Origin of the sequence: Rheinheimera lutimaris (assembly GCF_013283795.1) — a bacterium.
GTDB lineage: Bacteria > Pseudomonadota > Gammaproteobacteria > Enterobacterales > Alteromonadaceae > Alishewanella > Alishewanella lutimaris.
This window is the reverse complement of the sequence record NZ_JABSOD010000022.1, coordinates 1-57,671: the sequence shown is the minus strand read 5'-3', so window position 1 is coordinate 57,671 and position 57,671 is coordinate 1. Positions and strand designations below refer to the sequence as shown.

Annotated in this window: 52 protein-coding genes and 1 tRNA gene (1 of these 53 running past the window's edge); 28 read left to right on the top strand and 25 right to left on the bottom strand. The window is 48.8% G+C overall.

Annotation, left to right across the window (positions count from 1 at the left end; translation table 11 throughout):
- From putA to HRH59_RS16510, 3 genes are all read right to left on the bottom strand, one after another.
- Nucleotides 1-3,413 carry the 5' portion of a bifunctional proline dehydrogenase/L-glutamate gamma-semialdehyde dehydrogenase PutA gene (putA, locus tag HRH59_RS16520; protein WP_173502384.1) on the bottom strand. 391 nt of this gene lie to the left of the window's left edge, so only the first 3,413 of its 3,804 coding nucleotides appear in the window; it begins with the start codon at nt 3,411-3,413; the stop codon falls past the left edge of the window.
- A 229-nt stretch (nt 3,414-3,642) separates the two neighbouring features.
- The gene (locus HRH59_RS16515) at nt 3,643-4,647 is read right to left on the bottom strand and encodes an RDD family protein (protein ID WP_173502383.1); all 1,005 of its coding nucleotides are present in this window, start codon (nt 4,645-4,647) and stop codon (nt 3,643-3,645) included.
- Between the two features lie 101 nt (nt 4,648-4,748).
- Nucleotides 4,749-5,276: a lipocalin family protein gene (locus tag HRH59_RS16510; RefSeq protein ID WP_173502382.1), complete on the bottom strand. Its 528-nt coding sequence runs from the start codon at nt 5,274-5,276 to the stop codon at nt 4,749-4,751.
- Between the two features lie 92 nt (nt 5,277-5,368).
- On the opposite strand from HRH59_RS16510, the gene HRH59_RS16505 reads away from it, so the two are divergent.
- Nucleotides 5,369-5,641, top strand: a complete 273-nt coding sequence (locus HRH59_RS16505) for a hypothetical protein (RefSeq protein ID WP_173502381.1) — start codon at nt 5,369-5,371, stop codon at nt 5,639-5,641.
- A gap of 36 nt (nt 5,642-5,677) precedes the next feature.
- Here HRH59_RS16505 and HRH59_RS16500 read toward each other — a convergent pair whose 3' ends face one another.
- Entirely contained in the window at nt 5,678-5,890 is a 213-nt protein-coding gene (locus HRH59_RS16500; RefSeq protein WP_173502380.1) for a hypothetical protein, read from the bottom strand.
- A 96-nt stretch (nt 5,891-5,986) separates the two neighbouring features.
- Between HRH59_RS16500 and HRH59_RS16495 the strand changes: the two genes are divergently transcribed.
- On the top strand, nt 5,987-6,418 hold the full coding sequence (locus tag HRH59_RS16495; protein WP_173502379.1) for a MarR family winged helix-turn-helix transcriptional regulator: 432 nt from the start codon (nt 5,987-5,989) through the stop codon (nt 6,416-6,418).
- Between the two features lie 11 nt (nt 6,419-6,429).
- On the opposite strand, the gene HRH59_RS16490 is transcribed toward HRH59_RS16495, so the two are convergent.
- From HRH59_RS16490 to HRH59_RS16470, 5 genes are all read right to left on the bottom strand, one after another.
- Nucleotides 6,430-6,645, bottom strand: coding sequence for a hypothetical protein (locus HRH59_RS16490; protein ID WP_173502378.1), 216 nt, complete (start codon nt 6,643-6,645; stop codon nt 6,430-6,432).
- Nucleotides 6,646-6,719: 74 nt separating this feature from the next.
- The gene (locus tag HRH59_RS16485; RefSeq protein ID WP_173502377.1) at nt 6,720-7,157 is read right to left on the bottom strand and encodes an OsmC family protein; all 438 of its coding nucleotides are present in this window, start codon (nt 7,155-7,157) and stop codon (nt 6,720-6,722) included.
- Nucleotides 7,158-7,404: 247 nt separating this feature from the next.
- On the bottom strand, nt 7,405-8,634 hold the full coding sequence (locus HRH59_RS16480) for a sensor histidine kinase (protein ID WP_173502376.1): 1,230 nt from the start codon (nt 8,632-8,634) through the stop codon (nt 7,405-7,407).
- Nucleotides 8,634-9,356: a response regulator transcription factor gene (locus HRH59_RS16475; RefSeq protein ID WP_173502375.1), complete on the bottom strand. Its 723-nt coding sequence runs from the start codon at nt 9,354-9,356 to the stop codon at nt 8,634-8,636. The genes HRH59_RS16480 and HRH59_RS16475 overlap by 1 nt, the downstream gene beginning before the upstream one ends.
- 79 nt (nt 9,357-9,435) lie before the next feature.
- Complete coding sequence (locus HRH59_RS16470; protein ID WP_173502374.1) at nt 9,436-11,835, bottom strand: TonB-dependent receptor; 2,400 nt, start codon at nt 11,833-11,835, stop codon at nt 9,436-9,438.
- Between the two features lie 181 nt (nt 11,836-12,016).
- On the opposite strand from HRH59_RS16470, the gene HRH59_RS16465 reads away from it, so the two are divergent.
- Nucleotides 12,017-12,592: a dienelactone hydrolase family protein gene (locus HRH59_RS16465; RefSeq protein ID WP_173502373.1), complete on the top strand. Its 576-nt coding sequence runs from the start codon at nt 12,017-12,019 to the stop codon at nt 12,590-12,592.
- Between the two features lie 8 nt (nt 12,593-12,600).
- Here the strand turns inward: HRH59_RS16465 and acuI are convergent, their stop codons facing one another.
- Entirely contained in the window at nt 12,601-13,587 is a 987-nt protein-coding gene (acuI, locus tag HRH59_RS16460; protein ID WP_173502372.1) for an acrylyl-CoA reductase (NADPH), read from the bottom strand.
- A gap of 44 nt (nt 13,588-13,631) precedes the next feature.
- Complete coding sequence (gene acuR / locus HRH59_RS16455; protein ID WP_173502371.1) at nt 13,632-14,264, bottom strand: acrylate utilization transcriptional regulator AcuR; 633 nt, start codon at nt 14,262-14,264, stop codon at nt 13,632-13,634.
- Nucleotides 14,265-14,499: 235 nt separating this feature from the next.
- Between acuR and HRH59_RS16450 the strand changes: the two genes are divergently transcribed.
- The 3 genes from HRH59_RS16450 to HRH59_RS16440 all read left to right on the top strand — a co-directional run bounded on the left by HRH59_RS16450 (nt 14,500) and on the right by HRH59_RS16440 (nt 16,282).
- Nucleotides 14,500-15,414, top strand: coding sequence for an acyl-CoA thioester hydrolase/BAAT C-terminal domain-containing protein (locus HRH59_RS16450; protein ID WP_173502370.1), 915 nt, complete (start codon nt 14,500-14,502; stop codon nt 15,412-15,414).
- A 208-nt stretch (nt 15,415-15,622) separates the two neighbouring features.
- A complete protein-coding gene (locus HRH59_RS16445) occupies nt 15,623-15,901 on the top strand; it encodes a hypothetical protein (protein WP_173502369.1) in 279 nt (92 codons plus the stop codon).
- Nucleotides 15,902-15,967: 66 nt separating this feature from the next.
- A complete protein-coding gene (locus HRH59_RS16440) occupies nt 15,968-16,282 on the top strand; it encodes a helix-turn-helix transcriptional regulator (protein WP_173502368.1) in 315 nt (104 codons plus the stop codon).
- A gap of 212 nt (nt 16,283-16,494) precedes the next feature.
- Here the strand turns inward: HRH59_RS16440 and HRH59_RS16435 are convergent, their stop codons facing one another.
- Nucleotides 16,495-16,743, bottom strand: a complete 249-nt coding sequence (locus HRH59_RS16435; RefSeq protein ID WP_173502367.1) for a hypothetical protein — start codon at nt 16,741-16,743, stop codon at nt 16,495-16,497.
- Nucleotides 16,740-17,270, bottom strand: a complete 531-nt coding sequence (locus HRH59_RS16430; RefSeq protein ID WP_173502366.1) for a hypothetical protein — start codon at nt 17,268-17,270, stop codon at nt 16,740-16,742. Before HRH59_RS16430 ends, HRH59_RS16435 begins: the two co-directional genes overlap by 4 nt.
- A 441-nt stretch (nt 17,271-17,711) precedes the next feature.
- Here HRH59_RS16430 and HRH59_RS16425 point away from each other — a divergent pair, with 441 nt between their 5' ends.
- The 7 genes from HRH59_RS16425 (at nt 17,712) to HRH59_RS16395 (ending at nt 22,948) form a co-directional block, all read left to right on the top strand.
- Nucleotides 17,712-18,926 carry a DUF4297 family anti-phage-associated protein gene (locus HRH59_RS16425; RefSeq protein WP_173502365.1) on the top strand — a complete coding sequence of 405 codons (1,215 nt, stop codon included), beginning with the start codon at nt 17,712-17,714 and terminating at the stop codon, nt 18,924-18,926.
- Nucleotides 18,927-18,943: 17 nt separating this feature from the next.
- Nucleotides 18,944-20,629, top strand: a complete 1,686-nt coding sequence (locus tag HRH59_RS16420; RefSeq protein WP_173502364.1) for an ATP-binding protein — start codon at nt 18,944-18,946, stop codon at nt 20,627-20,629.
- A 68-nt stretch (nt 20,630-20,697) separates the two neighbouring features.
- A complete protein-coding gene (locus HRH59_RS16415) occupies nt 20,698-21,624 on the top strand; it encodes a hypothetical protein (protein ID WP_218573548.1) in 927 nt (308 codons plus the stop codon).
- A 68-nt stretch (nt 21,625-21,692) separates the two neighbouring features.
- Nucleotides 21,693-22,067, top strand: a complete 375-nt coding sequence (locus HRH59_RS16410; RefSeq protein ID WP_173502363.1) for a nuclear transport factor 2 family protein — start codon at nt 21,693-21,695, stop codon at nt 22,065-22,067.
- 19 nt (nt 22,068-22,086) lie between these two features.
- Nucleotides 22,087-22,305 carry a DUF6500 family protein gene (locus tag HRH59_RS16405; RefSeq protein WP_173502362.1) on the top strand — a complete coding sequence of 73 codons (219 nt, stop codon included), beginning with the start codon at nt 22,087-22,089 and terminating at the stop codon, nt 22,303-22,305.
- A gap of 71 nt (nt 22,306-22,376) precedes the next feature.
- Nucleotides 22,377-22,658, top strand: a complete 282-nt coding sequence (locus tag HRH59_RS16400) for a type II toxin-antitoxin system Phd/YefM family antitoxin (RefSeq protein WP_173502361.1) — start codon at nt 22,377-22,379, stop codon at nt 22,656-22,658.
- The gene (locus tag HRH59_RS16395; protein ID WP_173502360.1) at nt 22,655-22,948 is read left to right on the top strand and encodes a type II toxin-antitoxin system RelE/ParE family toxin; all 294 of its coding nucleotides are present in this window, start codon (nt 22,655-22,657) and stop codon (nt 22,946-22,948) included. Before HRH59_RS16400 ends, HRH59_RS16395 begins: the two co-directional genes overlap by 4 nt.
- A gap of 5 nt (nt 22,949-22,953) precedes the next feature.
- On the opposite strand, the gene rraA is transcribed toward HRH59_RS16395, so the two are convergent.
- From rraA to yfcC, 5 genes are all read right to left on the bottom strand, one after another.
- Complete coding sequence (rraA, locus tag HRH59_RS16390) at nt 22,954-23,436, bottom strand: ribonuclease E activity regulator RraA (RefSeq protein ID WP_173502359.1); 483 nt, start codon at nt 23,434-23,436, stop codon at nt 22,954-22,956.
- A gap of 263 nt (nt 23,437-23,699) precedes the next feature.
- Complete coding sequence (locus tag HRH59_RS16385; protein WP_173502358.1) at nt 23,700-25,112, bottom strand: FAD-dependent oxidoreductase; 1,413 nt, start codon at nt 25,110-25,112, stop codon at nt 23,700-23,702.
- Between the two features lie 9 nt (nt 25,113-25,121).
- A complete protein-coding gene (gene gltB / locus HRH59_RS16380; protein WP_173502357.1) occupies nt 25,122-29,582 on the bottom strand; it encodes a glutamate synthase large subunit in 4,461 nt (1,486 codons plus the stop codon).
- A 419-nt stretch (nt 29,583-30,001) separates the two neighbouring features.
- Nucleotides 30,002-31,183 (bottom strand): beta-aspartyl-peptidase, encoded by a 1,182-nt coding sequence (iadA, locus tag HRH59_RS16375; RefSeq protein WP_173502356.1) that lies wholly within the window; start codon nt 31,181-31,183, stop codon nt 30,002-30,004.
- 30 nt (nt 31,184-31,213) lie between these two features.
- Nucleotides 31,214-32,698 carry a putative basic amino acid antiporter YfcC gene (gene yfcC / locus HRH59_RS16370; protein WP_173502355.1) on the bottom strand — a complete coding sequence of 495 codons (1,485 nt, stop codon included), beginning with the start codon at nt 32,696-32,698 and terminating at the stop codon, nt 31,214-31,216.
- 468 nt (nt 32,699-33,166) lie between these two features.
- Here yfcC and HRH59_RS16365 point away from each other — a divergent pair, with 468 nt between their 5' ends.
- Nucleotides 33,167-34,921 carry a cyanophycinase gene (locus tag HRH59_RS16365; RefSeq protein WP_231702541.1) on the top strand — a complete coding sequence of 585 codons (1,755 nt, stop codon included), beginning with the start codon at nt 33,167-33,169 and terminating at the stop codon, nt 34,919-34,921.
- A 30-nt stretch (nt 34,922-34,951) separates the two neighbouring features.
- On the top strand, nt 34,952-37,234 hold the full coding sequence (locus HRH59_RS16360; protein ID WP_173502353.1) for an ATP-binding protein: 2,283 nt from the start codon (nt 34,952-34,954) through the stop codon (nt 37,232-37,234).
- Nucleotides 37,235-37,238: 4 nt separating this feature from the next.
- Here the strand turns inward: HRH59_RS16360 and arcA are convergent, their stop codons facing one another.
- On the bottom strand, nt 37,239-37,946 hold the full coding sequence (arcA, locus tag HRH59_RS16355; protein ID WP_173502352.1) for a two-component system response regulator ArcA: 708 nt from the start codon (nt 37,944-37,946) through the stop codon (nt 37,239-37,241).
- Nucleotides 37,947-38,123: 177 nt separating this feature from the next.
- On the bottom strand, nt 38,124-39,665 hold the full coding sequence (locus HRH59_RS16350) for a sensor histidine kinase (protein WP_231702540.1): 1,542 nt from the start codon (nt 39,663-39,665) through the stop codon (nt 38,124-38,126).
- A 248-nt stretch (nt 39,666-39,913) separates the two neighbouring features.
- Here HRH59_RS16350 and HRH59_RS16345 point away from each other — a divergent pair, with 248 nt between their 5' ends.
- Nucleotides 39,914-40,312: a DUF3293 domain-containing protein gene (locus HRH59_RS16345; RefSeq protein ID WP_173502350.1), complete on the top strand. Its 399-nt coding sequence runs from the start codon at nt 39,914-39,916 to the stop codon at nt 40,310-40,312.
- On the opposite strand, the gene HRH59_RS16340 is transcribed toward HRH59_RS16345, so the two are convergent.
- Genes HRH59_RS16340 through trmB form a run of 3 tightly spaced genes read right to left on the bottom strand, consistent with a single transcriptional unit; the run spans nt 40,309 to nt 42,373 of the window.
- The gene (locus tag HRH59_RS16340; RefSeq protein WP_173502349.1) at nt 40,309-40,617 is read right to left on the bottom strand and encodes a hypothetical protein; all 309 of its coding nucleotides are present in this window, start codon (nt 40,615-40,617) and stop codon (nt 40,309-40,311) included. The two genes, HRH59_RS16345 and HRH59_RS16340, sit on opposite strands and share 4 nt — an antisense overlap.
- Nucleotides 40,618-40,627: 10 nt before the next feature.
- The gene (locus HRH59_RS16335; RefSeq protein WP_173502348.1) at nt 40,628-41,647 is read right to left on the bottom strand and encodes a methyltransferase; all 1,020 of its coding nucleotides are present in this window, start codon (nt 41,645-41,647) and stop codon (nt 40,628-40,630) included.
- Nucleotides 41,648-42,373: a tRNA (guanosine(46)-N7)-methyltransferase TrmB gene (trmB, locus tag HRH59_RS16330; protein WP_173502347.1), complete on the bottom strand. Its 726-nt coding sequence runs from the start codon at nt 42,371-42,373 to the stop codon at nt 41,648-41,650. It lies immediately after the preceding gene.
- Between the two features lie 129 nt (nt 42,374-42,502).
- Between trmB and mutY the strand changes: the two genes are divergently transcribed.
- The 6 genes from mutY (at nt 42,503) to rlmM (ending at nt 46,939) form a co-directional block, all read left to right on the top strand.
- Complete coding sequence (gene mutY / locus HRH59_RS16325) at nt 42,503-43,588, top strand: A/G-specific adenine glycosylase (protein WP_173502346.1); 1,086 nt, start codon at nt 42,503-42,505, stop codon at nt 43,586-43,588.
- Complete coding sequence (locus tag HRH59_RS16320; protein ID WP_173502345.1) at nt 43,585-43,857, top strand: oxidative damage protection protein; 273 nt, start codon at nt 43,585-43,587, stop codon at nt 43,855-43,857. The genes mutY and HRH59_RS16320 overlap by 4 nt, the downstream gene beginning before the upstream one ends.
- 94 nt (nt 43,858-43,951) lie before the next feature.
- On the top strand, nt 43,952-44,887 hold the full coding sequence (locus HRH59_RS16315; protein WP_173502344.1) for a transcriptional regulator GcvA: 936 nt from the start codon (nt 43,952-43,954) through the stop codon (nt 44,885-44,887).
- On the top strand, nt 44,880-45,506 hold the full coding sequence (locus HRH59_RS16310; RefSeq protein WP_231702539.1) for an alpha/beta family hydrolase: 627 nt from the start codon (nt 44,880-44,882) through the stop codon (nt 45,504-45,506). The genes HRH59_RS16315 and HRH59_RS16310 overlap by 8 nt, the downstream gene beginning before the upstream one ends.
- Nucleotides 45,481-45,855, top strand: coding sequence for a DUF423 domain-containing protein (locus HRH59_RS16305; protein WP_173502342.1), 375 nt, complete (start codon nt 45,481-45,483; stop codon nt 45,853-45,855). Before HRH59_RS16310 ends, HRH59_RS16305 begins: the two co-directional genes overlap by 26 nt.
- Before the next feature lies 1 nt (nt 45,856).
- On the top strand, nt 45,857-46,939 hold the full coding sequence (gene rlmM, locus HRH59_RS16300; protein ID WP_173502341.1) for a 23S rRNA (cytidine(2498)-2'-O)-methyltransferase RlmM: 1,083 nt from the start codon (nt 45,857-45,859) through the stop codon (nt 46,937-46,939).
- 25 nt (nt 46,940-46,964) lie between these two features.
- Here rlmM and HRH59_RS16295 read toward each other — a convergent pair whose 3' ends face one another.
- Entirely contained in the window at nt 46,965-48,089 is a 1,125-nt protein-coding gene (locus tag HRH59_RS16295; protein WP_173502340.1) for an endonuclease/exonuclease/phosphatase family protein, read from the bottom strand.
- A gap of 377 nt (nt 48,090-48,466) precedes the next feature.
- On the opposite strand from HRH59_RS16295, the gene HRH59_RS16290 reads away from it, so the two are divergent.
- The 5 genes from HRH59_RS16290 to HRH59_RS16270 all read left to right on the top strand — a co-directional run bounded on the left by HRH59_RS16290 (nt 48,467) and on the right by HRH59_RS16270 (nt 54,773).
- The gene (locus tag HRH59_RS16290) at nt 48,467-51,622 is read left to right on the top strand and encodes a TonB-dependent receptor (protein ID WP_173502339.1); all 3,156 of its coding nucleotides are present in this window, start codon (nt 48,467-48,469) and stop codon (nt 51,620-51,622) included.
- Nucleotides 51,623-51,736: 114 nt separating this feature from the next.
- Nucleotides 51,737-52,369, top strand: coding sequence for a uridine kinase (gene udk, locus HRH59_RS16285; RefSeq protein ID WP_173502338.1), 633 nt, complete (start codon nt 51,737-51,739; stop codon nt 52,367-52,369).
- Nucleotides 52,370-52,389: 20 nt separating this feature from the next.
- Nucleotides 52,390-53,598 (top strand): NupC/NupG family nucleoside CNT transporter, encoded by a 1,209-nt coding sequence (locus HRH59_RS16280; protein ID WP_173502337.1) that lies wholly within the window; start codon nt 52,390-52,392, stop codon nt 53,596-53,598.
- A gap of 16 nt (nt 53,599-53,614) precedes the next feature.
- Nucleotides 53,615-54,565 carry an isopenicillin N synthase family dioxygenase gene (locus tag HRH59_RS16275; RefSeq protein ID WP_173502336.1) on the top strand — a complete coding sequence of 317 codons (951 nt, stop codon included), beginning with the start codon at nt 53,615-53,617 and terminating at the stop codon, nt 54,563-54,565.
- Between the two features lie 122 nt (nt 54,566-54,687).
- Nucleotides 54,688-54,773, top strand: a tRNA-Leu gene (locus tag HRH59_RS16270).
- 38 nt (nt 54,774-54,811) lie between these two features.
- Here HRH59_RS16270 and HRH59_RS16265 read toward each other — a convergent pair.
- The gene (locus tag HRH59_RS16265; RefSeq protein ID WP_173502335.1) at nt 54,812-56,278 is read right to left on the bottom strand and encodes a RimK family protein; all 1,467 of its coding nucleotides are present in this window, start codon (nt 56,276-56,278) and stop codon (nt 54,812-54,814) included.
- 164 nt (nt 56,279-56,442) lie between these two features.
- On the opposite strand from HRH59_RS16265, the gene HRH59_RS16260 reads away from it, so the two are divergent.
- Nucleotides 56,443-57,573: a peptidase C39 family protein gene (locus tag HRH59_RS16260; protein WP_173502334.1), complete on the top strand. Its 1,131-nt coding sequence runs from the start codon at nt 56,443-56,445 to the stop codon at nt 57,571-57,573.
- Nucleotides 57,574-57,671: the final 98 nt, after the last annotated feature.

Below are 57,671 nucleotides of genomic sequence, written 5' to 3'. Positions count from 1 at the left end.
CAGAAGTTAAACGAAGTACTTTTATCGGCGTAACACACCACGCAGCCGCGCGGCTCAATATGCAGAGTATTCGACTCGCCGGTCGGGCCAGGCAGGGTAGTACACTTGCGCATATGTTTTTCCAGCCGGTTTAGCTGGGCACGGGCATCTGAAAGCGTCAGCGCTAAATCGTCGGCCAGCTCGTCGATAATATCTACCGTGGCAATTTTCGCCAGCAATTGCCGCACGGCCGATACACGGTCATTCAGCGGCGTAGCGCGCCAGATTTTTTCATCCCTAAGCGAGTTAGCCATCAGCTGTTGCACTTGTGCATCAGCATCAGGGTTATGGTGCTGACTCAGCTGATCCGGGCTTAAATTGGTCATTTGCACGTTGTCCGGCGAGGCTTTCTCTTTTACCAGCCGTAGTAAGTAGTTCGGCCCGCCGGCTTTAGGCCCGGTACCGGATAAGCCGCGGCCGCCAAACGGTTGGGCACCGACAATGGCACCAATCATATTACGGTTTATATAGACATTACCGGCGCGCGACATTTTTGCCAGATAATTGCAGCGGTCTTCAATACGCGAATGTATGCCCATGGTCAGGCCGTAGCCGGTAGCGTTAATCTGGTCGATAACCTGATCCAGCTCACTGGCTTTAAAGCGGATCACATGTACGCAGGGGCCAAATACTTCGCGTTTCAGCAGCGATAAATCGCTTATTTCGTACAAGCGTGGCGCAAAGAAATAAGCGCCGTTTTCAGCGTTGTCCGGAATATCGCACTGATAATGCAAGGTGGCTTTATCTTTTAAATATTCCACATGCTGTTGCAGGTTTTTCAGTGCTTTATCATCAATAACCGGACCAATGTCGGTGCTAAGCCAGGCCGGGTCGCCAACATGCAGCTGCTCCAATGCGCCCTTTAGCATGTCGATAATGCCGTCAGCGACATCCTGCTGAATAAACAACACCCGAAGCGCTGAGCAGCGCTGGCCGGCACTTTGAAAGCCTGAGCTGATTACATCGTCTACCACTTGCTCCGGCAGGGCGGTGGAGTCGACTATCATGCAGTTTTGGCCACCGGTTTCGGCAATCAGTGGTACCTGAATATCGTTACGCTGTGCCAGAGTGCGTGAAATCAGGCTGCCGGTCTCGGTGGAGCCGGTAAACATCACTGCCTGAATGCGGCTGTCCGGCACTATGGTTTTGCCCACTTCGCTACCACGGGCAATTACCGCCTGCACCACATGCTCGGGTAAGCCGACCGCGTGCATCAGCTCAATGGCGCGCAGTGCAATCAGGCTGGTTTGCTCGGCCGGTTTGGCAATAACGGTATTGCCGGTCACGATGGCTGCTGCCACCTGGCCTAAAAATATCGCCAGCGGGAAATTCCACGGGCTGATGCACAAAATAACGCCGCGCGGCTCAAAGCGCTCATCTTTAGCCAGCTCTTCTGCTCTTGCGGCATAATAACGGCAAAAATCGACCGCTTCGCGCACTTCATCAATGCCATCTTGCGCTACCTTGCCGGCTTCTTTAATACAAATGGCGACTAACTCATCATGGTGGCGTTCGATAATATCGGCGATACGGCGCAGCAAGTTGGCGCGCTCGGTTACCGGTATTTGCGACCAGCTGGCAAAGGCGTTGTCGGCATTTTCCAGCAGTTGCTGCATCTGCTCTGTACTGTGCAGCCGCACATGGCCAATGATTTCAGTATGATTGGCCGGGCTTTTTACCGCAATGGCGCCCTCCGGGATCTGATCTGGCTGCAGCAAATGGCTGCTGAACCAGTTATCCAGGTTAGCTTTAAAGGTGGTCAGGCTATCAACATCGGTTAAATCCAGGCCTTTGGAGTTTGCCCGTTCGCTGCCGTATAACTCCAGCGGTAGCTTTATTTGCGTATTGTATTTATTGCGCAGGCTTTGCAGGGTTTCTACCGGGTCGGGCAGCAGGGCTTCAACCGGCTGGCTGGTATCGACAATAGCATTAACAAAAGACGAGTTAGCGCCGTTTTCCAGTAAGCGCCGCACTAAATACGCCAACAGGTTTTCATGCTCGCCCACCGGGGCATAGACGCGGCACTGAATTTTTTCACTGCTGACAATCTGGTCAAATAACGACTCGCCCATACCGTGTAAGCGCTGAAACTCAAAGCCGCTGTTATTGCCTTTGGCTACCTCTAAAATAGTAGCGGCGGTGTAAGCATTGTGAGTAGCAAACTGCGGGTACAATACATCACGCGCTTCTAATAGTTTAATGGCGCAGGCTTTGTATGATACGTCAGTCGAGGCTTTACGGGTAAACACCGGGTAGTGATCGAGGCCTTTTTGCTGGGTGGTTTTAATTTCGGTGTCCCAGTACGCGCCTTTTACCAGCCGCACCATCAGTTTGCGGTTTACTTTGCGGGCTAAATCAGTCAGCCATTCAATAACGAAGATAGCGCGCTTTTGATAGGCCTGTACCGCCAGGCCAAAACCGGCCCAATCACCCAGCTCGTCGTCGGATAAAATCGCTTCGATAATATCCAGCGAAATATCTAAGCGGTCGGCTTCTTCGGCATCGACGGTAAAGCCGATATCGTAACTTTTGGCCACCAGCACCAGCGCTTTAAGTTTTGGCAGCAGCTCGCTCATCACCCGCTCGCGGTGGCTGAATTCATAGCGCGGATGAATAGCCGATAACTTAACTGAAATGCCGGGGCTTTTGATTGGCCCCTTGCCGTTAGCGGCTTTACCAATAGCATGAATAGCGGTTAAGTAGCTTTGGTAGTAACGCTCGGCATCGGCCATGGTACGGGCACCTTCGCCCAGCATATCGTAGGAATAGACATAGCCTTTTTTCTCGGTATCAAAGGCACGCTCTATCGCATCGTCAATGTTGGTGCCCATAACAAACTGTTTGCCCATAATTTTCATGGCAAAGTTAACCGACTTACGGATCACCGGCTCGCCTAAGCGGCCCAGGGTTTTTTTCAGTACGCCAAATTGCTGCGCCTTGGTTTTATCGTTGTAGTTCACCATTTTACCGGTAACCAACAAACCCCAGGACGAGGCATTAACAAACAGCGAGTCGCTGCTGCCCAAATGCGAGCTCCAGTCACCTTTGGCTAACTTGTCGCGGATCAGCGCTTCCTGGGTACTTTTATCCGGCACCCTAAGCAGGGCTTCGGCCAGGCACATCAGCACCACGCCTTCTTCGCTGGATAACGAAAACTCATTTAACAGTGCATCAATACCACCTTGGCCATCCTGATCTTTACGAATGGTATGCACAATTTGCCGTGCCCGCTCCCAGGCGCGGCTGCGCGCTTTAACGCCCACTTCAGCCAGTGGCAGTAAATGGTTAATGGCGGCATTTTCGTCGATACGGTAGTAGTTACGGATCTTTTGTCGCAGCGGGCAGCGGGTGGTTAAATCAGCATCAAATAACATAAGTCAGCCTATAACGGGGGCGCTGCGTTTTCATAACGCCGGCGCCGGGTTAGCAATAATCTCTACTTCGCATACTAAAGAAAATGCCACAAAATAGGCTGGTTTATTTTGTTGGTAAAACCATAGTTTTAATGGCTTATGTTGATTTTTTTAGCATAAAATTCTGCTGATAAGCTAAAACTTCAGTTTCTATTGCTGGTTTTGCCACTTATGGCCGAATTGCTTATGCTTACTCCTTTAGCCGCAGCACCAGAGTATCGGCCAGTTTATCCTGGATCGCTTGTCGGTTCGGGTCCCAGTAAATTTGCAAAAAGCCCAGTAAGCCGGTGGCAAAACCTGCGCTGTAACCGCCCTGACGGCCAAAAGCGCCCCACAGCGACAGTGGTTTGTTATCCAGTTGTACGACGCGGATGCCACAAAGCTTTTTGCCGATAGTCTGGCCATTGTTCCAGGCAATAAATAGGGTGAAATAACCGATGGCCCAACCAAAGCCAATGCCTAAATCGGCCAGAATGCCGCGGATCCATTTTAAAACACTGTGATCAGATTGCTGCAGGCGCTGCCACCACGACGCTTTGACGGGTTGGCTTTGCGCTACTTTTACTGCAGTGTCCGGCGCGGTTTGCAGTTGATTAAGCAGCTCTTTATACAGTACGGTTTTGTCTGCGTCGGTAATGTCACTGGCGTCCAGCAAGCCTTCGAGCACATCTTTTTGTTGAGCTTTTTTCAGTTGCGCAGCCTGTAACTGCGGCACCACAAGCATCAGCTGGTTCCTGGCACAGGCGGTATCGCAGCTTTCCTGCGCCAGCTTTAACGCACTGCTGACAAAGATAGCACTGCCGGTAAATTGCTGTACCTGGTCTTTCGACGCCAGTGACGGCAACCAATTATTAGTAATAAACAATACCAGCGCCGCAGTTAGCAATAATGCCATCTGACCGGTTTTTGCTGCCTGCCGGCGTGACCAGGCAAGATAGCCCAGCATCGGCAACACGAATATCAAGCTGCCGGAGGTCAGCGCGGCAATAAAAAAGCCGTCGATCAGCATGGCTACACCACGTCGCGCAGGTTTAGCCAGCGGCTGGCCAATCAACTCCGGTGCTACAGCAAATACATGTGGCGTTACCACGGCGCGTACCTGTTGCTCAGATAACTGATGGCCGCTGCTGTCGACGAAAGTATCAGGCGAAACTTCCTTAATACCGGCGTTGTTATCAGTGTGTTCAGTGTTCATTGTACTGTTGGCTCTAACTGGCTGAATTAAAATTACTTTAACCACGGCAGCAAGCTAAAGCAATGCACAACCGTTAAACCGTATTTGTCAGTGTGACAAACTCAGCGGCATTGCTGCAACCAAATCCACTGCTCAGCGCTAATGCCGATGCTGTTGGCAAATGCCATATAGTCATCGCACAACGCTTTGGCCGGGGTTTTACTGCGAGCCAGCAGCCAGGCGTAATCTGTTGATGGGCCAACCACCAGTGCCACGCTGTAATCATCGTTTAATTTGGCAATATTATAGCCGCCGTAAAACGGGCCGAAAAACGACACTTTAAGTGCGCCGGTGTTAGTGTCGCCGACGAAATACGCTTTACCTTCAGCCTGTTGCCAATCGCCTTCTGCAGCATTAAAACCACGGTTAATCACTTTTACACCACCGTCGTCGCGCATGGCGTAGTTAGCAGTTACTTCGGTTAAACCGCGCTCAAAGCGATGATCTAACCTGGCAATTTCATGCCACTCCCCAAGGTAGCGATTAAGTTCAAACGGCGTTACCGGTGTTACGCCATCAGGCACACCGGTGCAGCTTTGCAAGCTCAGGCAACAGGCAAGCAGCAGGTTAAAACTAAGCAGGGTTCTCATGGTCATCCTTGAATTGAAGGGCGAAAGTAATAATAGTGCGTTCAGCAAAGGGTATTGTATCTTATGTGCGTCTTAAGCAAATATCGGGCATTATGAAAAAGCAGAATACCGAAAAAAAGCGCAAAACTGCAGGCTTTTACTGGCTACTTACACTGTTTACCGGTGCGGCATGGCTTGGCTGCGCACTAATTTTTGCTGATCTTTGCCTCAGCTTTGGCGGAGGCAACAACAGTGGTTGTATGAGCAGTTTTAATTACCCGGATATCATTACCGGCATTGCTATTGCAGGTGTGGTGCTGTTAATTCCCGCTTTTTGTGTGATAGCAATGATCTCATTATTGGTAACGTTTTTCAGGCGAAATTGAAGCGTATCTCGCCGGGAAAACACTTGCTTGCAGTTGTTATTGTGCCGGGTTGTGTTGCGTCAGTTCAGCCAGCCGCGCTTTTAATTGCTCGTTACGCTGTTTCTCTTTTTCCAGCATTTTTTTCAGCTGCAGTATTTTTGCTGCGGCTTCGTCGTCTTGTAATGCTTTAAGCTGGTATTCGCCGTTTTGCGGGTTGATGATTTTTTTCGCTCTGGCGTTACAGGTTGGGCATTGATGGATATCAGACATTCTAAACTCCTCAGTGGTTTTTGTTGGCTTGGTTGATATAATCAACTTTATTATTGGGTTTTTGGTTGATAATATCAACTTGTTTGGGGCGGTGTTATGGATAGAAAGCAGGATTTACTCGACCAGCTGCAACAGCTCACTGCTGAATTGCGTGGTCAGTTTTTTCAGCAATTGGGTCCGGGGTTGCCAGGGCTATCAGCAATGCATGGCCGGCTGTTGTTGATGTTGGCGGCAAAACCGGGTAGCACAGCACAGCAGCTAACAGAATTACTAAGGCGGGATAAAGCGCAAATTACCCGTTTGTTAAATGATTTACAGCAAGCGGCTTTGTTACAGCGTCAAAGCGACCCTGCAGATGGCCGGCGCCAGTTGCTGGTATTGTCAGAGCAAGGCCAGCAATTAGCTGCGCAACTAAAAGCAAAAAAGCGCCAAATAGCCGGAAAAATGCTGGTTGGAATAACAGCCGGGCAACAAGCGCAATTGTCAGAGACGCTGGCACTGATGTACCAGAATTTAGTAAGTAGCTGAGTGAAGTATTTTTATGCTGTTACCGGCACAGCTTCCAGTATGGCGACAATAGCGCGATTGTTGTTTAGCTTAGCTAAATCCAGCAAGTAGCCTTTTTCTAACGGCTGCATGCTGTGCTGTGCCAATAACTCTTTCAGCCGCAGCTCTTCGTTGTTAGCAATCGCTGTTTTCAGTGCTTCATAGCGCATAAAACTGCGTGAGTTCTGCTCTGTTTGCTCAGATGTCATGCGGTACCCCTGTATGGTTAAACGTCGCCCGCTTTAACGCGGTTAAAACGGGCAAGGCGAAAATGCCGTGGCAATTAACTGCCTTCAAACGAGGTAATATCTAATGTCACGTCGCAGCTTAGCAGTTTAGATATCGGGCAGTTCAGTTTGGCCTCTACTGCGGCTTTTTCAAAATCGGCACCGTTCATGCCGGGCACTTTGGCATCTAACTTTATTTCAGACTTGGTTACCGCAAAGCCGTCACCATCTTTTACCAGGGTAATGTCGACCTTAGAAGCCAGGCTGCCTTTGGTATATCCCAGTTTGGCCAGGCCAAACGACAGTGCCATGGTAAAACACGAAGCATGCGCCGCGGCGATTTGTTCTTCCGGGTTCGTGCCGGGCTGGTTGTCGAAGCGGGTATTAAAACCGTAAGGTTGGTCTTTAAGTGCTCCCGATTGGGTAGACACATGGCCTTTGCCGTCTTTGCCCAAGCCTTCATATTTTGCTGTTGCCCAATTGATAATCGCCATAGGGTTCTCCTTAATTAATAAGCTGTGTCGTCGACAACAAAAATGTTATCTGTACGGTTAAGCTGGCTATGTCTCTACCTGTAAAGCAGCAAGAGCTGTTCCAATCCGGCAACAGCACGCCGGCAGGGCAGCTTAACCTGGTTAACCTTAGTCCGGACCGGTAAGGTATTCACGTTAGGGAGTAAGAATTGTAAAAATTGCAGGGTTTGGAAGGCGTTTAAAGAGCACTAAATAACGCCTGTCGTTTTTACCATGAAAGACGGGCGACGACCCGCGCTTCATCCGCTAGCAGCGAAAACGACCAGCCATTGCGCTCACATAACCGTTGCACTATCCCCAGACCCAAACCATAGCCATGCGACGATGCCGCGGTTGGTGAGTGCTGCTCATCCGCAGCACTGCTCAGCTGATTGGTGACTAACAGCTCATGCTCTGCGATACGAATGGTTACCGGCCCCTGCCCGGCGAGCGTATGTTCGAAGGCATTTCGTACCAGATTATTCACCGCGATAGCAAAAGCCTGCGGATGGCCGCAAACGCGGGGATTGGCAAGATGGTCTATCTCAACATCGACCATCTTGCGGCTTAGCAAGTGGCGCTGCAGCTCTATGGCATTGCTTACCAGCGGCAGTACGAAAAACTGCTCGTCATACAATCCGTCGTCGGTTTCGCGGGCAAGGCAAAGGAACATTTCAATGGTGGTTTGCATATCAAGGGTGGCGCGGCGCACCCGATCCAGCGTCTTGATATCGGCCGCTGACAGCTCGCTCTGTTCCAGCAGCTCAAGTGCGCCGGTAATAACGGTGATAGGGGTGCGCAGCTCATGACTGGCTGAACTGGTAAAGTAGCGCTCCCTGGCGACAAAGGCGCTGATCCGCTCAAGTGTCTTTTCAATGGTCGCAGCAAGTACACCCACCTCATCATCACCGAACCGGCCGGATTCTATGCGTTTATAATCATCCATCGACAGCTGCTCAGTGTCGATGTCTGCGACCGCTTTGGCCAGTTGCGTCACAGGAGCAACAGCTCTGCGCATTACCAACACGCCCAGGCCGAAACCCAGCACACCGAGCGTACCGACAACACCGCTGATAACCAACAGCAACCACCAGTCCTCTGATGACGCCGCTTCAATGCCGGCAACGTCGAACACCACAAAGGCTTGTTGCGGTTCATTAGCGGTTTTGATTACCGCGACATGCAACTCTTCGGCTTCGAACTCATATATTCCCTCGCCAGGGTTGGTCTGTGCCCAGGCCCGCAGTGATTCCGGTAAGCCGGCAACCGTATCATAGCCGCGCAGGTTCGCCGGCATCACAGGGTAGCTTTGGGCGGCAACCTGCAGCTGCTGCGTCAGCACCCGGTCTTCGCTGAGCCTTATCGCAGCGAAGAAAGCCAATCCCCAAGCTATGCTAAGTACCGCAACACAGAGTGCAAAGGCAATAGCGACACGCTGACGTAAACTGTGCCGGTACATTACTTTGCATCCTCCATATCTGCAGCATCCTCTGCAAGGCGGTAGCCGATGCGATGCACGGTATGGATCAGCGGGTTGTTAAACGGCTTGTCTATGACCTGGCGCAGTTTGTAAAGGTGCGAGCGCAGGGCATCACCATCGGGGGGCTCGTCAGCCCACAACAACGTTTCAAGCTCATCGCGGGCGACAACAGAAGGCGCTTGTTCCATCAGGCGTTGCAGTAGTCTCATGCCGGCAGCGCTGAGATCGATGCGTTGCCCTGCGCGATGTACCTGCTGCGTGGCCCGGTTCAGCGTCAAATCAGCCACAGCTAACAGGTTGTCGGTTCTGCCGTGGCTACGTTTGTACAGCGCCTGCAACCTGGCATGCAGCTCTTGTAAGGCGAATGGCTTGACCAGATAGTCATCGGCGCCTGCGGCAAAGCCTTTTAGTTTATCGTCAAGTGTGTCTCTTGCCGTTAGCATCAGCACCGGGGTTGTTATTTCGGCATCAGTGCGCAGTTTTTGGCAGAAACTCAGGCCATCCATGCCCGGCAGCATCAGATCCAGCACAATAACGTCGAACGGGTTGGTCAACGCCAGCTGCATTGCGCTGATGCCGTCATAGGCAAAATCCATGACATAGCTATGCTTTGCAAGATAGGCCGCAATGTTGTCGCAGATGTCGCGGTTGTCTTCAACAATCAGCACTCTAACCGGCACTTCACCAAGTTTGCGTAACATCTGCGACTCCTTCCTACCCGTTTTTACCTGGCCCGATTTACCATACAAGGTCTACCATGCCAGGTTTACCACGTCAGGTCTACCATGCATAGTCCAGCCGCAAACCAATCAGCGGCTCGGCTTCGCTACTGTCTTTTACCAGCACGCCGCGGCGATAGTCAAACTCGCTGTCGTCGCCCGACGACGCGGCCGTTACGTTGATTACATCCAAAAAGGCGGTGACATCTATCGGGCCGAATGCGCGCCGGTAGTCAACGCGAACGTTCAACAAGCCTGAGCTGTCTTTGCGACCGACATTGCGCTCTGTGATCTCTTTTGCGTAGCGTAGCGGTTGCCCTGGTCCCAATACGTCTGCGTGAATAATAAAGTTGTCGTCCGGCCGGCCGGAAAGATATTTATAGCGCCCGGCGACCTTCCAGCGGTTGCTGATTTCCCACGTCAGGCCCAGCGTTGCCACATGCTTGCGGTTAAATTCAGCGGCTACGTCACCGCGACCGTCTTTGCGATCAACCACGGCATCGTTGTAAGAATAGGTTGCGCTGGCGTACAGGCCTTCGAACAGCATACCGTTAACCACAATATCAACACCATAAGAGCTGCCGTCAGCGATATTGGCATAGGTGCCGTTGGCGCGGTCCAGATCTGTCACCAGGTCGTCGAGCTTTTGATAATAAGCCTCGGTCAACACCGACCAATTGTTGGCGGGGAAATATTTTACACCGACGCTGGTATGAGTAATTTTTTCCGTCTTCAGCTTATTAGACTCGTTAGCAGCAAGTTCTAAATAGCGAGGTGACTGACGAAACAGCCCTGCGCTGGCAAAATAGCGCACTTTTTTACCGGGCTGCCAGTTGACGCTGAACCTGGGCGAGGCGAAGCTTTCGTCGGCAAAACCATCGCGCTCCAGCCGTAAGCCGGTGCCAAAATCCCAATTGCCGCGCTGAAATACCTGCTCTGCGTAGCCGGCATAGCTGGTTTCTTTGCGGCGTATTGCCGAGTTTAAGCTGTCGGGCGTAAGCACAATATAACGTTGCTCTGGATCGGGTCTGAAATCATCGTCGTCGTAAACAAAGCGGATCCAATCACGGTCTAACACCGTGCTATAGTCCAGTTCAATTTGCGTTAGCCGCACACCAGCACTGAACAGACCCCATTTATTCACGGTCTCAAAATCGCTGCGCCAGCCAACCTCTGTTTCAGCTTCAGCGATGGTAATAATGTCTTCCCGCAGCGGAAAATCAGCCGCCGGTGAGCCTTCAGGTACCAGATCAGGAAAGGCTTCACCCTCTGAACTCAGCTTGTCGCTTGAGCGGTAGTAAGCTCTGTTGGTCCAGACCGCTTTATCACCCACTAATGAGCGTAATGTCAAACCGTATAAGTCGCTATCCTGTTCAGCATATTGCAGCGCAACATCTTCGAAATCGGGCGACTCAAACACGTGTGTCACGTCTCGGCTATAGTCCTCGTGGGTATCTATCAGCAGCACTTCTAAAGTGTGGTTTTGGTTGATGGGTATCACCGATTTTACGATGATGTCCCTTAACACCGGCTCGCCAATGTCCAGCTCCTCAATGGTTTCAAACAACTTGCCGAAATCCAGCCGCCGCGCCGAAATCAGCATCGTTGCATCTGGTGTGATACCGGCAGGGCCGTCGTAACCCACTTCATAACCGGCAAGGTCGTAACGGAAACTGGCTGACGGGCCCGGGTTGCCATCGGCGACATCCAGTTTCAGCAGCGATGCCGCACGGCCACCATAAGCTGCACTCCAGCCACCCGGCGAGAAGTCGGCACCACCTATAACATTCGGTGCAAAAATTGAGAAACGGCCACCACCACCAACATCTTCCTCTTCACCCAGGGTGGCATCAAAGTGCACCGCTTTATCAAACGGAAAGTCATCAACCAGCAGCAAATTATCTCTCGGGCCACGGCCGCGTACACTAAAGCTGGCGAATTCGCTGGCGGATGCCAGGCCGGGTAAACCGTCCAGCGACAGCAGTGGATCTGCGCCACCGCCTACAGCGCTGCGCAAGGTTTCCCGGTCGAGATAGGTGCCTGAGCCTGAGCCAAAGGCAGTAGTTTGCTGTCCGCGCACCAGCACTTTCTCAATTTCCACTTCGCTGAGTTTGAATTCAAGCTTGATATTTTTGCGCGTAATCACCCGTACGCTGGGTTCATACACGGCAGCAAAGCCGCTTTTAGCCAGGTTTACCGCGTAGAGGCCGGGGTTAAGCTGTGCCACGACGATACGACCTTGCTCATCGGTGGTTAGCGTTTGGGTGGTATTGCTTTGCCGTTCCGTCAGCGTGATCTGCACAGTGCCAAGTGGCCGGTCTGTCTGCTGATTTTTAACGATAACCGTCAGCGCCCCGGGGGCCTCTGCGGCGCCGGCAAAAATGGGCCAGCCCAAAACCGGCATGCCAAGCAGCAGCGTCCACAATCTCAACCACGATACCTTGCTTAATTGCCTGCTCATATTATTATTCCTCCAACTATCAGCCGTATTTATCCGATGCAACGTTGTGAGGTTAGCAAAGCCATTGTGACTAAAAAGTCGCTGAAATGTGGAAGTGGTTGAATTTGTTCCGCGCTAAGCATAAAACCGGGGCTGATCTGTTAGTTTGGCTTTGTAGTGGTACTAATTAAAAGGAGCAAAAGTGACAACACGGGTAGTAGTGCTAAGCGATATTTTTGGCTTATGTGCCGGCCTTGAGCGTCTGCTGGCTGATTTAAGCCAGGCTGGTGCCGCTGTTCAGCTTATCGACCCATACCAGGGCAAACGCCAGCAGTTTGCCGATGAAGCGCAGGCGTATGCGGCATATAGTGCACAATGCGGCCATGATACTTATGCTGCTACAGTACAACAGGCACTGCAAAACGCCGCCCGGCCGTTTGATGTAGCAATTGGTTTTAGCGCCGGCGCCACTGCTTTATGGCGCGCGCTGGCGCAAGCTGATGCCGGTTTGGTAAAACAAGCCGTGCTGTTTTATCCTGGCCAAATTCATCAGCATCTGGCGCTAACACCAGCTGTGCAAATGCAGGTTATTTTTGGCCACAGCGAGCCACATTTTGCCGTAGCTGATATCTGTAATCAGTTACAACAAAAGCCGGGCGTAACGGCTGTTAGTACAGACTACGCGCACGGCTTTATGAACCCGGCATCACAAGCCTTTGCTGAAGTGGGTTATCAGCATCAGTTAGATAAGCTTATATGTTTAACTGCCCCGGGTTAGCTGCACTTTCAAAACTGATTAACATTAACTACTATGCGGCCGCGCACCTGGCCGTCGAGTAAACGCTGTGCGGTATCACACACCTGTGCTAAACCTATCTCGGTGGCCACGTTTTCCAGTGTGTTGGCATCCAGCACTTTGGCCAATCTATCCCAGGCTTCGATACGGTCTTTAAGCGGGCGCATGACACTGTCGATACCGGCTAAGGTAACACCGCGCAAGATAAACGGCGCTACCGTGCCCGGCAAGTCCATGCCTTGTGCCAAGCCACAAGCGGCAACTATGCCGCCGTATTTGGTGCCGGCGCAGGCATTAACCAGGGTATGGCTGCCCACTGAGTCAATTACAGCGGCCCAACGCTCTTTCGCCAGCGGCCGGCCGGGCTCGGAAAGGGTATGGCGGTCAATAACCTCGCAGGCGCCAAGCGCTTTTAAATACTCAGCTTCTTCAACCCGGCCGGTGGCGGCGACAACGCTGTAACCCAGCTTGGCTAAAATAGCGATAGCGTAGCTGCCCACGCCACCATTGGCACCGGTAACCAATATCTCGCCACTCTCCGGCACTACACCATGCTTTTGCAGCGCCATCACACACAGCATAGCGGTGTAGCCTGCGGTGCCAATTGCCATCGCTTGTTTGGCCGACAACCCTTTGGGCAGTGCAATTAACCAGTCACTTTTTAGCTGTGCCTTTTGCGCCAGACCGCCGCAATGCGCTTCGCCAACACCAAAGCCGTTTAGCAGTACTTCGTCACCGGGGTTAAACTTGCCTGAGGCACAGCTTATTACCGTGCCGGCTAAATCAATGCCGGGGATCAGCGGGAATTTGCGCACCACCGGTGATTTACCGCTAATAGCCAGCGCATCTTTATAATTTAGTGTGCTGTAAGCCACTTTAATCAGCGTATCGCCGTCCATCAGTGCGGCATCGTCTAAATCTTTTAGCGCGGCACGATAACCGCCCTCGTCTTTTTCAATTAATACACCTTTAAACATATCGCCTCCTAAATAGACCGGTTGTCTATTTATTAATAAAAAAATTAGCCGACTAAGCTCTGCATAAACCGTTCTGCATACCTATCCAGCGGCTGTGTGCTTTGCTCCAGCCGTGACCGGCTGACCGCGCCCTCCCAGCCAATCCAGAAAAACTCCGCTAACGCATCGCAATCAGCCGCTGGCGCTAACTCACCGGCCAGTTGTGCTTCGCGCAGGCAAGCAGCAATGCGCTGCTGCCAGCTTTTAAAGATGGCTATCAGCACCGGGCGAAAGCTTTCGGGTAATACATCTACTTCCTGGCCTAAATTACCCACCAGGCAGCCGCGCTTAAACTGATGCCGGGCAATGCCATGCCTGGCATCATCGACAAAATTACGGATCCGCTGCAGCGGCGAAAAGCTGTTATCCAGCAAGCAGCTATCCAGCTTGTTGGCAAAGTAGTTGGCGTAGCTATCAAGCACGGCAAGGCCAAAGGCTTCTTTACTGTTAAAGTAAAAATAAAACGAGCCTTTAGGCACCCCGACGTTTTTCAGAATCTTATCTAAGCCCGAGGCGGTAAAGCCGATTTCGGTTAAATGCTCAAGGCCGCTCCGAATCAGCTCAGCGCGGATATCCCGCTGTTGTGCAGCTGATTTTGGCGGCCGGCCTCTGCGTGGTGTGGTAATAAATGTAGTCATGCAAAAATAATAGACCGATCGTCTATAAAGGCAAATTAGACAAAGGTCGAAGCTGTTTTGGGGTTGATATACAAAGCAGGGTGTATCAGGCAAAAGGCAAGGCCCCTATACCCGGGTGCATTTTTCCAACCAACAGCTGACATTTGTCAGCCAACTTTGATGACAACAAGCGCTGCCTTTGTTGCTGCCGTTAATAAACAATAGGCGTCAGGTTTAATTACTCAGGCAAAGCTTTATGTTTTCGACATTATCTGCTACACCCAAAGCATTAAAATTAAGCAAATTCAAAACGATAGCGCTGTTGCTACTCGCACTGTTGTTGCTATGCAGCCAGTTACCGCAGTTAATTACCCTGTTTGTGCCCTTGTCTAACCAGGGCAAGGTGCAAAGCCAATTGTATTTACCCGCAACAGCAAGTGCAGACAAGCCCGCGCCGCTGTTGGTGTTTTTCGGTGGCTCAGAAGGTGGCATGAGCATGACCAGTGCGCGCAGTGCGCCAGAGCGGCAAGCCTATCTGGACGCGGGTTTTGCACTATTGGTGGTCGGTTATTTTGGCTTGCCGGGTATTCCATCTGGTTTGGATCGGATAGAGCTTGGCGGGGTGCTTGACGCTATTGAACATACCCGCAGCAATCCTGCCATCGACGCAGAAAAACTGTCCGTGCTGGGTGTGTCAAAGGGGGCGGAGTTAGCCTTATTGCTGGCCAGTCGTTCGGCGCAAATCAGCACTGTAATTGCGGTGGTCGGCAGTGACGTGGTGTTTGGTAGCCCACAGTGGTATAGCACCAGTTCGTCCTGGAGCTGGCAGGGCCAACCCATTGCTTTTGTGCCTTTTAGCCTGCGCTCGGCACTGCCGTTGCTACGAGGCAATATTCGCCGGGGCTATGAAATTGCTATGCAAAATCAACAGGCTTACCAGCAAGCGCTAATCCCGGTGCAGCAAATGCAGGCCGACGTGTTACTTATCTCAGGCACAGCTGATGAGCTGTGGCCATCCAGCGAAATGTCTGACAGGATTATGCAGCGGCTGCAGCAACATCAATATCCGTATCGATATCAGCATTTAAAAATAGCCGGTGGCGGCCACGGCGGGCTTGCCCAGCAATATCAGAGTGAGATTATCGCGTTTTTAACAGCATCGCAGCGGTAATTCACAAGGATAAGCATAAAGGGTCGGAGACAATTAGAGGTAGGTTTAGCTAATCCATTATGTCTCAGTGATTTGCGTAAGAGATAATAATTATCAGCTCCGCCCCCTTTTTCTCTATACGCATAGATTAGCAAACTGAGTTGCGGGTTGCGCAACTTGCGTCTAGAATGGTGACATCGCTGTGTAATGATCAACAAGGAGGTGTTTATTGCAGGTAGTTATTAAGCCGGGAAAAGAGGCCAGCACAACTGCGGCAATTAGCAGCCTGCCATCACTTGCCAGGGAGGAGGTAACTGACGTGATAGATATTCTGGTCAATGCAATTTCACTGCAGGAGGCCAAGGAAATCTTGTTAGGCGACATGGTTATCGAGGGCAACAGTTTTAGTGTGTCGATAAAGGAAAATTTTCAGTTTGTGGTAGCGGGTTTGCTGGGTGAAAGCGAGGGGGAAGACATGCTGATGATAGAGGTTATTCGCTATGGCTAAGCTATGTCTGCATAAGGTTCGCCGTTTAAATTCAACGCGCGGTTCAACGTTAAGGTAATAGATGAAATGACAAACAATACTGAATTGCTAAGCAGTGAAAACCTGCGCGAGATGGGCCTGATTGGCCCGCCAAAAGCGGCCGGTGCGCATTTTAAACGCTATCTGCAGCGTAAAAACCTGACAGCAGCCGACGCAGCCCGTGATCTTAACGTTGCCAAATCGACCATCACCCGTTTTATCAACGGCGAAAGTGAGTTAAGCATTGAGCTGGCAACCAAGATAAAGCGGGTTTATAACACTCCGGTAGAGGTTTTTTTTAAAATTGACGCCCAATACAAAGCCTATGTTGTGGCGCAGAATATTGCCAAATCAGTGGCGTAAGCTACTGTAGTCAAACGATATGGGCAGAGGTGTAGGTTAGGAAAAAGGGAAAAAGGGGTCGGAGCTAATAATCACCATTTATTACTTAAATCACTGAAAAGTAACGGATTAGCCAGAATTAACTTTAATTGTCTCCGACCCCTTTTTCCGGAATTAACTTTAATTGTCTCCGACCCCTTTTTCCGAAAGTTATAGTTTTTTAACAATGGCTGTTAAGACTTCTTTTTACCGGTGTTGTCGACCACAATTTTAACCCGCTCATGCGGCATATATTCTTCCGGCTCGTCAGGAAAGGCTTCAGCATCGGTTTGGGTTAGATTTTCCGGTTTGCCAGACGATATACCTAACTGATCCAGTTCTGGCGCATTCTCCATGTTTTTGAAGTCTTCGCGAATTTTCTCGCGCAGCCATAGATCAAATTCCGGCGTGCCTGGCTTTGGTCTGTCTTTATGTTTTTTCATACTAAATCCATAGTGCAATAATCACTTTTGCCACCAACATAAGTAAATCCCAGTGACTCATAATGTGAACGCACTTTACTGTTAATCGGGTTCATAATTCTGATTTGGCTTGCACCAATCATACGAGCATAGGCTCGGGCCGCTGTGACCGTTAAGTTTACGGTATTTCCGCTTAGAGGGGTTCTTTCCGGCGAAGATTCAATCATATCTAGTCGCAATTTACCTGCACCCCAGGTTGGTCGGCCCAAAGATACACTGCACAGCATGCTATGAAACCAGATTGTCAGTTCAAACCGCTTGGGGTAAATCGAGGCGTAACGGCTTGCCCATGCCGGCCACGACCACATTACCCGGCGATCAGGATGCGCTTCCCAGCGGGATAACTGCGCCATAGCGCGGCCGTTAATATCATCAAAAGTAACCGAGTCGCGATACCGTACTGGTAATTCCTCAGTAATCAGCATCCGGCTTTGCTCTCTTAACTGGGCATATGTGCGATCAGTACGTTGGTGGCTTGCTTGTTTCATTTCTCATCCTTGTAAACAAAGGTTAAAAAATAGTAACTATTCTGACTGTGGTGAGCAAGCAGAAAAATAGCTTTCTAGCCGGGTTTTGCGGTTGCTTAATAAGGTGAGATTACATGGAACAGAAAATTTTTTACTTATTGAAGCAGGCTTTAGCTAACGCCAGCAGAAGCGTTTAGCACAAAAAATAACCCAAACACGGCAATATCAGCATTAAATCATCAGTTCGTTGGTTTTATTTGGTATCAAAATAGCAGTATGGCATGTGTTGCCGTTGGCCATGGCGAAGTGCATCACAGCAATTCAAAGACTTAGCCGTTTTAAATGCTTGACGGTGTTTAAGTTTAAGGTAAAAGCGGTAGATGATTTGAGGTGCCTACTTTGATAAGACAAAAGAAAAAGCGGCAAAAGGCAACTTGTCGATGAAGTTTTGGAGATAAGCGCATGACAGACCGCAGCGCTGTTGACACGATACGCGGATATTTCTACCAGTTTGATTACTCGATACTTAAAGTACTCCAATTGCTCGATTGCGATGACTCAATTGCTGTCGAGTGCATCGAAGACGTTGACATTCATACTGCTACAGAAGTTACAGCTGTGCAGTGCAAGTACTACGCGGGCACTGAGTACAATCACTCGGTTATCAAACCGGCTGTTATGTTCATGTTGTCTCATTTCAAGAAAATCAAAGATGATGGAAAGTTGCCCGTTAAGTACTTGCTCCGCGGTCACTACAACTCAGGCCAGCACAAGTTGATATTGCCCATAGACGTTACTTTTCTAAAGCAACACTTTCTAACATACAGCGAAAAGAGGTTGGAGCGCCGCCATCACGAAGAGCTTGGTCTTAGTGATACTGCCCTCGCTGAATTTCTGTCGGTTCTGGACATTGATATCAATGCAGCGAGCCTTGAGGATCAATTCACCGAGGTAATTCGGCAGTTGCAGATTGCGTACGGCTGCACACCATTCGAGGCCGAGTATTTTTACTACAACAATGCTCTTGCTTTGATGCGAGAGTTAACGATCCAAACGCTGCCAACTAATCGCACTACAACCAAGGGGGCGTTTTTAAAGGTAGCAGACACCTCTGGTGTGCTGTTTAACGAATGGTTCGTACGAAAGAAGGGTGAGAAATCACACTTTTCAGCATTGAAGAAGGCTTACTTTTCTGGCTTGAACTTATCACCGTTCGAGCGCTTTTTTCTCATCGAAGTGAGCCCCGAGACTTTTGTCCGGAGTGATCTCAAAGAAGTGCTGCATCTGTTATCGAAGAAGTGGTCAAAGACGAGCAAACGCGATGGAAACTCGTCGTTTTGCCCTTATGTATACGTGCATGGGTTACCCGATGACGAATTAGTTACACTCAAAAAAGAGTTGGCGACTGAGGAGTTTTGCTTCATCGACGGGTACGACTTTCAAGGCGCAGACTTCAGCGTGAAGTCGATTGCGAAACGCGCCTCACATGACAATGGAATAAAGTTGAAAGTGCTGAATTCAATCGCCAATCTTGAGGTAACTGTGGGCAGCGTTACGAAGACTCGAGAGGTCTACCAGTTTCATTTGGGAAAAAGCTACTTTGAACCCGCGAACGAAGCGGTTAAGCACATTCAGATCCAAGTTAAAAAATTTACAGATATTAAAGCAATTATCTAACCAAATCGGAGGCGGAAATGACAGTAGAAGCTACAGCAGATAATCTCAATGCCCAAGTGGTTGCAGTTTTCCCAGACAAAGTCCGCATTGTAGTCGACAAGTTGGAAGATTTTAAAATTGCAGAGGAATCCCTTCGCGTTGGTTCTTATGTCCGAATCGCCGACAATGAGAACGCTGTTCTTATCGCTATCATCGAAAATTTCCAAATTGTAGCTCGTGACGATGGAACGCGAAATCACGTCATAGAGGCATTCCCTTTAGGTGTTTTGAGAGACGGCAAGTTCGAACGCGGTGGCGACTCACTTGCGATACCTCCGAAGAGTGTAGAACCAGCGACGATTGAAGATATTAGGCGTATCTATTCAGGGTCGGTAACGGAAGCGCAAAGCTTCTGTTTCTCTAGTCTTGCGTCAAATCCCGAGGTCCGAGTGCCGGTCAATGGCAATAAGTTCTTCAATAAACACATAGCTATCGTTGGATCAACCGGATCTGGTAAATCGCACACACTCGCAACTATTGTTCAAAAAGCGGTCTCAGAAAAGGCAAAGGATTTTACGCTAAACAACTCTCATGTAATTATTTTCGACATTCACTCGGAATACCGTTCCGCATTTCCAAAAGCTAACTTCATTGACGTTTCGAACTTAGTTTTACCTTACTGGATGCTAAATGCTGAGGAGTTGCAGGAATTCTTCATTGACACCGAAGCAAATGATCACAACCAGCGGAATGTTTTTAAAGAAGCAGTGCTGCAAGACCGACGTGCTAAGTTCACAGGCTCGTCCGGTGATACCCAACGTATTCACCTTGACTCTCCCCTTCCGTTCGACATTCAAGAGGTCTTGAAATTTGCTATTGCAAAGAACACAGAACGTTTGGAGACAGGTGAAGTATACGCTGCAACTAACAAAGAAAAGGCGGGCCAACCGAAGTTCGAGAACGGGAGCTTGCACTCAAAGCTCACAAACTTTATCAATCGTTTAGAAAGCAAAATCAACGATAGTCGGCTTGAGTTCTTTCTAGGTGAGCGGTCGAAGACCATCACATTTGAGCAGACGCTTGAATCTCTCCTCGGCTACACGGCAGATAAAAAATCAAACGTTACAATCATAGACCTCAGCGGCGTACCTTTTGAAGTTCTCAGCATAACTGTCTCGCTTATTTCTCGTCTGGTTTTCGAATACGGGTATATCTATAAGCGTTTGCGATGTGCTAAGGATTCGAGTGAAAGGATCAACAATGACGTACCTATCCTCCTAGTCTACGAAGAGGCACATAAATACGTACCAAATAGCGATCTATCTAAATACCGATCGTCGAAAATTTCCATTGAGCGTATTGCAAAAGAAGGCCGTAAATATGGTGTAACCTTACTCCTCGCAAGCCAACGCCCGTCCGAAATTTCAGAGACGATCTTCTCGCAGTGCAACAATTTCATAGCGATGCGGCTGACAAATCCAGTTGACCAAGGGTACGTCAAGAAATTGCTACCTGATTCCCTTGGAACACTTATCGATAAGATGACCTCACTACGTCAGGGCGAAGCGCTGCTTGTAGGCGAATCAGTCGTTCTGCCTTCGATTGTTCAAATCGATCAGTGTGACCCTGCACCTTCGTCAAATGATATTCCATACTGGGAACTTTGGAAGGAAGAATGGAAGGACATGGACATCGCTGCAATCAAGGCAGAATGGTATAAATAGAGCTGTGGAGCGCAGCTGACACTACGTTGTTCAGCCCAGAATCGCGTGGCGGAGTCACTGATTTTAGAATGAAGTTACTTAAAGAAAATGATTTTAATGATTCTAACAACATAAATTCAACATGGCTAATACAGGTAAAGTGCATGCGAGTGTATAACGCATATAGAAAAGATTCTAAAAATAAAAGTAGTGTTTTTAAGCATGTTGGAATCTCGGCTGCAGCGGCTGCTAATCGTGTTGAGGGCATGTTTGCTAACCAGAATAATTGTGCTTTTAATTTAGACTATTCAGTAAGTTTCCTTGATGTTCTCGGCAGAGTAATAAATGAAAAATCTTTGGAGCATTATTTGGCAGATTTCTGTGAGCATGTGAAAAAATTTGCTATCTCTGAGTACGTTATTACTTCTTCTAAACCACTTCGATTAATTGATTTATGGGACGATGATCCAATTGGTAGCGCAGGACCAGGAGTTGTAGCTCAAGGTCAGTTAACATCTATCGAGCAAAAGGAAGTGGAAGATATATTTTATCCATTTTCTAGTGTCATTCATCCTCCCCATATTTTCAAAACATTACCACTAAGGGAAATTAAACGCATAAAGCAAAAATATTCAGGTAACTATTTTTTTAAAGACGAACTAAATAAAAGAAAGGAACGGTCACGCGCCATAGGAGAGGATTTTGGTATTGCTCAGTATCAAGAGGTAGTCTGGTTGGATTTCACTTTTAAACTAAGAAAATGGGCGCTTGGTAAAGGCTATGACTCATTCGTTTACTCAAATAACAAAGAAAGCAATGGAGAAGATAATTACATTACGTTGCTACCTGAGCAGATCCGAAGCACTCAGGTATGTTTGGAGTTCCAAGAAGATAAGTATATGTCTGAAATGCCTTTGATTTTAAAAAGTTTAATTGATAATTGTCGAGGACAATTCTCAGGAAAGTATTATCACTTATTATGGGGACAGACTTGTCCAATGTCTTTTTGGAAATAGAAAGTCCTTTTGGAGTGTTTTGCGGCCAGTACTATGTGTTAGATCGGCTTAACCGGAGATTTTAAAAATTGCATAGCGACACCATTAAACAGCATTTAATTGAACTGGAACAGTTATTGGTGCAACCTGCCACCCGGTTGTCAGTTGAGCTGCTAAACCACTATCTGGCGGATGATTTTTACGAAATCGCCGCTACCGGCCGCTGTTTTGGTAAAGCGGATGTGCTGGAGCGTTTACCAGCCGAAACGCCGCCTGTTATTAGCCAGCAAGATTTTGCCTGCAGGGTTTTAGCCGATGGGCTGGCGCAGCTGACTTACCGCGCCACGATACAGCGCGCAGACGACAACTCTCCAACTTACTCGGTGCGCAGCTCACTCTACCGTTTTGACGGTGAAAAATGGCAGATGGTTTTTCATCAAGGCACAGTTTGTAATCCATTTTAACCGCAGGAAATACCGCACTATGCGCGATGCATTAAGACAAAAGATTATTGCTGTTTGTGATAAGAAAATCCTCGCCAAAGGCGAGACAGTCGGCGTGTCGTTTTACGCCTTTTTCGCCAATAAAAACGACGACCCGGCGTTATTAATGGAAGCGGCAACCTGGTGGATCCAAACCCACCGGCTGGATCATTTTGAAAAAGCACTGAAGATAAAGCAGCTGGTTCAAGCCGGGCTGTAATAGTGCTTTCTTGTTATATGGCATCTATTGCACTATTATTTGTACGTTATTTTGTACTGTAAAGGTGGGGTATGAGCCGTATTCATTTCGATAAAGACATTCAGCCGTTGTCTGAATTCCGCGCCGGTGTTGCAAGCTATATAAAGCAAATCAACGAAACCCGCCGCCCGCTGGTGATTACCCAGCGCGGCAAAGGCGTAGCTGTGGTGCTTGATGTGGCTGAATACGAAGCTATGCAGGAAAAAATTGAATTGCTGGAAGAGTTACGCATGGCCGAAGCGCAGCTAAACTCAGGCGCGGGTGTTAGCAATAGTGATGCAAGGGCGCAGGTGTTGGCGCGTATAAAAGGGTGAAAGTTATTTGGTCGCCACTGGCGATTGAAAAGCTGGGCGACGCAGCCGCCTTTATTGCGCTGGATAATCCGGTTGCGGCGGAAAACTGGGTGAATGACGTTTTCGATAAAGCTGAATTGCTTGCCACTCTGCCTGAAATGGGAAGGCAGGTTCCCGAGTTAGCCAGCAGTCAGTATCGGGAAATATTCTTCGGCTATTACCGCGTGATCTATCGCTTAGGGCAAGATGTGTATATTCTGACTGTCCGAAACTGCCGCCAATTGCTCGCTAACGACGATATTGCAGAGTAACTTTTCTATATCAACTGCTTAGTCGCCACTAACACACCGTTATTATCGGCATAGACAAACTGGCCGGGGATAAAGTCTACTCCGGCAAACGTCACCGTTAGGTTGATATCACCTAGATCGCGTTTGTCGGTTTTCATCGGGTGAATCCCCAGCGCTTGTACACCAAGTGGCGTTTGGCGTATCTCGTCGATGTCGCGAATACAGCCGTTGATAATTATACCTTCCCAGCCGTTTGCTGCCGCCTGTTCGGCCAGCATATCGCCCAGCAGCGCATGGCGTTTAGAGCCGCCACCGTCTACCACCAACACCTTGCCGTTGCCCGGCGTGGCTACCAGCTGTTTTACTTTGGAGTTATCTTCAAAGCATTTCACCGTAACAATTTGCCCGCCAAAGGCGGTTTTGCCACCGTAGTTGGTGAAAATCGGTTCAGTTACGCGGATATAAGCCGCATGGGCGTCGCATAAATCGGGTAGGGTGAATGGCGGCATAACGAACTCCTTGTTGTTGGAACCTCAACCGGAAACGATAAAGCGAGATTAGGCTTACCCTAAGCTGACCGTTGAAGCCCCGGACGGGCTGAGACGAGCCCCCAGGGATGGGTTTACGGCGTGTCGACGTGGGTAAGCCGGTTCGAGTATTTAGCCTCAACCGGCAGTTTAATCCCGCTTTAACAGTCCGCTGCTGCAGATGGCACAAGCAACAGCAGGTTGCTACACCTGCTGTTTATACTTCCTGGCTTATACTTCCAAGCTTATACTTCTAAGTAATCCAGTATCCCCTCGGCGGCTTTACGGCCCTGGGCGATAGCGGTTACTACCAAATCTGAGCCTAATACCATATCGCCACCGGCAAAGATTTTATGCTCGTTGGTTTGCATAGCATAAGTGCTTTTTTCACTGGCGATAACGCGGCCTTTAGCGTCCAGCTCAACACCCATATCTACCAGCCATTGTGGCGGGCTGGGTTGGAAACCAAAGGCGATTACCACTGCATCTGCCGGCAGGATCTGCTCGGAGCCCTCTACCGGCTGCGGGCTTCTGCGGCCTTTGGCATCAGGCGCGCCCATCTCGGTAGTCACCACTTTAACGCCACACACCTTACCGCTGCTGTCTACTTCGATACCCAGTGGTTGTAAGTTAAACAAAAACTCCACGCCTTCTTCGCGCGCGTTTTGTACTTCTTTACGTGAACCTGGCATATTGGCTTCGTCGCGCCGGTAGGCGCAGCTTACCTTGGTGGCGCCCTGACGAATGGAAGTGCGTACGCAGTCCATTGCCGTGTCGCCACCGCCTAATACCACCACGGTTTTATCTTTTAAGCTAACGTACGGGTGTTCTGTTTGCCAGCCCATCAGGTTATTGATATTGCCGATTAAAAACGGCAGCGCTTCGTATACGCCTGGTGCATCTTCATTGGTTAAACCGCCTTTCATTGGCGTGTAGGTGCCCAGCGCTAAAAACACCGCGTCGTACTCGCTGAGTAAGCTGTCAAAGCTGACATCGACGCCGACGTTAGTGTTTAAGCGAAACTCGATACCCATATCGGTAAAGATTTCGCGGCGCAGGCTTAGTACGCTTTTTTCCAGCTTAAACGGCGGTATGCCAAAGGTAAGCAGGCCGCCAATTTCCGGATAGCGGTCAAACACTACCGGGGTTACGCCGTTGCGTACCAGTACGTCGGCACAGGCTAAACCGGCCGGGCCGGCACCGATTACTGCGACGCGGCGCTCGGTTTTAACCACGGCGGAAAGGTCCGGCCGCCAGCCCATTTCAAAGGCTTTGTCGGTAATGTATTTTTCAATACTGCCGATGGTCACCGCGCCAAAACCTTCATCCAGCGTGCAGGCGCCTTCGCATAAGCGGTCTTGCGGGCACACCCGGCCGCATACTTCCGGCAGGCTGTTGGTTTTGTGCGCCAGTTCGGCAGCTTCAATAATTTTGCCTTCGTTAGCCAGCTTTAACCACTGCGGAATATAGTTGTGCACCGGGCACTTCCATTCACAGTAAGGATTGCCGCAATCGAGGCAGCGATCAGCCTGGCCTTCTACCTGGGTGTTGGTCATCGGCTGATAAATTTCAACGAACTCTATAGTGCGTTCGCTGTGTGAGCGTTTTGGCGGATCAATCCGTTTTACGTCAATAAACTGGTATACATTCTGTGCCATAACGCCTCCCTACATCGCCTGAACCCGCAGCTCGGCTGACGAGCGTGCGCGGTGTCCCAGCAAGGTGTTTACATCGCTGGTTTTTGGTTTAACCAGCTTAAATTGACTTAAATAACGGTTGAAGTCGTTTAAGATTTTCTGTGCTTTTTCGCTGCTGGTTTCTTCCACGTGCTGGTGCAACAGGCTGCGCAGGTGTTCCTGCAGTATCGGCGTGCTAACTTCCAGCGCCTCTACCAGCTCGGGGTTTAACCTAAGCTCTAAATCGTTTTGCTCATCGAGTAAATAAGCAAAGCCGCCTGTCATACCGGCACCAAAGTTCACCCCGGTGCAGCCCAGTACTACGACCACACCGCCGGTCATATATTCGCAGCAGTTGTCGCCGGTGCCTTCTACCACGGCTAAAGCGCCCGAATTTCGTACGGCAAAGCGCTCGCCCACCTGGCCTGCGGCATACAGCCGGCCGCCGGTGGCGCCGTAAAGGCAGGTGTTACCGGCAATGGTAAAGCCGTTTTTGGCAAAGCTGGCGCCCTTGGCAGGGAAAATAGCCAACTGGCCGCCGGTCATGCCTTTACCAACGTAGTCGTTAGCGTCGCCCTGCAGTGACATATGCAGGCCACCGGCATTCCACACGCCAAAGCTTTGGCCGGCGGTGCCGTTAAAGCGGATGCGGATAGGATCGGTTGCCATACCCTGATTACCATGCTGGCGGGCGATAAAGCCCGACAACGCTGCACCAACCGAGCGGTCGGTATTGCGGATATTCAGGTTTAACCGGCCACCGCTTTTATGCAGTACCATTTGCTCGCAGCTTTTCAGCAGTTGCTGGTTTAGTGCGCCTTCATCAAACGGTGTATTGTTTTTTACACAAAACAGCGCCTTGTCAGATTTCACGCCGCTGGCTTGCAATATTAGTGTTAAATCCAGCTTGGCTTGTTTTTGCGTTTCGCTGTCTTTTATTGCCAGCAAATCGGTGCGGCCGATTAGCTGGGTCAGCTCGGTTACCCCCAGCTGTGCCATCAGTTCGCGCACTTCAAAGGCTAAGAACTTAAAGTAGTTCATCACCATTTCCGGCAAGCCGGTAAAGTGATCGCGCCGCAATGTGGCATCCTGGGTTGCCACCCCGGTGGCACAGTTATTTAAATGGCAAATACGTAAAAACTTACAGCCCAACGCCACCATAGGCCCGGTACCAAAGCCAAAGCTTTCGGCACCTAAAATGGCAGCTTTAATGACATCCAGCCCGGTTTTTAAGCCGCCGTCTACCTGCAGCCGCACGCGATCACGCAGGCCGTTTTCGACTAAAGCCTGGTGCACTTCGGCTAAGCCAAGCTCCCATGGACTACCGGCGTATTTCACCGAGGTTAACGGGCTGGCGCCGGTGCCGCCGTCATAGCCGGATACGGTGATTAAATCGGCATAGGCTTTGGCCACGCCGGCGGCGATGGTGCCGATGCCAGGCTCTGATACCAGTTTTACCGAGATCAGCGCCTGCGGATTCACCTGCTTTAGATCGAAAATCAGCTGGGCTAAATCTTCAATTGAGTAAATATCATGGTGCGGTGGCGGCGAAATTAACGTTACGCCGGGCACCGAGTAACGCAGCCGGGCAATTTCGGCGGTAACTTTTTCACCGGGTAACTGGCCACCTTCGCCGGGCTTAGCGCCCTGGGCTACTTTGATCTGAATAACTTCGGCATTTACCAGGTAATGCGGTGTTACGCCAAAGCGACCGGAGGCAACCTGTTTAATCTTGGAGTTTTTCTCGGTGCCAAAACGGCGTGGATCTTCACCGCCTTCACCCGAGTTAGAGCGCCCGCCAAGGCGGTTCATCGCAATAGCCAGCGCCTCATGTGCTTCCGGGCTTAGTGCACCGATAGACATAGCGGCGCTGTCAAAGCGCGGATAGAGGTTTTGCTCGCTCTCTACCTGCTCCAGCGCCACCGGCGTGCTGTCAGCCAGTTTAAACAGATCGCGCAAGTGCGCCACCGGCCGCTCGTTCACTATGCTGCTGTACTGCCGGTAATCTTCATACTTGCCGGAGCGCACGGCTTTTTGCAGCGTTTGCACTACATCCGGGTTATAGGCGTGGTATTCGCCGTCGTGCACGTATTTTAATAAACCACCGTGGTTTAGCGGTTTACGTTTTAACCAGGCTATTTTGGCCAGTTGCTGCACATCTTGCTCAAAGTCGCTAAAGCCGGCACCGCCCAAACGCGACGGGATGTCGGCAAAACACAGCTGCATCACCGCTTTATCAATGCCGACGGCTTCAAACAGGTTAGAGCAGCGATAGCTGGCCACTGTTGAAATACCCATCTTCGACATGATTTTGTACAGGCCTTTATTAATGCCTTTGCGGTAATTCAGCACCGCCTGGCGTGCAGTTAAGGTAATAACACCTTTTTCGACCAGTTGCTCGACCGTTTCATAGGCCATAAAGGGGTAAATGCCGGTAGCACCTAAACCAATTAATACCGCAAAATGGTGCGAGTCGCGCGCTGAGGCGGTTTCAACAATAATGTTGGAGTCGCAGCGCAGCTGGGCGTTAACTAAAGCATGTTGCACCGCACCTACTGCCATCGCGGCCGGAATGGGTAACTTGCCTTGCTCAATACGCCGGTCAGTTAAGATCACCAGCACCACGTTATTGTCGCGCACGGCACTGATAACATTGTCACATAGCTGCTGCACGGCTTGCTCAAGGTTTACCGCGGCCGGGTCAAAGTTCAGCGAGAAAATCTGATGTTTGTAGTACTTTTCGTCGGCTTGTTTTAGCTGCTTTAAGTCGGAGTACATCATTACCGGCGATTCAAACTGAATGCGGCGGGCGTAACCGGCGGTTTCTTTAAATACGTTGTGTTCGCGGCCGATGCTGGTAGCCAGCGACATAACGTGGGATTCGCGCAGCGGATCGATAGGCGGGTTGGTCACCTGAGCAAACTGCTGGCGGAAATAATCATATAAGGTGCGTGGCTTGCGCGATAATACCGCCATTGGCGTATCATCACCCATAGAGCCAACGGCTTCCTGGCCGTCTTTGGCCAGCACTGTCATTACCTGATCGATTTCTTCATAGCTATAGTTAAACAGCTTGTGGAATACCAGCATGTCGTCATCGGAAAATACCCGTTTGCCGATTAAGTCGGTTTCGTATTTTTCGTACGGTACCAGCCGCTGCACGTTGGCGTTTAACCAGTCACGGTAGGTATGGCGGGCCATTAAATCGGTGTCGATTTCATCCGAGCGCCAGATTTTGCCGGTAGTGGTATCGATTGCCAGCATTTCGCCCGGGCCTACGCGACCTTTTTCCACCACTTCATCCGGGGTGTAATCCCAAATGCCCACTTCAGACGCTAAGGTGATTAGCTTATCGCGGGTAATAACAAAGCGGGCAGGGCGCAGGCCGTTGCGATCTAAATTACAAGCTACGTGCTGGCCGTTGGTCATTACGATACCGGCCGGGCCGTCCCACGGCTCCATATGCATGGAGTTAAATTCGTAAAACGCTTTTAAGTTGTCATCCATTACGCGGTTGCCTTGCCAGGCTGGCGGCACTAACAAACGCATAGCACGGAATAAGTCCATACCGCCGGCTAACAGCAATTCCAGCATATTGTCCAGCGAGCTGGAGTCGGAGCCGCTTTGGCTGACAAAGGGCGCAGCATCTTGTAAATCACTTAACAGCGGCGAGGCAAACTTATACTGCCGTGCGCGGGCCCATTGGCGGTTACCGGTAATGGTATTAATTTCACCGTTGTGGGCTAAAAAGCGAAACGGTTGCGCCAGCTGCCAGCGCGGCATGGTATTGGTAGAAAAACGCTGGTGGAACACGCAAATGGCGGTTTCCATGCGGATATCGGCTAAGTCGAGATAATAGCGCGGTAAATCGGCCGGCATCATCAGGCCTTTAAATACGGTAACCAGCGACGAGAAGCTGGGGATATAGAAATCGGCATCGTCGCTTAGTTGTTTTTCAATGCGGCGGCGCAGCATGTAGAGGCGGCGTTCTAAGTCGTGATCGCCCCAGCCGTGCGGCGCATTAACAATTACCTGTTCAATACCCGGCATTGATTTAAGCGCTAACGGGCCCAACACGCCGGCATCTACCGGCACTGTGCGCCAGGCCACCAGGGTCAGGGTTTCACGGGCAATTTCCTGCTCGATAATTTTTTTTGCTAAGGCGGCTTTTACCGGGTCCTGACTGAAGAAAATCATGCCGACGCCGTATTTTTTCGCCAAATTCCAACCGTTTTCTTCGGCAATAGCACGGAAGAAGCTGTCCGGTTTTTGCATTAATAAGCCACAACCGTCACCGGTTTTACCGTCGGCAGAAATACCGCCGCGGTGCTGCATACGGTCAAGGCCGTTAATTGCGGTTCTGACGATCCGGTGGCTGGCAGCGCCTTCCAGATGCGCTATCAGACCGAAGCCACAGTTCTCTCTTGCCTGACTGTGCTGGTACAACGCCATGACTAACCTCCACACTTGTCCTGATATTTAATAAATATTTATTATTTATGAATTATTATTCTTTTATTTGGTTTTGCTGCTGCTGAAAGAAAATAACGGTTACTCTTTCAGAGGTCAATGCGTTGTAGAGTATTTGCTCTGGAAATGTTTAGCCATCTAAACGTTCAAGAATGTACAGGTATACCGCCATTTTTAGTAAAAAGCAAGCTGACTTTGCAGTGCAGAGCAGTGGATGTGTCGCAGAAAGCTAACTTTTGAAAATGAAAATAAATTACATGAATTGGCGATATTTTTGCCAATGATGGCGGCGCAGGCGATAAAAAAAGCTGCCGTAGCAGCTTTTTAGCCTCGATAGCTATGGCTTGATGCGCCATATTTATGCGAATTTGTCTTGTTTGCTTTTATGCTGCCTCTGACACTTATTGCTCAAAAGTGCCTTTGACGAGGACTTCGCCTTGTTGTACCAACAGCTTACCTTTACCGATAACACTGTCGATGGCCAGGTCATCACGGCGCAGCAGCACGATGTCAGCATCCAACCCGGCAGCAATACGACCTTTTTGCTTTAAGCCCAGTATGGCTGCCGGTGCGGCAGTAATGCTGCAGATGGCGTCAGCAATGTTGACCTTGTGCTGTGTTATAGCCTCGCGGGCCGACTGATACAGGCTTTGTACTGTACCTACCTGTAGGCCAAGTAATACGCCTTCATCGTTGTATATCGGCAGGCTGGCGTTGCCATCTGAGCTTAGTGTCAGTTGCATTGGCTTAATACCAAATGCCAGTGCTTCAGCCAGCGCAGCGGCGGCGGCCACTTCACCGTGTTTTAAGTCGAAGTCGGTGGTACTGGTGGTAAAGTCAATAACGCCGCCTTTAGTGGCAAACTCCAGCCCGGCTTCAAATACGCGGCGGTTGCGGTTCATATGGGTGGGATAAAACTGTTTCAGCTTTAGCTCGGTACCGGCGACGGCCTGATAAATCGGTTGTAAAATGCGTTCGCCAGCGCCCATATGCACACTTACTATGCCGCTTTTACCGGCCAAAATGCCACCAACGCGGGCGGCGGCGGCAACTTTACGAATTTCATCGGTAGTGGGTTGCGAAGAGCGGTGATCGCTGATGGCAATTTCGCCGACACCGATAAACTTGTCGATTAAAATTAAGTCATCAGTAATATTGCCGGTAAGGGTGCGACAGGGGATTTCGTACGAGCCGGTATGGCAGTAAGTAGTGATACCTTCAATATCCAGCGCATGCGCTTTGGCTAACAGGTTGGTTAAGGTGCGTGTAGTGGCATCGGTACCCAGCACGCCAATGGCCGTGGTAACACCGCCCAACGTGGCATCGGTGAGTTGCATCTCCGGTGTACGGGTAGCAAAGCCGCCCTCGCCACCGCCACCGATAAAATGGACTAAGGAATCAACAAAGCCCGGTGTTAAATAGAAATCGCCGGCGTCAATTACCGTTACCGGTAAGTTGCTGCCTGCCAGGTTAAAATCTCTGCCGACGGCGGCAATACAGCCACCGGCTATTACTACGTCCATTTTGCCCAGTGCTTGTGGTGCGTACAGCTCGGCATTTTTTATAAGTATAATATGATTCAAAATAGTAACCTCAAAACAGCCACACTGTGGCTATTGATAACCTATGGCCACGGCCAGAAACATAAAGGCGCTGGCCAGCGCGAACAGCCATAGTTGTAATTTCCAGACAAAACGAAACCACACTGTCCAGTCAACCCGTACCACGCCCAAACAGCCGATTAAGGCCGCAGAGGTTGGAATAATACAGTTGGTTAAGCCATCACCCAGTTGAAAAGCCAATACCGCAATTTGGCGCGAAAGTCCGACTAAATCGGCCAGTGGTGCAATAAGTGGCATGGTCAGCGCCGCCTGACCGGAGCCGGAGGCGACAAAGAAGTTAATCACTGATTGGATAATCAGCATTAACCAGGCGGATAAAAACGCCGGTAAATCGCCCAGCGCCTGACCGCTGTAATACAGCAGGGTATTGAGTACTGAGGGCGAATCAGCCTCGTCGCCTCCGAGCAATAACACGATGCCTTTGGCCATACCGACGATAAGCGCTGCCGGCAATAACTCGGCGGCACCGTGCTTAAAACCGTCGGCAGCGTCGTTCATGCTCAGGCGTTTACCCAGCACGGCAATCACGGCAATCACAATGCCGATGGTAAAAAACTGGCTGGCAATTTCCGGAATGTAATACTGGCGCGTTGTTACGCCCCAGATAATCCAAATTAAACCGGCAAAAAACGCCAGCAGTATTACCGAATCCAGCCGGCTGTAGCTGTTTTTCGCTTCAGCGCTTTGTTGTGCCCGCAGTTTTTGGTCAGTAGCAAAACTTAACGACAGCTCGGGGTTTGCTTTTACTTTAGCGGCGTAGCGCATGGTAAAAATAATGCCAAACAGGGTAAACACCGCCCACATAACCACGCGCAGATCTTTACCTGACATCAGCGGGATTTCAGCAATACCCTGGGCTATCGCTACGTTAAACGGGTTCATCCAGGAGGTGGCAAAACCAATCTGAGTGGCAACGTAGGTTACCAGCACGGTGGTGATGGCGTCGTAGCCCAGTGCCAGCATCAGCGGCAGCAGTACGATACAAAAGGCGATGGCTTCCTCGCCCATACCAAACACAGCACCGCCTAAAGAAAACAAGCCAAACATCAGCGGAATAAATAAAAACTCCATACGTTTGGTTTTGTCTATCAAGGCCAGAATGCCGTTATGAATAGCCCCGGTTTTCATAATGATGCCAAAAGCACCACCGGTAAGCAGAATAAAGGCTACTACGCCAATGGCAGAGCCCCATTTATTGCCCGAAACCAAGCCTTCAAAGGCATAGTTAAAAAAGCCGATGCCGCCGCCTTCAGCAAACAGTGGTACGCCTTGTTGGCTGTCGTTGACGAAGCTAAAACTGTCAGGGTCTATTTTGCCTTTCAGTTTAGCGGCGCCTTCCGCCGCAGGTGCCGGTTCCAGCAGCGTAAAAGAGCCGGCCGGTACCAGATGCGATGCGACAGCCGCCAGTATCATCACAAAGAACAGGATGACAAAGGCATCAGGCATCGATAGCGGCTTTTTTGTTACGGTAGACATAAAAGTTACCTGCAGAAAAGCTGAATAAGCGGAGCATACTCCCGCCATACAGCAGTGCTTATAATTCGTTGTGTGTGAGTTGTGGTATACAGGACAAACGCCTGCCAAACACAGTTTAGTGCCTGACACTTGTCTACTCGTTAAACCACTCCGACAGGTAGTAGGACGAGTAGTGATATAAGCTAAGCGCGAAGGCTTTCTTTAACATATCGCTACCAAAAATGATGTGTGATCAATTAAACAACGCTAATAGAATTACTGCTAATTGGCAAAGAAGTCAATACAGGATAATCTATGCTATCTGAAATTTTTGCTGGCTACCTGAAGTTACGGTAGTTACATACTTCTGCGCTTAAGATAAGAAAGAGAATAATGAGATCACTCAGCTTATATATCACAGCCAGCCTGTTGGCTTGCTCTGTTTCTGCCGCAAACACAGGGGGCAATAAAAAATTTCCCGATTATTCAATGGTGCTAATTGGTGGCGGTTTACAAAGCTGCAGCTCGGCCAATACCCGCGCCTGTGCAGAGCCGGATGTGTTTAGCGAGGCTGCAAAGTCAGCAGATGTTTTCAGCCTGTCGGCAGCTAACCTGAATAACATTGCCAGTGACAGCTTTTGGAGTAGCGAGCGCGCTATCGAGCAGCAACAAACTCTGGCATTACTGCAGTTTGTTCGCAGCAGGCTGACTACTGAGCGTGTATCAGAGCGTGAGTTGGTTAGATTGTGGCGCTCAGCAGAAATAGAAATTGATGGTATTTGGGTGTCCGGTCGCGAGAATTACAATCAACTGAGCGATCGCGAACGTGACTTTGTGCTGGATAACTTGCAGGTGATGGCAATTGCACCTGGTAACACTAACCGGCGTAGCCAGCCTCAACGACAAAAAGAATATGCCAACCTGGCAAAAACCAGTGATGCTTTTTCGGTTGAGCTGTATCGCAAAATCGTTGAGTTAGCGCAGCAGGTAGCCGGGCCAACGCGTAAGCCACGTTTGCTGGTAGTAACTGCTTCAGGCCGAGATCCTTATGCGGCAGTTGATTTTTATACTAATTTATTCGACGAAGCCGGTGCTGAAGTGAGCTGGTTACCGATCAATGCCGCCTACCGTGCCGCGCAACAAAATCGCGTTGACAATGACCCTTCGTGTGCACAGCTACCACAATATTTGGCGGCATACCACGGTACTTACCAGCGCGAGCGGATATATCCTGATTTGATGCAGCAGCAAATGACGTTTTGTCAGCAGGGCAGCGAGGCTGCGGTAGAGCAAATCCGCCGGGCAGACGCAATCTTTATTAACGGTGGTGACCAAAGCCTGACATTGCAGGCATTCAGGCAGGAAGATGGCAGCGCATCTGCTGAATTAAAACAGCTACAGTCTATGTTAGCTGCCGGGCAAATTATTGTTGCCGGAACCAGTGCCGGCACGGCGGTTATGTCCGGCGCCAGTTATGCCGGCCGCAATACGCCGATGATTAGTAACGGCGACAGTTACAATGCCATGCAGTTTGGCGCTTTTGATTTACCGGCACCTAAACCGGGTTGTGATAAAGATCAAAGTTGCAGTAACGGTTTGGCAGAAAATCATCTTACCTTTACGTCAACTGGCGGCCTGGGCTTATTTCCATGGGGCGTGTTGGATACGCATTTTTCTGAGCGTGGCCGTCAGGGCCGTTTAATCCGTTTGCAATATGATACACAAACCAGGTTTGGTTTTGGCGTAGATGAAGCTACGGCATTATTGGTGGGTTTTGACACAGCAGAAAATGCACCGGAGGTAAAAATGGCGGTGCTGGGCGCTGCCGGGGTGTATGTGGTAGATAATCAGAATACCGTAGCAGAAGGCGAGGGCAGTGCTGCTGCAATTCGTGGCGTTACCACGCATTATTTAACCCGTGATGATACGCTGGAGATAAAAGACGGGGTGCTCAGAACGCGTTTTGCCGAGTGGAAGTTTGCACCAAGCAATACCCAGGCACCGATGCTGAGCTCCGGTGAACTATTCGAGCGTGATAACTACAAACAGCTGGCGCATTTACTTTGTCTGACACAGAGCCGTAAAGCTGATGGCAAGGCGGTTAAAGTTGGTCAGGGGCATCAGATAAGCCTGTATAAAGATCATTCATCTTATACACGTCAGGGCATATTTCGTTTACAAGATAGCGAAGTGCAGTATTGCTCGTACCGTAATCTGATGATGGATATTCAACCTGTACTTTGATATCTGCCCGGTTAGCGAGGTGACAACCTGATGCAAGGACCGGTTCATCCACAGGTTAAAGCCGTAGCAAGTTGGATCCGTAAATGGGGCAAGCTGCGGCTTGCCCTGTTTTGCCAGTTACTGTTGCTGGTGCTCGGCGGTGCAATAAGTGCGGCTTTTAGTGTTGTTATGAGCAATAGCATCGATTGGCCTGCGGTAAAAGGCGCTGCTTTGGTAGTGCTGTTATTGGGCCCTGTGTTTATCGCTTTCGTGTTTTATCTGGTGCTGCATTTAGATGCTGCTCTGTTGTATCTGGAAGATTCTGCGCATCAGGAACGTTTGCTGAACGAAGGTATGCAGGACAATATCCGTCAGCTTAATTTTGAGATTGAAGAGCGTAAAAAGGCTTTTCAAGCCAAACGCCGCGCGATAGATGAACTGCGTAAAGAAATTGCGGAGCGTAAAAAAGCGCAAATAGAACTGGAAGAACAAAGCTTGTTGATCCGTTCTATTGTTGATAGCTCACCTGACCTATTCTACTACCGCGATGAAACCGGCCGCTTTGCCAGCTGTAATAAAATGTTTGAAGCGATAATGGGCAAAACAGCCGCTGAGCTGATTGGGCATTATCCGGCCGAAATTTACACCGATGACAGCGCGCAGGCGGCTATTCTGACAGAATACAACAGCGATATGCCGGCGTCAGAATTAACGCTGGATGTCGAATTTATAAAAGATGACGGCCAGATACTGTGGTTTGAAATGCGTAAAGTACCGTTTTATGACCGCCATGGCCGTTATATCGGTTTGCTTGGCTTTGGCCGTGACATTACCTCGCGTAAGCTGGCCGAACAAGCACTGGAAAAAGCCTACCTCGATAAAGGCAAGTTTATTGCCACACTAAGCCATGAGCTGAGAACGCCGTTAAACGGCATTGTTGGTTTAAGCCGGCGCTTACTGGAAAGTAAACTCAGCAAACAGCAGCATGGCTGGGCCAATACCATTTTCAGTAGCGCCGAAACCCTGGGTAACATTTTTAATGACATTATCGACCTGGACAAGATAGACCGCCAGGACCTGGATATTGTCTATCACAACGTCTCTTTACAGCAGTTTATTAATGATATCGCTAATTTTGCCGAGTTGCTGTGCCAGCAAAAAGGCTTGCAGTTTAATCTCAGCTGCAAGGGTGATACCGATGTTTATTTGCGGTTGGACCCAACGCGTCTGCGTCAGGTACTGTGGAACCTGCTGAATAATGCTGTGAAATTTACCGCCAACGGGTCCGTTAGTTTGTTTTGTCAGCTGAACGATAACCGGCTTAACTTCGTGGTTGAAGACACCGGGATTGGTATTGCTGCTCAGGAGCAGGAGCGGATCTTTGACATGTACTACAAAGCCAATGATGGTCGCCGGTTAAGTATTGTCGGCTCAGGTATTGGTTTATCGGTTTCAAGAGCGCTGGTGGAAGCGATGCAGGGCGAGATCAGTGTCAGCAGCGCGGTGGCGCAAGGTAGCCGTTTTGCTGTCAGCCTGCCAACAGAAGTACTGCAGCAGGAGAAGCAGCAGGCGATTAGTTGTCCTGAACTTACCATACTGCTGGTAGAAGATGTACCGCTGAATGCCGAAATTGCTATCGGTTTACTGGAACAGCGCGGCCACAGCGTAATACATGCCGAAACAGGTGAAGATGCCATAGCACTGCTGGAAACCGAAGACGATATCGATTTAGTGCTGCTGGATATGCAGTTGCCGGATATGAGTGGTGAACAAATTGCTGCTTATATTCGCAGTGAAACCAGGTTGTCGGCGTTACCCATAGTGGTACTCAGCGCCAATGTGCGTAAAGCTGAGCAACAGTTGGATGGTTTACAGATTGACGGTGCTCTGGCCAAGCCGCTGAACACGGCTAAGTTGGATCAAGTGCTGGCGCGGTTGTTTTCGCCCAGCGCGATGAAGTTGCAGCTACCGAAACTACCTGTGGCTGACAATGAGCAGCAGTTGCTGGACCAGGCAACGTTGAATGACTACATCCAATCGTTGGGTAAAGATGCGATGAAGCGCAGTGCACAGTTGTTTACGCAATTATTGCCGGGTTATATGAATCGCATGATGGAAACCGCGGTGCAGCGTCAGGAGCGTGAATTTCAGGAAGCAGCGCATAAGCTTAAAGGTGCAGCAGCGTCAGTGGGGTTATTGTGGGTGCAACAGCAGGCGAAACGTTTTGAGCAAGAGCCGGTTAACTGGCAGGGTTTGGAGCGGCAACTGGTAGACTTTCACTTAAAAACAGAGCAGCACCTGGCTGCTCTGGCAGAATACATCGAACAAGCTTAGCGGCTTACTTTTCTAATTTACCCACAAAGCGGTAACCTTCACCATGAATGGTGCTGATTAACTCAGGGCTGTCGATATCAGATTCAAAATGCTTACGGATACGGCGGATGGTAACATCCACTGTACGATCGTTCGGGCGTAAATCACGGCCGGTCATATGACGGATTAATTGCTCACGGGTGAAAATCTTGCCCGGAGTATCCAACATTAACCGTAAGGCGCGGTATTCGCCTTTTGGTAAACGACGCGCTACACCTTTAGGGGAAGTAAGATTACGGCTGTTTTCATCCAGCGTCCAACCGTTAAATTTCACCACACTTTTGTGCTCTTCAACCACAGGTTGCGCTACAGTGCGGGTTAACAGGTTACGGGCACGAATAGTTAATTCACGCGGGTTAAATGGCTTGGTAAGATAATCGTCAGCACCAATTTCCAGACCCAGAATGCGGTCTACTTCGCTGTCGCGGCCGGTTAAGAAGATCAGGCCGATATTTTCTCTCTGGCGTAACTCCCGCGCCAGGATCAAACCGTTTTTACCAGGCAGATTAATATCCATTACTACCAGGTTCACCTTGTTGTCGGTAAGCTTTTGGTTCATTTCTTCGCCATTCACAGCTTCAATGACATCATAGCCTTCGCCCTGGAATAGACTAACCAGGTTCAGGCGGGTTACTTCTTCGTCTTCAACGATCAGAATCACAGGTGTTTGCATTGGAGTTAAACCTTATGTGAATTTTGTGACATTTATAATGCGTTTACGTTTTATAGATGACGTGCTTTTGTCAAATAATACGCAATTATAACCATCTGTCCAATTGTTAACAAGTTTTTTGTTAACAATTAGATTTTTCTAATGCTGTTGTAGCCCGGTTTTTAGGCGTTTTTCCGTTTAAGCTGATGATTTAACAGATTTATTGCTGCGCACTATCACCGGGAAATCTATTTGTATTTTAATGCCCTGGCCAAGGCTGCTTTCCAGTTGAATTTTACCGTTCAGTGCCTGGGTAACCAGGTTATACACCAGATGTAAGCCCAAACCGCTGCCGCCCTCACCACGCTTGGTGGTAACGAAGGGATCGAAAATACGTTTTTTAATCGACTCCGGCACACCGGCACCGTTATCCTGATATACCAGCTTGCAGTTATTGTTTTCGACACTGACATTTATCTGTATTTCGCCTTGCTCAATATGCTCAAAAGCATGGATCAGACTGTTCATGATCAGGTTGATTAAAATTTGGTTTATCGGGCCGGGCTTGCTGTCGAGTTCCAGTTCCTCAGGGCAATTAACGTTGATTTGGTGTTGGGTTTTCTTCAGATTTGGCCGCAACGACAGCAATACTTCGTTGATCAGTTGCAGCATATTAAACTGCCGGCGGTTTTCGTTTGATTGATCAACAGCAACCCGCTTAAAGCTGGAGATTAAACTGGCAGCGCGTTCCATATTGCGATAGATAATACCCAGATTTTCTTTGCTCTCAGACAAAAACTTAGCCAGTTGTGATGAGGTGAGTTTTTTTTCATCAAAGGCTTTTTGAATATCAGCCAGCTTATCTTGTAACAGGGTGGAGGCCGTTACGCCAAGGCCGATAGGGGTGTTAACCTCGTGCGCGACACCGGCAACCATCTGGCCTAAGCTGGCCATTTTTTCTGTTTCGACAATTTGGTTTTGGTATTGGTGCAGGGTTGCTAAGGTATTGAGTAACTCCTGGTTGGAGGTTTTCAGCGCATCAGTGCGTTGCTCAATTTTCTGCTCCAGGCTTAAGGTCAGGCGCCGGTTTTCCTGCTCAGCCTGTTGCAGCTTACTTATTTGCTGCTCAATTCTGTCCAGCATAGTGTTAAAAGCGCGGCTTAGCATATTGTATTCTTTGATAGGCGCTATCGGCGCGCGAATGCGGTAGTCTTTTTCTTTCGCCACTTTTTGCACCACGTCTAACAGCGTATCTATTGGTGTGGTGAAACGGCGTTGTAATTTTGAACTGATGATAAAGGCACTGGCCAGTGCAACCAGGGCGATTAATATATCCAACAGGATCCGCGTCTGGATATAGGCGCTCAATTCTTCCTGGCTGGCCCGCAGATAGGCATAACCCAGCAGGGTATCATTGTCTTTAATGGCTTTACTCAGCTCGATGTAATCGTCGCTGATGTAAGGTTTAAGCAGTTGTGGCACGCGCTCAAATTGCACCGGATGCGGGCCGATATCGCGGCGGTTGTAACTGGAGAAAAAGCTTAGCTGCTCAGAGTCCGGCAGCTTTTTATAAATATGCACATTGTGCAAAATGTTTACTGCGGCAAAAGAGCTGAGCCGGTTGTCTTCGGTGTCGGCATCATCCTGCAAAATGCTGTTGCGGGCATTAAAGGCGATAATGCTGACATAGCCGTCTAATTGCGATATCAGCTTTTTACGCTGCAGTTTTACATCCTGCATGGTTGATATCACCATCGCCAGACAAAGCGTGAGGCTGCATATGAGCATGATCACCCAAATTAAAGCGCTTTTTATTGACGTGGTTTTATCTATGCTAATCATTCATTTATCTCGTTCAACCCGTTTCGTGGGGCGGTTTTGCCAGCCCTGCATTGATGTTATGCACATTAATGCTTTTTAGCAAACAACAGTGGCAAATTTAGCAAAGCCGTTTATAGTAGAAGCACTTGTTACTTTTGGGTTAGCTTATGAACCTGTGGGAAAGTTATAAAACGAGTATCTTCCTGTGCCACCAGGCACTGAAATGTGATGTTGATTTTGCTATTGTCAGTGCACAAAACCCCGCCGGAACCACCGAACATCCCTACCTTAATTTACGTCGTGACAATGAATTGCAGGCTTATCTGAATCAGCAGCGTTTGCCCTATCGCTCAGTAATAGGTAGCGCTCCGGACTTGAGCTTTCAGGAAAAGAGCTGGATTGTATTGTGCGACAAGAGCTGTGCTGTGCAACTGGCCGTGCGCTTTGAACAAAATGCTATTTATTGGGTGGAGCAGGGCGAGTTATTTTTGGTACCGGTGTTAATGCGGCAAAATGAGGAAAGCCTCGGTCGGTTTAGTGAGCGTTTGGTGTTGTTGCCGGATTAGTTCTGCCGCTGCAGTATATCCAATACCGGTTGCAGCTTATTGCCATGTTGCACTTCCAATTGCCGTTTAGTCATATTTAACTTAATTGTTTGGGCTTCATCCGTAGGTTTTACCAACAGCTGTTCGAAGTCGCTGACACAAATGCAGATAACAGCTGGTGCTGTCATATCGGGTAATTGTGCTACCCGATACAACAGATGAGGACAGGCTTTAATCCGCTTTGGGTTTTGAATGCAGCGCACAGTATCAGCGGCTTTAGCCGGCGTTAGCCAGAACAGCAAAAGCAAAGCTGAGAGTATGCGCATAGCATTTTCCTTAATTTTGATTGGTTGCCCGATACACCACAAAACCATTGGCTTTAGCTTTGACTGTAACCTTTTTAAACGCCTGCTGTAACAGCTCCAGATAAGAAAGGTGGCTGTTAGCAACAATGGTAAGGCTGCCATTGCTACTGAGTCTGGCAGCGCTTTGGCTGATAAAAGCATCAACAATACTGTAGTCGGTTTTTATGCCGGTGTGAAACGGCGGATTACTGACAATACAGTCAAATTGTTTTGGTATCGCCGGCAAGCCATCAGCGGCTATCACAGTACCGCTCAGGTTATTGGCGGCTAATGTCTGCTGAGTTGATACTACTGCTAAACTGCTGATATCAGAACTGAATAGTTCTATATCCGGATGTTTGCGTTTTAGCATAGCGCCCACTACGCCGCAACCGCAGGCAAAATCCAGCACTTTGCCTTGGTTTACTTCCGGTAAATTATCCAGCAACAGTGCAGTGCCAACATCAAGCTTGCCGTGGTTAAATACGCCCGGCAGTGAATGCAGCGTTAAGGTTTCACCGGCAGCGCTAATGTTAAAACTTACTGCCTTAGCTTGTGGCAACTGCTGAAAATCACCATGTAAGGTAAACCATAAACAGTGCTTGGCGTTGTCCAGTTTATTGGCATTTAACCCCAGTTTTTGCGCATGGCTGCTCAGGCTTTTAATGCCGCCTTTATTGTCGCCGGTAACAAACACCGCCGTGGTTGCGCTAAGCACCGGTTTAAGTTGCGCCAGGGTAAAGGCCAGTTGCTCTTTGCTTTTCGGATAAAACAGCACCACGGTGTCAAAGCTGTCGCTGAACACCGGGCTAACGTCGCGGTACAGCGTTACCTTATCCTGGCTCCAGCTGGCGGCTACGGCTGCATCAGTGCTGTAGCAGCTCAGTGTAAGCTGCGGCGCCAAGTGCTGCAGTTCAGTGGCTAAATTATCGGCTAAGGGTTCAACCAGCAGTACTTTGCCGCTGAGATCGTCGATGTTACGTAATACCAGTTGACTGGCTGTTGCTAGCATTTAGCTTTCCTTTTTAAACATCAGATCCCAAACACCATGGCCCAAACGCTGGCCACGTTGTTCGAATTTAGTCAGTGGCCGCTGCTCTGGCCGCTCAACATAGGTACTGTCGGCAGATAAATTGCTGAAACCCTCAGCGGCTGACATTACTTCGAGCATATGTTCAGCATAGTTTTCCCAGTCGGTAGCCATATGAAACACGCCGCCTGGCTTTAACTTACGCCGCAGCAGTTGCACAAATTCGCCCTGCACTATGCGGCGCTTGTGGTGGCGCTTTTTATGCCACGGATCGGGGAAAAACAGCTGCACTGTATCCAGGCTATTGTCGGCAATGCTGTGCTCCAGCACTTCTACCGCGTCATGCTCAAACACTTTTAAGTTTTTAACCTGCTGAGCTACCGCTTCAGATAAGCAGGCGCCCACACCCGGCCGGTGCACTTCAATACCGATAAAATCTTTTTCCGGCGCTTCTTTTGCCATTTGCACCAGCGATTTACCCATACCAAAGCCAATTTCCAGCACCCTGTGGTTATCGCGGCCAAATACCTCTGCTAATTGCAGCGGCTGTGGCTGATAGCTTAAACCGTAATCGGCCCAGTAAGTATCAAGTGCATGTTGCTGGCCTTTGGTCAGCCGGCCTTCGCGCAGCACAAAAGAGCGAATTCTGCGCATATAGGTGGTGTTTTCAGCCTGATCATCTTGCTGTTGGCCGGTACTGTCTGTCATCTGTTGCTCCGCATAATCGTTAACGGCGCGTATTATCCTTGTATTAGCGGCTTTGCTCAACCGCGATTATGGTTGGCAAGCTAAAGAGGGCTGCTTATACTGCGCGCAATTGTTTATACAGGGGCCGTTATGTTGCCGCAACAGGATGCAGTTTGGTTTTCAAATCAGTTGGTTAGCTGGTATCAGCAACACGGGCGCAAAACACTACCCTGGCAGCTGAATAAAAGCCCGTATAAAACCTGGCTCAGTGAAGTGATGCTGCAGCAAACCCAGGTTGCGACTGTTATTCCTTACTTTGAGCGCTTTACCGCACGTTTTGCTGATATTAATGCACTGGCCGCAGCGCCGCTGGATGAAGTGTTGCATTTGTGGACCGGGCTTGGCTATTACGCCAGGGCGCGTAATTTACACAAAACCGCACAAACTATAGCAGCGCAGTACAACGGCGATTTTCCAACTGAATTTGACCAGGTGCTGGCGTTGCCCGGCATAGGCCGTTCGACCGCTGGTGCAGTTTTGTCATTAGCGTTGGGGCAGCACTACCCGATATTAGACGGTAACTGCAAAAGGGTACTGGCACGCTTTGCTGCTGTATCCGGTTGGCCCGGTGAGAAAAAAACTGAGCAACAGTTATGGCAACTGGCAGAGCAGTTAACGCCGAAACACACCGTAGCCGAATTTAACCAGGCGATGATGGACCTTGGCGCAACACTTTGCAGCCGCAGTAAACCGCGCTGCGCAGAGTGCCCGTTGAAACTGAAATGCCGGGCCGCATTGACTGGCGAGCAGGCGTTGTATCCCGGCAAAAAGCCAAAAAAAGCTCTGCCGGAAAAGCAGAGTTTCTGGCTGCTGTTGCAGCATGACAGCCAAGTGTTGCTGGCGCAGCGCCCGGCATCGGGTTTGTGGGGCGGGCTGTTTGGTTTTATCGAGTTTGCCTCAGCAACTGAGCGTGAGCAGTATATAGCGATAAATGCCTTGCAAGCAGAAAGTAGCGAAGAGCTGGCGGGCTTTCGGCATACTTTCAGCCATTTTCACTTATGGATCCAACCGCAATTGCTTAAGCTCAAATGCAAGCCTGATACAGTGCAGGAGCAATCAGCGGCGACTTGGTTTACAATAGATCGCATTCCACAGGTTGGTTTGTCGGCGCCGGCAAAACAACTGTTTCAACAGTTATTAGCTGCAAGCACGGGCAACAAGGATAAACCATTATGAGCCGTAGTATATTTTGCGAATACCTTAAAAAAGAAGCCCCGGGGCTGGATTTTCAGCTGTATCCGGGCGATTTAGGCAAAAAAATTTTTAACAGTATCAGTAAAGAAGCCTTTGCCCTGTGGCAGGCAAAACAGATTATGCTGATTAATGAAAAAAAACTGAACATGATGAACCCCGAACACCGTCAGTTTTTGGAAGCACAAATGGAAGCCTTCCTGTTTAAAGGTGAAGACGTTGAAATTGAGGGTTATAAGCCGGTAGAGAAGTAAACTTAGCGTAGCTCTTTGCTGGCGTCGTGGCGACAGCGGCGCTATAATTCGGATTAGAAAATTTAATCACTGATTTAATCATCTAAGAGATATTATGGCGCGTCGCCTGCCTCCGCTAAATGCCTTAAAAGCCTTTGAAACCGCCGCCCGGCATTTAAGTTTTACCAAGGCGGCAGAAGAAATGTACGTTACCCAAGCCGCTATCAGCCATCAGATTAAAGCGCTGGAAGACCATCTTGGCCTGAAACTGTTTATGCGTAAAAACCGCTCTTTGTTGCTAACCGAAGAGGGGCAGAGCTATTTTCTGGATATTAAAGAAATATTCCTGCAGCTACATGAGTCGACAGAAAAACTGTTGGCCCGCGGTGCCAAGGGCTCACTAACAGTAAGCCTGCAACCAAGCTTTGCTATTCAGTGGCTGGTACCACGGCTTAATCAGTTTAGTGAGCAACACCCGGATATTGATGTACGTATTAAGGCGGTCGACTTAGACGAAGGCTCGTTAACGGATGATGTCGACGTTGCCATTTACTACGGCCGTGGCAGCTGGCGCAATTTGCACGCCGATAAACTGCACACCGAATACCTGCTGCCGGTATGTTCACCACTACTGCTAAACAGTAGTAAACCGCTGCAGGAGCCGACAGATCTGCAATACCATAATTTATTGCACGATGGCTCGCGCCGCGCATGGAAGGCCTGGTTTACCACGCAAAACTTTAAACATTTTAATGTCAATCAGGGGCCCATATTCAGTCACTCTTCTATGGTGTTGCAAGCGGCTATTCATGGCCAGGGCGTAGCGTTGGCGCACAATGTGCTGGCACGACCGGACATTAATTCCGGCCGCTTAATAGTGCCGTTTAACCATGTGTTGATATCCAAAGATGCGTATTATTTGGTCTGCCGTGAAAGCCAGACCGAGCTGGGTAAAATAACCGCCTTTCGCCAATGGATGGTGTCGATGGTAGAGGCTGAGCAGGCTGCGTTTGCCGAGCAGCAGTTTACCAATGCGGTGGCACTTGACTGATATCATTATTAATAACGCCAGTCAGCCTAAAGCCCGCTTGCTGCTGTCACATGGCGCCGGCGCCGGTGCGCAAAGTGAGTTTATGCAGCAATTGGCACAGCAGTTGGCTGCGCATAATATAGAAGTGTGGCGCTTTAACTTTGCTTATATGCAGCGCTTTATTGATAGCGACAAACGCAGCTTGCCGGCGAAAATGCCGCTATTGCAGCAAGAGTTTATGCAACAGCTCGACAAATGCCCGGCTGATTTACCGCTGTTTATCGGCGGTAAATCTATGGGCGGCCGGGTCGCCAGCTTGTTAAGCAGCCACCCTGGTGTAGAAGCGGTATTTGCTTTTGGTTATCCGTTTCACCCGCCGAAAAAGCACAGTTGGCGCACTGAGCATTTTGCTGCTTTAGCCTGCCCGTTGTTTATTGCCCAGGGTGATCGGGATGCTTTTGGCACTAAAACTGAACTGGCAGCCATGCAATGGCCCAAAGTAGCATTGCACTGGCTGACAGATGGCGATCATGATTTTAAACCCAGAGTTAAAAGCGGCCTGACCCAACAACAGTTGATAGCGCAGGCGGCACAGTTTTGTAGCAGGAAAATAGATGAAGTACTTTTGGCAAAGCAGTAACAGCGTAACCGCTTTGTATGGCGCCACCGTAGTGGGCTTAAGCGCGGTTGTGATGCATTTGTGGCAGGGGCAGTTAAGTACTGAGGCTTTGGCCCGGGTGTTGAGCGCTTTGGGCATGCTGGCATTTCATTGTCTGGCGCTGTTGGCGCTGGGCCGGCAACACAGCGAGGCAAAACTGACAAAGCTGGTGGCGATTGTCTGGCATCTGGGGCTGTGGTGTTTTGTCTGGACTATACTGGCGGGGGTATTTGCCTTGCCGTTTTATTATTCACAGTTGGCGCCAATAGGTGGCCAGCTCCTTATAGCTGCCTGGCTGTTGCTTGCAATAAGCGCCTGGCGGCGGAGTTAACATGAAACAACTATTACTGTACTGTCGCGCCGGTTTTGAAAAAGAATGTGCGGCAGAAATTCAGGATAAAGCCGGGCAGTATGATGTGTTCGGTTATTGTAAGCTCAGCGCCAACAGTGCTTTTGTTATTTTTGAAGCCTATGACGCTGATAGTTTGGCGCAGTTTTACCGTGATTATCCGTTTGAGCAGTTTATCTTTATCCGCCAGTGGTGCTTGCTGCAGGCGGAATTGCTTGAACTGCCACCAGCAGATCGTATCGCGCCGGTACTGCAGGCATTACTTGCAGCTGAGCTGAGCGGCTGTGGTGAGCTAAGAGTAGAGTATCCGGAAACTAACGACGGCAAAACCCTGTCGACGTTGGCGCGCAAACTAACAGTACCGCTGCGTCAGGCACTGCGCCAGGCCGGGGTAATGCTGGCAAAAGAGCAAAAGCGCGCACCGGTGCTGCATTTGTTTTTACTAACCGGTCAGCAGGGCTATATTGGCTTGTCCTACCCGGAGAATAACAGCCCGCTGGAAAACGGCATTATGCGGCTGAAATTTCCCAATGAAGCTCCCAGCCGCAGTACCTTAAAGTTGGAAGAAGCTTTTTTGCAGTTTATTCCGAAACAGGAATGGGACAAGCGCCTGGGCGGTGGCTTAAATGCGGTTGATTTAGGCGCGAGCCCGGGCGGCTGGACTTATCAACTGGTCAAACGCAGCATGATGGTTACCGCTATCGACAACGGCCCTATGGCGGAATCGCTGATGGAAACCGGCCAGGTTAAGCATTTAACGGTTGATGGTTTTAAGTTTGAACCACAAAAGAAAAATGTCTATTGGGTGGTTTGCGACATGATTGAACAGCCGCAGCGGGTTGCTGAGCGAATGGGCGATTGGCTGATTAACGGCTGGTGTCAGGAAACAATATTCAATTTAAAACTGCCGATGAAAAAGCGCTATGAAACGGTAACAGAGATATTGGCGCAGCTTGAGCAACGTCTGGTCGATGCCGATATTAAATTCCGCTTACAAGTTAAGCACCTGTACCATGACCGCGAAGAAGTAACGGTACACGTGCAAAACCTGGTACTGAAATTCTGATAGCTACCGATGAGCTCAGTGCCGATTATTCAGCGCTGAGCTCCAGCTTGACCCACACTAAACGATGGTCTGAGCTGGCACCGCGCGAACCCACCAGCGGATACAGCGGGCTGGTTGTTTCCGGCCAAAAAACGCCACTGTCTTTTAACACAAAACCGGCTTTAGACGGCAGCACGTAATCTGCCCGCATACGCCAACCGGCGGTATGAAAGGCGGCTTTTGGGTTATCCGGTGTATTTTCAACAGCTCCTTTGCTTTGTGGCGGCATGGCATTGTTAATGCGCGGATGGTTGTACAGCGCGCTGATTGCTGCGTTGAGTGCATCACCTTCGCCATCGGCAGAGGCATTTTGATCGCCCAGTAATACAAAGCGTGCATCGGCAGCTAAGCCACCCTTATTGCCATTGTCATCATAGATATAGCCGGCGTTTTGCGGCGTTAAGTAATCAACCCATAAACGAATTTCGTCATGGTTGCGAATGCCGTTACGGTTTTCCTCACCGTCAAATACCGGTGGTGTAGGATGGCTGGCCAATACATGTACCGTTTTACCGTTTACATTAAGTGGGATATCCCAATGGCTTTTAGACGATAACGGAAACTCAGCCCAGGCTGCTTTGCTGTACCAGGGGCTGCCATCAGCTTTTTTTGTTGGCATAAAGCCAGGCATGTCCTGCCATTTAAACCGCTGAAAAGTGCGTACTTTGGCGGTGTCTATCGGGTATTTAGACAGCAGAACCATGCCGTATTGGCCCGGATAAAAGCCATAGCCCCAGGCATCGGCGCCGGTGCCGGTTGCCTTGCCGTTGTTATCCAGATCATAAGGGCTGGGTTGGCCGGTATTTACCGTACTGTAATAGAAGTAGGGGTAATCAATTGCAGTAGCAGAGCCTTGTGGCTGCTGCAGATAGTTCTGAATAAACGCCTCAATACCTTTATCCGCGTCGGCAATGTAATCAAATTCGTTTAGCAACAACACATCCGGCCGCACCAGTTGGATAATGTGGGCAATATTGCGAATTTGCGGCTGGCTGCCGGTTTGCAGTAACTTTTCCAGCACGGTGGCATCGCCGGTTTCACCCTGTGGTAAATAATTTTGCGCTTCCATGCTGACGTTGAAAGTGGCAAAGGTGATTTCAGCGACACTCATATTACTTGATGCTCCAAAGCTAAACAGCGAACAGAAAATAAGAGTTAAAGCGCGTTTTTTCATCGAAAGTAGACCGTTAATTCAGGCAGACGCTAAGGATAAAAGGCTTCGCAGGTAAACACCAGTAAATAGCTGAAAATGCGTATGATGTCGTTTTTTAACCAATTTTAGTCAGCATAGTGCGCAACTCAGACCAGCTATGTTACACTTATGTGGCAATCGCCTAAGACAATGAGAGGAACAAAAAGTTCCCGTAAATCTGATGGGCGTAAAAAAAATGTAATATGGTTTAGTTACCATTATCTCCCAAATTGAAAGCAGCATCTGTATTCAAATGGATTTAGATAAATACCTACAACTACCAGGTGAAAAACGATATGAAAATTAAAAATATAGCTTTGGCTGTCACGCTGGCGCTCGGCGTAAGCAATGCAGCGCTTGCCGACACGGCTTCATCAATTCGCGGTAATATTGTCACTCAGGAAGGCCAGACTGCTTCTAATGCCCGTGTTGATATCTTGCATGTGCCTTCTAATACCCGTTCAGTAACAACCTCAAATGAATCCGGTTCATTTGTTAGTAGTGGTTTGCGCGTTGGTGGTCCTTATATCATTACTATAACCAGCGCAGAGGGAACACGGGTTTATGACAATATTTTTCTATCTCTCGGTGAAACTTTCCGTTTAAATGCACAATTGGAACCTGAAGTTGAGCAGGGCGTTGAGAGGATTGCGGTGACAGGCTCAGCAATGAGCTTGCTAAACGCAGGCAAGATGGGTACATCTACTACTTTTAATGCCTCACAGATTAATAGCATGCCGCTTTTTGATCGGGATTTGAAAGATGTTGTAAGACAAGACCCGTTGGTTGTGGTGCTTGGAGATGCTACATCATCAATGTCTGTTGCCGGTGCTAATCCACGTTATAACAGTCTGACAGTTGATGGTGTACGTCAGGATGATGATTTTGGTCTGAATGATAATGGCTACCCAACGCAGCGCTCACCCATCCCGCTGTCTGCACTGGATCAGATTACTGTTAGTACAGCACCATTTAATGTGAAATCAGGTGGCTTTACCGGTGCAGGTATTAATGCTGTAACTAAGTCTGGTACCAATGAGCTGAAAGGGTCATTTTTCTACGAGTATATGGATCAGTCACTTTCCGGTAAATCAGGTGCGCCTGGCCGTGAGAAAGTTGAGTTGCTGGATTTTAACCGTAAGGTTTGGGGCGCAAGCTTAGGTGGCGCGCTGGTTGAAGACAAATTGTTTTTTTTCGTTGCCTATGAAGATTTAGTTGAGCCATACAACACGCTGTGGGGTGCTGCAGGTTCAAGTGCACCAAACTCTGCCAGCGTTACTCAGTCTGATATTGACGAAGTTGCACGAATTGCCCGCGAAGTTTATGGCGTAGAAGCCGGGCAGTGGAATGTTGCAGACGATTTGGAAGATAAGAAACTGCTAGCCAAACTGGACTGGAATATTAATGATGACCACCGTGCATCTTTCACTTATCAAAAAACAGAAAGTAATGCTATAAACACCGGAGCTGGCTCAAGAGCTACCCAAATTGCACTTGACACTAACTTTTACAACAACCAACAGGATTTAGAGGCCTTCGCCGGGCATTTGTACTCTGTGTGGAGTGACAGTTTCAGTACTGAAGTTAAAGTAGCCTGGAAAGAAGTTGAAGTTGGCCAAAACCCGTTACGCGGTAATACTTATGGCCAGGTTCAGGTTGACACACCTTCTGGTCGGGTAATTTTTGGCCCTGATACATTTAGACATGCTAACGAATTAACTAACGATTTATTTCAGCTTCGGTTAGCCGGTGAGTATCTGTTTGAAGACCATACCATTAGCTTTGGTTGGGAACACGAAAAGCTTGATGTATACAACCTGTTTGTGTCAAACAGCAAAGGTACCTGGCAGTTCCATGACACTGTAGTTGATGGTGTAGTAACTGTTAGTGGCCTTGACCGTTTCTTACAGCAAACATCATCGGGCTTTAGCTATCAAAACGCATATACGTTAAACCCGGTTGATGCAGCAGCAGCATTTAAATTCGGTACAGATGCATTTTACCTACAGGACAGTTGGGATTTGTTTGATTATGATTTAACGTTAGATTTTGGTCTGCGTTATGAACGTTATAATTCAGATAGTGAGCCTCGGCTGAATGAAAACTTTGTTGAGCGCTACGATATTGTCAACACCGAGAATATGGACGGCAAGGATCTTTTGATGCCGCGCTTCGGCTTTAATTGGCGTGGTTTGGATAACACGATAATTCGCGGTGGTATTGGTCGCTTTAGTGGTGGCCGTCCTAATGTGTGGCTGGCAAACGGCTTTTCTAACGATGGTATAATTCTGGTGCAGGCACCAGGTTCTGCTACGGCTAATCAGACCGATATTGATTTTACAAACATACCTGATTCCGTGACAGAGTCATTGGTTCCGGGAGATGGTAACGTCAACGCAATTGATCCAAACTTTAAACTGCCATCTGAATGGAAATATAACCTGGCAGTAGATTACCTGCTGCAATCTGATTTCGGTAATTGGGATCTGACAGCTGAATATATCCACTCGAATAAAGATCGTGATGTTATCTGGAAAGATTTGCATCGGGAAAATTATGAGGTTGTAACCGGCCCGGATGGTCGTAACATCTATACCGGCGTGTTAGCTGCTGGTGTGCCTAATCGTAACGACATCCTGTTTGTTAATGGTGCAGGTGGAAGAAGTAATGTTTATGCTTTTGGTGCGGCAACTAAGTTTGATGATTTGAGTATTCGTTTTGGTTATGCACATCAAAATGTTAAAGACTTGTCATCGGGTACTTCTGCTCAAGCGGCTTCAAATTTCTCGCGATATGCAGCAGTAGACCGTAACGCATCAACTGTTGGTACAGCAGGTTATGAAATTAAGCATCGCTTTAATTTCACTTTGACCTATAGCCACGAGTTTTTTGCCGGCTATAACAGTAACTTCACGCTTTATGGCGAGCGTCGTTCAGGTCGCCCTTACAGCTGGACAGTAGGCCCGGGCCGTGCCTTTGGTGACAATGGTAGCAATGGCGGTACTGATGACCGTAATGGATATTTACCTTATATCCCTACTGGTCCGGATGACGCGAATGTGCGTTACAGCGGAGATTTCGGTTGGGATGATTTTGTCGCTGCAGGGCTAGATAAGTACGCAGGTCAAATTATGCCGCGTAATACTGAGTCAGGCCGTTATACAAATACTCTAGACTTTAAGTTTGAGCAGGAAACCCCTGGTTTTATGGATGGGCACAAAGGTTCGTTCTATATAGAAATAAAGAACTTACTTAATATGATTGATAGTAGTGCAGGCCGTGTATACGAAACTGCTTTCCCGGGGTATCAGAGAATCGCCGATGTCGCGTATGATGCCGATGCAAATCAATACGTATATAGTGCTCCTACTGCAAGAACTGAAGTACCACAGACTTTCCGCAATATTGAGTCTGCATGGCGGATGAAGATTGGTGTGAGTTACAAGTTCTGATGCTCTTTTCGGAGTAATTAGTAAATGCCCGCTTTGAGCGGGCATTTTTTTATTTCTAAATAAGCCGTTTTTAGCGATAATCATCGGCTAATTTCTGCCAAAGTGAATGTTTCTGTGGGAAAAAATACTATTATTGCTATTGCCGGTGCTTCGGCATCAGGTAAAAGCCTTTTTGCTTCAACGGTATACCAGGAATTGGTGGCTGAATTAGGCGGCGAGCGTATCGCTATTTTGTCCGAAGATGCCTATTACCGCGATCAGAGTCACTTGTCATTTGAGCAGCGCACTCTAACCAACTACGATCATCCGGCAGCTTTTGAGCACGAACTGCTGGCGGCACATTTGCGGGCACTACGCGCTGGTAAAGCCATTCAGATGCCGCAGTACAGCTATAAAAACCATACCCGTACTGACGAAACCATAACAGTGCAGCCAGCCAAAGTGATTCTGGTCGAAGGTATTTTATTACTTACTGATGAGCAACTGCGTGAGCAGTTTGATATAACCGTATTTATGGATACGCCATTAGATGTCTGTTTGTTGCGGCGTATCAAGCGGGATTTAGAAGACAGAGGTCGCAGTTTAAGCTCGGTAACAGAGCAGTATGAAAACTCGGTACGGCCGGCGTTTTTTGAGTTTATCGCGCCTTCCAAACAGTATGCTGATCTGGTGGTTACCCGTGGTGGAAAAAACCAGATCGCTATTGACATAATAAAAGCAAAAATTCGCCAGTTGCTGGCAGAATAATAATAATCAGGGAATAACGTATGATGGGATTAGTGGGCATTGTTGCCCTGTTGTTGGTAGCGTATTTGGCTTCTGCCAATCGCAGCCGTATTAACTGGCGTACCGTAGGCGGGGCTTTTGCTATTCAACTGGCGATCGGGGCCTTTGTACTCTATGTGCCCTTTGGTCAGGATGTGCTGTACAGCATTTCTACCTTTGTCGCTGATATTATCAGTTATGCCACTTCGGGCATCGAGTTCCTGTTTGGTGATATTGGCCGCAAATCTCAGGGCTTTATTTTTGCCATTCATGTTCTGACGATTATTATTTTCTTCTCGTCGTTAATTGCCGTGCTGTACCACATAGGTGTGATGACCTGGATTATCCGCATTATTGGCGGCGGCTTACAAAAACTGTTGGGTACCAGTCGGCCGGAATCCATGTCGGCGGCAGCCAATATCTTTGTTGGCCAGACTGAAGCACCGTTAATAGTGCGGCCTTTTATCCCTACAATGACCCGCTCAGAGTTATTTGCGGTAATGGTAGGTGGCTTAGCCTCGGTTGCCGGTTCGGTTCTGGCTGGCTATGCCGGTTTGGGCATTGAGCTGAAATATCTTATCGCGGCCAGCTTTATGGCTGCGCCAGGCGGCTTTTTAATGGCAAAGTTAATTTTGCCGGAAACCGAACAGCCGAAAAACGAGCTGAATGAAATAAAAGCAGATACCCAACATACTAACCTTATAGATGCCGCCGCTGCGGGTGCATCCAGTGGTATGCAGTTAGCTTTAAATGTTGGTGCTATGTTGCTTGCCTTTGTTGGCCTGATTGCGCTGGTAAACGGCGCTATTGGTGGTATTGCCGGCTGGTTTGGTATCGAAGGTTTAACACTGCAGGTGATCTTCGGTTATGTATTCCAGCCATTGGCATTTATTTTGGGCGTGTCATGGGATGAAGCCCGAATGGCCGGCAGTTTTATCGGTCAAAAGTTAGTTATTAATGAATTTGTCGCATACCTCGACTTTGTGCAGGTGAAAGAGCAGTTAAGCGCTCATACTCAGGTGATAGTAACAATCGCTCTGTGTGGTTTTGCTAACTTTTCTTCTATTGCTATTTTATTAGGCGGTTTGGGTGGTATGGCACCAAGTCGCCGCGCTGATATTGCCGAGCTGGGTTTAAAAGCCTTGCTGGCGGCAACATTGGCGAACTTAATGAGCGCTGCTATTGCAGGGTTCTTTTTTTCTTTAGGCTAAAAAACAGGTCTTTTATATGACACAGCAAGTTCCAACGTTAGATATAAGACGGTTTGCCACCGACAAAGATAACTTTGTTGCCGAAATTGGCAAGGCCTACACTGAGTTTGGATTCTGCGGCATTAGCGGCCATGGTATTCCGGATGAAGTGGTAGCAAATACTTATACCGCAATTAAGCAGTTTTTTGCTTTACCCAATGAGGTTAAAGCGAAATACCATAAGCCGGGGCAGGGCGGCGCTCGCGGTTATACTGCGGTTGGCGTCGAAAAAGCTAAAGACTCTAATCACCCGGATTTAAAAGAGTTCTGGCATGTTGGTCGTGAGCTGGATGGTCCGGCACCGCATCCGAGTTTATACCCTAATGCATGGCCAACTGAGGTAGAAGGTTTTAAGCAAGCTACTTACGCGCTGTATAGCGAGTTGGAAAAGCTTGGCAATACGGTATTGGAAGCGCTGGCGTTGTTTTTGGGCCAGGAACAAAGTTACTTTGCCGATAAAGTAAATTACGGTAACTCGATTTTACGGCCTATACATTATCCGCCGATTAAAGATACCAGCACACAGTCTATCCGCGCCGGCCAGCATGAAGATATTAACCTTATCACTTTGTTGGTGGGGTCAAATGAAGCTGGGCTTGAAATTTTACGTCGTGATGGCAGTTGGCTGCCGGTAACTACTATTGAAGGCACTATAGTAGTGAACATTGGCGATATGCTGCAGCGTTTGACCAACCATGTATTGCCATCCACCACACATCGGGTGGTTAATCCGGCGGGTGCAGCGGCAGGTGAGCCGCGTTATTCTATTCCGTTCTTTATGCATCCGAACCCGGATTATGTTATTAAGACCCTGGATAGTTGCATCAGTGCCGACAGGCCCAACCGTTACCCTGAGCCGATTAACTCTAACGACTACTTAATGCAGCGTTTAGAAGAGATTGGCTTACTGAAAAAGAGCAAATACTAAGCATCTTGCTTAGTATTTATCCGAACGGTGCAAAACGATAGAAAATGTGCAGTTTCATAGTTGACTGGTTTTATAAAGTCGCTATACTGCACGCCATGTCAACGCGGTAGCGGAAGCATAACGCAGATGTGGTGGAATTGGTAGACACGCAAGCTTCAGGTGTTTGTGCCCACAAGGCGTGAGAGTTCGAGTCTCTCCATCTGCACCAAATCAACCGGCTTATGCCGGTTTTTTTGCATCCAAAATTCACCGTTTTAGTTCGATGCGACGGATAAAGTCCTCCACAATCATGTCGTACAGTTTATTGCCCAGAAACAAATCTTCTACGCCATCATCAATATTCGGATTATCGTTCACTTCTATTACGTAAACCTTTTCACCGTCTTGTTTTATATCTACGCCGTATAAACTATCACCGATAGGGGCGCAGGCACGAATGGCGGCATCTAAGACGTGGGTTGGTACTTCAGTAATGGCGCAGGTACTAAAACCACCACTCTCAGTTTTGGCTTTGCCGTGTTTATAAATTTGCCAATGGTTGCGTGCCATAAAGTACTTACAGGCAAAAATGGCCATACCGTTTAACACACCAATACGCCAGTCGTATTCAGTAAAGGTGTAGCGCTGCGCCAGAATAATAGCGCTTTGTTCAAACAGGGCATCAAGTTGTGAGCGCAGCTCGGTCAGGGTTTTTACTTTCACCACGCCACGGGAAAAGCTGCCATCCGGAATTTTTAACACTAAGGGCAACCCCAGAGTGTCGGCAGCGCGCTCTAAGTTATCTTCATCTTGCTTAAACAGCATAATGCCGTCGGGCATAGGTACTTTATGTTGTTCAAATAAGGTTTGCAGATACACCTTATTGCCACAGCGCAGTATCGAGTTAGGATCGTCAATTACCGCTAAGCCCTCGCGTTCGGCTTTTAAAGCCATATGAAAGGTGTGATGATTTACGCCTGTGGTTTCACGAATAAACAAACCATCGAATTCTGCCAGCCGGTGGATGTCTTTAGCGCTAATTTGTTCGGTATCCATCGCGGCTCTTTTTGCTGCTTTACTAAACAGCTCAAGCGATTTAGGTGTACAGGGCGGGAATTTCTCTTTCGGATCAACCAATACCGCCAAATCATACTTGTACTTGCGATTGATTGGTTCAACCCGCCAGATCTTGTGGCTGTAACGCTCCAGTGTATTGCCGAATAAGCTTTGTTCTTGCTCATTTAATTTATGCACGCTGCCTATCTTCAGCGTTTTCACCTGCCAGGTTGCTTTTTTATGTAATTCTACGCGTAGTATAGGTACGGAAAAGGCATCAAACAGGTAGCCGGCAACTTTTTTCAGGGCCTTATGTTCGGTTTCGCCAAAGTAAATGTTAAAAACCAGCTGTGTGCTGGTTTCATCGACTAAGGCTTTGTTGAGCTGGGTTAAGATGGTACCGGGAATTTCTTCGGCAATATCGGCGATTTCATGGCGGTTAAATTTATTAAAGGCTCGGACAGAGGGCACTACGTGGTGGCCACGCGCCTCTGCCAGCAATGAACAATAGTAGCCGCTGCCTAAATACTGTGCCTGGCGGCATAAGTTTATCACGCGGGTGCGTTGTTTGTTTTTTGCCGACCATTTTAAATAAGCGGGCAAGGTCATTACTCCATCGTATTGATGGAAAGGTGCCCAATCCTGCGCTTTGTCGACTACGATAATAAGCTTGGCCATCGCCACTCCTGTAAGTTTGTTAAAGCATGTCGTGGTGTGACAAAAAAAGACAGCGAAGAAATCTTTACCACAACAGTTAAATTTCTTGTTGGCTTTTCATTTGTTTAGCTGTTGTTATCCTAAACTTAGTTAAAAATCAGCCAAAGGCAATAGTGAGTGAAGTTATGGCGTTAACCGCAGCTGCGGCAGTGTTATCCATCAGAAATGCAAGTTTGCCCGATGCCACGACCTTAGTGGCGTTGGAGCACAAGTGTTTTACCGCTGATCGTATTAGTTTGCGCAGCTTTAAGCGTTTTATCACAGAAAAGCGCAGTGATCTGTTGTTGGTTGAGCGTGATAATAAGATCTTAGGGTACTTTCTGCTTATTTACCGCCGCGGTACCAGTTTGGCGCGCTTATATTCACTTGCGGTAGACCCTGACTATCGTAAACAAGGTATAGCCGAATTTTTTATGCTTGAGGCAGAAAAAACTGCTGCTTCGCGACGTTGTGTATTGCTGCGCCTGGAAGTGCGCTATGACAATACTGCGGCTATCCGCTTATATCAAAAACTGAACTATCAGGAATTTGCCGTAAAGCATGATTTTTATGAAGATCATTCCGATGCTATCTGTATGCAAAAGCAGATTATCCAATTTGATACTGAGTCAGTAAGCCGGCAAGTGCCCTATATAGCGCAAACCACACCTTTTACCTGTGGGCCTGCTTGCCTGTTGATGGCGTTTAATTACTTTGAACCCGGTAAATATGATCCACTGTCGCTGGAGATAGATATCTGGCGCGAAGCAACTACCATCTTTATGACATCGGGTCATGGCGGCTGTGGGCCAAGAGGCTTAGCGTTGGCTGCATATAACAGAGGCTTTGATGTAGCGATTTATTTAAATAAAGAGGGGCCCTTGTTTACCGATACTGTACGCAGTGAAGTAAAAAAAGCAATTTTGCAGCGGGTGCATGATTCCTACCGGCAAAAGGTTGAACAAAGTGCTATACCTATACATCGTAGCGAGCTTGGTATCAGTAAGATAAAACAGTTGTTGCAGGAAGGTGCTCTGCTGTTGGTGTTAATCAGCACCTGGCAATTTGATAAAAGCAAAGCGCCGCATTGGGTAGTGGTATGTGCTGTCGATGAGCACTTTGTCTATATCAACGATCCTGATACTGAAGATATCCCCTGGCTGTCCAGTGCGGAGCGGCAATATATCCCGGTAGAGCACAGTGTATTTATCAAAGCTTTTAGCTACGGTAAAAACCGGCTTAAAACTGCTGTAGTTATCCGGGCGGGTAAAAGTTAGTGTATTTTGTCTGATTTTTTGTCGTTTTGTGCAATTATCCAGCGAACGATCTCAAAAGCACAAGTTTTCTTAAATAACCGCTTGCAGGTATTTCAAAA

Bases quoted from the DNA above. Each gene is read 5' to 3' on its own strand.
- rlmM (WP_173502341.1), top strand. From the start codon at position 45,857: ATGAAACAACTATTACTGTACTGTCGCGCCGGTTTTGAAAAAGAATGT.
- HRH59_RS16265 (WP_173502335.1), bottom strand. From the start codon at position 56,278: ATGGCCAAGCTTATTATCGTAGTCGACAAAGCGCAGGATTGGGCACCT.
- arcA (WP_173502352.1), bottom strand. From the start codon at position 37,946: ATGCAAACACCTGTGATTCTGATCGTTGAAGACGAAGAAGTAACCCGC.
- HRH59_RS16405 (WP_173502362.1), top strand. From the start codon at position 22,087: ATGCGCGATGCATTAAGACAAAAGATTATTGCTGTTTGTGATAAGAAA.
- rraA (WP_173502359.1), bottom strand. From the start codon at position 23,436: ATGCCGCCATTCACCCTACCCGATTTATGCGACGCCCATGCGGCTTAT.
- HRH59_RS16480 (WP_173502376.1), bottom strand. From the start codon at position 8,634: ATGTACCGGCACAGTTTACGTCAGCGTGTCGCTATTGCCTTTGCACTC.
- trmB (WP_173502347.1), bottom strand. From the start codon at position 42,373: ATGACAGACAGTACCGGCCAACAGCAAGATGATCAGGCTGAAAACACC.
- gltB (WP_173502357.1), bottom strand. From the start codon at position 29,582: ATGGCGTTGTACCAGCACAGTCAGGCAAGAGAGAACTGTGGCTTCGGT.
- HRH59_RS16440 (WP_173502368.1), top strand. From the start codon at position 15,968: ATGACAAACAATACTGAATTGCTAAGCAGTGAAAACCTGCGCGAGATG.
- acuR (WP_173502371.1), bottom strand. From the start codon at position 14,264: ATGACTACATTTATTACCACACCACGCAGAGGCCGGCCGCCAAAATCA.
- HRH59_RS16515 (WP_173502383.1), bottom strand. From the start codon at position 4,647: ATGAACACTGAACACACTGATAACAACGCCGGTATTAAGGAAGTTTCG.
- HRH59_RS16385 (WP_173502358.1), bottom strand. From the start codon at position 25,112: ATGGCACAGAATGTATACCAGTTTATTGACGTAAAACGGATTGATCCG.
- HRH59_RS16510 (WP_173502382.1), bottom strand. From the start codon at position 5,276: ATGAGAACCCTGCTTAGTTTTAACCTGCTGCTTGCCTGTTGCCTGAGC.
- mutY (WP_173502346.1), top strand. From the start codon at position 42,503: ATGTTGCCGCAACAGGATGCAGTTTGGTTTTCAAATCAGTTGGTTAGC.
- HRH59_RS16485 (WP_173502377.1), bottom strand. From the start codon at position 7,157: ATGGCGATTATCAATTGGGCAACAGCAAAATATGAAGGCTTGGGCAAA.
- HRH59_RS16475 (WP_173502375.1), bottom strand. From the start codon at position 9,356: ATGTTACGCAAACTTGGTGAAGTGCCGGTTAGAGTGCTGATTGTTGAA.
- HRH59_RS16305 (WP_173502342.1), top strand. From the start codon at position 45,481: ATGAAGTACTTTTGGCAAAGCAGTAACAGCGTAACCGCTTTGTATGGC.
- HRH59_RS16495 (WP_173502379.1), top strand. From the start codon at position 5,987: ATGGATAGAAAGCAGGATTTACTCGACCAGCTGCAACAGCTCACTGCT.
- HRH59_RS16500 (WP_173502380.1), bottom strand. From the start codon at position 5,890: ATGTCTGATATCCATCAATGCCCAACCTGTAACGCCAGAGCGAAAAAA.
- HRH59_RS16430 (WP_173502366.1), bottom strand. From the start codon at position 17,270: ATGAAACAAGCAAGCCACCAACGTACTGATCGCACATATGCCCAGTTA.
- HRH59_RS16490 (WP_173502378.1), bottom strand. From the start codon at position 6,645: ATGACATCTGAGCAAACAGAGCAGAACTCACGCAGTTTTATGCGCTAT.
- HRH59_RS16275 (WP_173502336.1), top strand. From the start codon at position 53,615: ATGACACAGCAAGTTCCAACGTTAGATATAAGACGGTTTGCCACCGAC.
- HRH59_RS16425 (WP_173502365.1), top strand. From the start codon at position 17,712: ATGACAGACCGCAGCGCTGTTGACACGATACGCGGATATTTCTACCAG.
- HRH59_RS16420 (WP_173502364.1), top strand. From the start codon at position 18,944: ATGACAGTAGAAGCTACAGCAGATAATCTCAATGCCCAAGTGGTTGCA.
- HRH59_RS16280 (WP_173502337.1), top strand. From the start codon at position 52,390: ATGATGGGATTAGTGGGCATTGTTGCCCTGTTGTTGGTAGCGTATTTG.
- HRH59_RS16335 (WP_173502348.1), bottom strand. From the start codon at position 41,647: ATGCTAGCAACAGCCAGTCAACTGGTATTACGTAACATCGACGATCTC.
- HRH59_RS16350 (WP_231702540.1), bottom strand. From the start codon at position 39,665: ATGCAGGATGTAAAACTGCAGCGTAAAAAGCTGATATCGCAATTAGAC.
- HRH59_RS16470 (WP_173502374.1), bottom strand. From the start codon at position 11,835: ATGAGCAGGCAATTAAGCAAGGTATCGTGGTTGAGATTGTGGACGCTG.
- HRH59_RS16290 (WP_173502339.1), top strand. From the start codon at position 48,467: ATGAAAATTAAAAATATAGCTTTGGCTGTCACGCTGGCGCTCGGCGTA.
- HRH59_RS16365 (WP_231702541.1), top strand. From the start codon at position 33,167: ATGGTGCTAATTGGTGGCGGTTTACAAAGCTGCAGCTCGGCCAATACC.
- HRH59_RS16340 (WP_173502349.1), bottom strand. From the start codon at position 40,617: ATGCGCATACTCTCAGCTTTGCTTTTGCTGTTCTGGCTAACGCCGGCT.
- HRH59_RS16435 (WP_173502367.1), bottom strand. From the start codon at position 16,743: ATGAAAAAACATAAAGACAGACCAAAGCCAGGCACGCCGGAATTTGAT.
- HRH59_RS16400 (WP_173502361.1), top strand. From the start codon at position 22,377: ATGAGCCGTATTCATTTCGATAAAGACATTCAGCCGTTGTCTGAATTC.
- HRH59_RS16415 (WP_218573548.1), top strand. From the start codon at position 20,698: ATGAAGTTACTTAAAGAAAATGATTTTAATGATTCTAACAACATAAAT.
- HRH59_RS16295 (WP_173502340.1), bottom strand. From the start codon at position 48,089: ATGAGTGTCGCTGAAATCACCTTTGCCACTTTCAACGTCAGCATGGAA.
- yfcC (WP_173502355.1), bottom strand. From the start codon at position 32,698: ATGTCTACCGTAACAAAAAAGCCGCTATCGATGCCTGATGCCTTTGTC.
- acuI (WP_173502372.1), bottom strand. From the start codon at position 13,587: ATGTTTAAAGGTGTATTAATTGAAAAAGACGAGGGCGGTTATCGTGCC.
- HRH59_RS16315 (WP_173502344.1), top strand. From the start codon at position 43,952: ATGGCGCGTCGCCTGCCTCCGCTAAATGCCTTAAAAGCCTTTGAAACC.
- HRH59_RS16260 (WP_173502334.1), top strand. From the start codon at position 56,443: ATGGCGTTAACCGCAGCTGCGGCAGTGTTATCCATCAGAAATGCAAGT.
- HRH59_RS16360 (WP_173502353.1), top strand. From the start codon at position 34,952: ATGCAAGGACCGGTTCATCCACAGGTTAAAGCCGTAGCAAGTTGGATC.
- HRH59_RS16450 (WP_173502370.1), top strand. From the start codon at position 14,500: ATGTTTTCGACATTATCTGCTACACCCAAAGCATTAAAATTAAGCAAA.
- HRH59_RS16320 (WP_173502345.1), top strand. From the start codon at position 43,585: ATGAGCCGTAGTATATTTTGCGAATACCTTAAAAAAGAAGCCCCGGGG.
- HRH59_RS16345 (WP_173502350.1), top strand. From the start codon at position 39,914: ATGAACCTGTGGGAAAGTTATAAAACGAGTATCTTCCTGTGCCACCAG.
- HRH59_RS16505 (WP_173502381.1), top strand. From the start codon at position 5,369: ATGAAAAAGCAGAATACCGAAAAAAAGCGCAAAACTGCAGGCTTTTAC.